This is a genomic window from Halolactibacillus alkaliphilus, assembly GCF_900115465.1.
Lineage (GTDB): Bacteria > Bacillota > Bacilli > Bacillales > Amphibacillaceae > Halolactibacillus > Halolactibacillus alkaliphilus.
Genome location: NZ_FOWN01000020.1, coordinates 1 through 53,874 on the forward strand (window position 1 = coordinate 1; position 53,874 = coordinate 53,874).

Sequence of the window (53,874 nt, forward strand, 5' to 3'; positions counted from 1 at the left end):
CTGAAAGCATCTAAGCATGAAGCCCCCCTCAAGATGAGACTTCCCATCTGTAAAGAGTAAGATCCCTCAGAGACGATGAGGTAGATAGGTTCGAGGTGGAAGCATGGTGACATGTGTAGCTGACGAATACTAATCGATCGAGGACTTAACTAAATTTTTGTTTGATGATTGTTTACTTCTTATCTAGTTTTCAGGGTATAACCCTATATGGTTTAGTGACGATAGCGAAGAGGTCACACCTGTTCCCATGCCGAACACAGCAGTTAAGTTCTTCAGCGCCGATGGTAGTTGGGCTTAAGCCCCGCGAGAGTAGGACGTCGCTAAGCCAATCTTAAAAGCTTTGAGATTTCATTCTTGAGGCTTTTTTTGTTGTATAAAATAACCACTACTTAGATTTTAATTAACTAAGCAATGGTTATTTTATGAATGAATTAAAAACTAAGCCAAGCCGCATTTTGTCCTGCGTTATGACCTGTCACTAATGCGGCAGTAATATTATATCCGCCTGTATAGCCGTGAATATCTAAAATTTCACCAGAAAAGAAAAGTCTGGGCATAAGTTTAGACTCCAATGTTGTAGGGTTAATTTCTTTAATAGAAACACCACCACCAGTAACAAAAGCTTTTTCAAGTGGTAATGAGCCATGTACTTTTAACTCAAACTGCTTAACATCATGAATAAACTTTCTAAGTTGATCATTTGACACATTAGCACCTTTTAAATCCAAATCAATGGCATTCTTTTCTAATAAAAAATGAAGTAGACGTTCTGGTATTAAGCCTTTAAAGATAGTTTTGATGGCTTTTTTTGGTGATACTTCAATCTTTGATACGAGCTCTTCAAAGAGTGTCTGTTCATTTATTTTTGGTAATGTATCAATATAAAGAGACACTTCCTTTTGGCCTTTATTTAAAAGTTTGACAGCATACTGAGAACAACGCAGGACAGCTGGACCAGAAAAACCAAAGTGAGTAAAGAGCATGTCCATCTGATGTGTAACAATATGTTTATCCTGCGCATCTTTTACTGTAAGCGCGACATCTCTTAGTGCTAATCCTTGTAAAGCTTTATTTTTAATGAACGATTGATTTGATAATAGAGGCACTTCTGTTGGATATAAATCCGTGACTGTATGTCCAGCTTTCTTTGCCCAAGGATAGCCGTCACCAGTTGAACCAGTATGTGGAACTGCTTTTCCTCCAACCGCTACAACAACAGATTTTGTGCTGATTTTTCGTCCGTCTGAAAGAATCACTGTGTGTGTGTCGGTACCGTAATCAATGGCATCTACTTTAGTCTCTGTAAGAATCTGTACACCTTGAGCGTGCAATTGATTGATTAGAGCGTTAACGACATCTTTTGATTGATTGCTAACTGGAAACATCCTTCCGTGGTCTTCTTCTTTTAACTCGACACCTAAACGAGTAAAAAAGGCGATAATATCCTCATTATCAAAAACTGAAAAAGCACTATATAAAAAACGTCCATTACCAGGTATGTGTTTGATGATTTCATCTTTAGGTAAACGGCTTGTAACATTACAGCGTCCGCCACCAGAAATTGCTAATTTTTTGCCGAGATTTTTCCCTTTCTCAACTAACACAGTTCGAACCCCCTGCTCACTTGCGGCAATAGCTGCCATGAGACCGCTAGGTCCACCTCCTATTACAACAACATCTGTTTCCATTTAATTACCTCCATTTTGATTCTTGGTTTTGTTATTTAAACTGTTATGGTGTTTTCTTAGCCATATGAAAAACGTGCGTCTAAAATGACGTCACGCATGTAATGTAAACAACGTATATAAGTTTCGAACACTGTCCATTTTACCAAATAGAATCGAAAAACACTAGTCATTCAAAAACTTAGGTGGCACATTGATTTTTCTTCATATAGTTATGCTTCATTTTGTGATAAAATAAGAACAGTGTAAAAAAGATTTTGAATGAAAAAAGAATAGGTGAAAATATGTCAAAGAATACGATGATTAGAGGCACACTATTATTAACGGGAGCCTCATTTATTTCTAAACTAATAGGTATGCTCTATACGATTCCATTTGAAAGTCTCGTAGGTGCAACGGGTGGTAAATTATATGGACTTGCATATGGCCCTTACACTATTTTCATTAGTCTATCTACAGTTGGGATTCCGCTAGCTGTCTCTAAATTTGTAGCGAAATATAATTCATTAGGAGATTACCAAACCAGTAGACGGATGTATACATTAGCGCTCAAGTTAATGTTTGTGACGGGGATTATTGCCTTTTCACTCTTGTTTTTCGGTGCGAGTATTTTAGCTAAAATATACATACCGGATAGTGCGGAAGGTATTACAGTGGACGATGTAGCCATGGTCATTCGTATGGTGAGTTTTGCCTTGCTTATTATACCATCTATGAGTATCACCCGCGGTTTCTTTCAAGGTTTTCAGTCAATGGGACCTACCGCTATTTCACAAGTTATTGAACAGATTGTAAGGATTGTTTTTTTGTTGGTAAGCGTTTATGTTGTCATCAATGTATTTGATGGAACTATCACAACAGCGGTCGGTTTTGCGACGTTTTCAGCTTTTGTTGGGGCGCTAGCCAGTCTTTTTGTGTTGATTCGTTATTGGCAAAAGCGAAAAATATACATTGATCGCTACATTGAAAACCAGACGGTTAAGCCTGCTGCACTATCAACAAGAGCGTTATTTAAAGAGTTGTTTCAATATGCGGGACCATTTGTTTTTGTAGGATTAGCAATTCCTTTATATCAACAGATTGATGCGATTACCTTCTCACGCACCTTACTAGGTGCAGGTTTTACTCAACTTGAAGTTGATAATGCTTTTTCTAATATTAACTTATACGGACACAAATTGATAATGATCCCTATTACATTAGCAACGGGTATGTCATTATCAAGTTTACCTACATTGACGAAGTCTTTTGTTGAGCAAAAGTGGCCACTTTTGTATCAACAAATCGATCAATCACTTCAGGTTATTATGTTACTTATACTACCTGCAGTTGTAGGGATGAGTTTATTATCTAACCAAATCTGGGGCGCTTTTTACGGTATTAATGAAGAATTTATTACTTTTAATGGAGAGATTCTCGGCTGGTATGCGCCTGTTGCTTTATTTTTCGCGCTTTTTACCGTCACTTCTTCCATTTTACAAAGTATCAATGAACAGCGTTTTGCTCTTTATAGTTTAGGAATAGGGCTTGCTTTAAAGGCGCTATTAAATGTGCCGCTGATGCTGATGTTCGGGCCTATTGGAGCAGTGATTTCAACTTGGGTTGCCTCCGTGGGAACAGTGGTAAGTAATATTATTCGAATCAAACGGGCTATCGCTTTTCCATTAAAAGCATTAATTAAACGAACAATCCTTATGATAATTTTCGTAGCGTTTATGGCGGTTACTGTGCTCTTAATTAAATTATTGTTGTCGCAATGGATTGATTATATGACAGGTCGTTTAAGCAGTATATTAATTCTTATACCAACAGTTAGTATAGGTGCTTATGTATACTTATGGTTAAGTTACCGGTCAACATTGTTAGAACGCGTTATGGGTACGCGTGTCCGTAAATTGGCACGATTCTTTTAAAAACAAGCCTATTCGTTCAGTTTTACATGGCTAATAGGTTTGTTATCTCAAAAAGTCAAAAAATATAAGATGAAACCTAATAGGAGTGCATTATGCGAATTGATAAATTACTAGCCAACTCAGGTTTTGGCTCAAGAAAAGAAGTAAAGCAAATACTAAAACAAGGGCAAGTGACGGTTAACGGTGTAGTCATCAAGCAACCAAAAGAGCATGTTAAACCTGAAAGTGATAGGATTGAAGTATTAGGTGAAACACTTGTTTATCAGGAATTTGTTTACTTTATGATGAACAAACCACCTGGAGTCGTGAGTGCAACAGAAGATATGCGAGATGAGACAGTTATTGACTTGTTGGAGCCGACGGATCAAGTAACATCCCCGTTTCCTGTGGGGCGCTTAGACAAGGATACCGAAGGATTACTTTTAATAACAAATGATGGTAAATTAGCTCATCAACTACTCTCACCAAAAAAAGATGTTGGTAAGTGTTACTATGCAAAGATTGACGGCAAGGTGACTGAAGAAGATATAGAAGTATTTAAAGCAGGTGTTGTCCTAGATGATGGCTATAAAACAAAGCCTGCGGAACTCATGATTATATCAAGTGATGATGTATCAGAAATTGAGCTAGTTATTTCAGAAGGGAAGTTTCATCAAGTAAAGCGAATGTTTGAGGCTGTTGGTAAACAGGTAACGTACTTGAAGAGATTGAGAATGGGGTCTTTACCATTAGATCCGTCGCTTGACTTAGGTGAATATCGACCTTTGACGGAGGTTGAGTTAGCGTATTTAAAAGAGATAAAGTAAGGCAAAAAAATAAGCTGTCGGATTAGACAGCACAAAACTGTATATTTTGTGGCGATTAAGAGATCTTCACTTTCTTTTTCGTCACATCCCATTGTCCCTTATGTGGACTCTGGACCAGACCGTTAAAGCTTAAAACGTGTAAATCACGTTGGGCTGTACGATCAGTAATCTCAAACTCTTTGGCAATCTCTGTCGTTGAAACGGGTCCGTTTTCTTTTATAAAAAGATACACGGCTTTTACGCGAGTTAGCATCCGGTTTGTAGATTGACTCAAAAAACCACTCCCTAAATCAAATTAATGAATCTTGTGGTGTTGCTGAATCTCTTTTAACTATATTTTACACCTTTTTTTATCGAAATGCCACACTTTCAGTAAAATTAATGATTTCTTAATATAAGGAGCGACTATTTTGTCAACACATTATTTTTTAGCTATTCGTTTTAATAAATGCGTGAATCAACAGACTTATCACATCCAAACCACAATTAAAACGACGATTGGCAAAGAAGTATATAAATTATGGGTGCACCCGCTAGATTATCATGTGACGTTACATTTTTTTGGGGAGCTAGAACAGATACAAGATATCATGGAATTAGTAGCTGGTATTGAATTACTACCATTTTCCCTAATGTTTTCACAAATTAATGGGTTTGGGAAAACAGATATGCCTCGTGTGCTCTATTTAGAACCTGACATGAACATTACATTAACAGCCCTCTATCATTTCATTCAATTACAATTAGAGACACGTGGCTATAACGTGAATAACCGAGTATTTAAACCGCATCTCACCCTCGCGAAGAAATGTCAACGAGCATGGTGTACGTCCGAAATAGATAAAGATATAACTCGTGACGCAGGTGTGAAAGCATATCTACCTTTTCTGGCTGAAGCAAAGAGCCTAGTTTTATATAAAATCAATCCAGATGGCGCACCGAAATATGACGTCATATTTGAACGGTTTATCCACTAATAAAGCTGTTAATTTAGGGAGTGATAAAATGTGGCACAACTCATTAAATTAGAAAATTATATATCCAGATATGAACAAGATCCATTTCATTACCCGAGTCAATACATGAGGTTAAAACAAGAGCAATGGCAACAGTTGCTGCGTGCTTTTGAAAATCCTAAAGAACCTAAAAAAATTGAACTTATTGAAAAGGATACGTCCTTTTTTGGACAGTTTAGAAAGAAAAAACAGATAGAAGAAGATGTTGAATTAGAGACAAATCCACTACCACAAACGAAGGAACAGTTAAAAGTATTTTATTTAGATCAATTGTTTCAATTTCAATTAAAGTGGGCTTCGTCAACAATAAGTCTGATGTCTTTTATCGATCGAGAATATCAAGACGATTTAGTATTAAAGTATTTATTGCAACGCTTTCCTGATACGTACTTGGTAATGTACCACCCAATATTTCGTTTGAAAAAAGCTGAAATTGAAACTGACATTATCATGATTACACCATTTGATGTATTTATAATCAAACTAGTGGAGTACCCGTCAGATGTAAAAATAATCGCGGGTGATGACCGACAGTGGTATAAAGAAGAAAAATCGGTTAGAAGTACATTTATAAGTCCTATACTATCACTTAAGCGAACAGATAAGATTGTAAAAAGTATTTTAAAATACAAAGAAATCAATATCCCGGTAACAAAAGTAGTTCTCTCAAGAAGCAATGCCATTGAGTATCATTTAGAACCATATCAAACACGCTACATTGATAAGAAAATACATGAAGCATGGCTAATGGAACAGCGGAAGCTTCAAACGACTTTAAAACATGTACAACTAAAAACAATTGATGCGTTGTTGTCATTTAGTGATACGGTAAGCTTTAATCGACCAGAATGGCAAAGAGAAGATGCAGATCAATTCAACTGGGAATAAATAACGCTTGATTTATTACCCTATAATAGGTTACTCTATTTATAGTGTTTTCTAAATTAAAATGGCTATTTGACGCTATTTTTGTCAAATAAAGTGAAAGGAGCATGCATTGTGCAGTATATGTTAGGCGATGAGTGGACAATTGAATCTGCAGGCGGAGCAACAGGAGAAGCCTATTTTGCTCAATCTAAAAATAAGCGACTTTTCTTGAAAAGAAACTCTTCACCATTTTTAGCGGTTTTATCTGCGCAAGGTATTGTCCCTAAACTTGTTTGGACAAAGCGTTTAGAAAATGGAGATGTTATTACCGCTCAAGAGTGGTTAGATGGAAGTGAGTTAAATCCGGAAGTATTGCAGCACCCTAAAGTTGCTGAATTATTGGGACGTATCCATCATTCAACAGAATTACTTGATATGTTGACGCGAATGGGTAAAAAAGCTATGAGCCCTCAGCTCTTATTCCGAGAATTAAAGCAGATGATGTCAGCGCAATTTTCAAGTAACACGAAACATTTTACTATTGAAAGAGCGCTACAATTTATGGAAAAACATATAAGTGAAGTGGTGGGAATAAAACCAGTTGTGTGTCATTGTGATTTAAATCATAATAATTGGTTGTTTACACATAAAGGTGAGTTATTTTTAATTGATTGGGATAACGCAGAAATTGGCGACCCTGCGATTGATTTAGGTATGCTATTTCAACGGTATATACCTGAGTCAGAATGGGACACATGGCTGAGTCATTATGGCGCTACCGAAGATCAAAATTTGGCTATTCGTATGCATTGGTATATGTTATATGAAGCCATCATTGACTACCATCGTCTTCAAACAGTGGAAGATTTATATTTAAAAGAACAAGAAATCAAAGCAATATTAACACGCGTTATGCGTATAATAGAAGAAAGGTGAGGCAAAACTCATGCGAGCAAGACATAAGCCTTGGGCAGATGATTATTTGAGTAGTCATCCAGAGTATGTGATTTTAAATCCGTTAGAAAAAAAAGGTAAGTGGCAACAAGTATTTGGTAACAACCAACCAATTCATGTGGAAATTGGCGCAGGAAAAGGACGTTTTGTTATGGGAATGGCAAAACAACATCCGGAAATTAACTTTATTGCAATTGAGCTAGCCAAAAGCATTATTGTTAGTGCAGTTGAGAAAGCTGTTGAAGAAGAACCGAAAAATGTGAAATTAATAAATTTTGATGCGAATGATTTACGAGATTTATTTGCAGATAATGAAATTAATCGTATCTATTTGAATTTTTCTGATCCATGGCCAAAAAACCGTCATGAAAAGCGCCGATTAACGTATCATACATTTTTGGCTCAGTATCAACAAGTGCTGGCCTCAGATGGTAAAATTATTTTTAAGACGGATAATCGTGGGTTGTTTGAGTATAGCTTAATGAGCTTTTCACACTTTGATATGCTAATAGATCATGTAAGTTTAAATTTACACGAAGATGAAGACCCGCTTAATGTAATGACAGAATACGAAGAAAAGTTCTCGAAACGCGGGCATCCGATATATCGAGCTGAAGTATGTTTTAGAAAACGCTAATCATAGCTAATCGGCTAAAGGTAGATTATTTTATTAATTATAGAAAGAACCTACGAAGAGATCTGAGGCCACTGAAAATCTTACGATTTTCTTAATGGAAGTTTAATTAGAATCAAAAAAGACGACACATTTATTCAAAAATATGAATAAGTGTCGTCTTTTTATTATTTTTAATTCACATACTCCCACATGTTACCCTCTAAGTTTTAATATTCTTTTCAAATTCACCGTGAATATCGCAACGGCTCCTTGCATTTGCATACCAACAAGACCCGAGGATTTTGATATATTATACCCGTGTCTGTGTTTTAATTCATTATTTTTAGCTTCTATTTTATACCGTTCTTTTGATTTCTCCTTAAAATATTCTATTTCTTGAAACTTAGCTTGATCGCTATGATTGTCTGATTTAATACTGACGGAGTAACTTTTACTTTTAGCACCAGGTTTATAATAGCCATCTCTAAGCGGACACACTTTACATTTTTCTACATCAAAATAATATGTATTGGTCTGATTTTTTCCGATATTCTCTTTCCCATGACGCGCTTTCTTAACGGCTAGATGACCGGCTTTACAGACATACATGCCCGCGTCTTTATTAAACTCAAATTCATCTTTTCTACGGTTACCTTGAGTGACAGAAGGGTTTAATTTAGCCACGAGTGCCATGTTTCTTTCTTTCGTAAAAGTAATATTTGCCTTCTCTGAATAGGCTGCATCTCCAATGACATTTTAAAACGTCGGTTTCAATCGCAATTTCCACGGTTTTATTGATCAGTAAGTCGAGTAAATTGATATCTTTTAGTCGCAATTTACGAAACTTGGTTAGAGAACTTGGCTCGATAACTGGCTCCTCCGGAGCCATGCCAAGAAAATATTTAAAGGACATATCGTATTTGGAACGTTCAACAATATCAACATCTGAGACATCAAAGATGGTCTTTAAGAGTAAATACTTAAACATACGAATAGGATCAATAGCGTTTCGACCATTGGTGTGACAGTACTTATCTTTTTATCCATCATAAACAAACGAGAAATCAACCAGCTCGTTAAGTTGTAGTAAAAAATTATCTTTAGGCACAACAATATCATAAATCTCTGAATACGGACTTAACATCATTTCTGTTTGTTTAAGAATCATTTTAGCCACCAACAATTATTGATACTTCTTTTTTTGGACTTTTTCAGTGGCCTCAGAGATCTTCGTAGGTTCTTTTAGCATAACTAAACTAGATTCTGTCACTGAAGGCTTTTGAAGGAAGCAACTGTAGGAACAGTCAGATTTAAAAATATAATCCCCGCACAGTCGAAAGTGGGAGAACGCAAACAAGGAAACGTTATAAATTTGGTATTTCTAATAATGAATGGCTTAAATACACGTTTAGTAGAAAATATAGTTGATGTAACTCAATGTACAGTTAAGAACCAGGGGTCTCAAGGTAAATTAATGGGGGTTTAAGTTAGAAAATAAAAATACGCAATGAATTAAACCACCGTATATGACAATTGCATATACGGTGGTTAAAGGGGGAGGAGGAGAAAATAAACGCCTATCTCCTATTTGAATTAATTTGTTATTTTTGTATCTACAATAACGCCTGTATAGGCATCAACATAAAATTCATACTGTGTATGTACATCTTGTTCTGTACGTGTGATGCCACCTCGGTAAACAGTGTATTCTAATCCGTGTAATGGTAATCTCTCTGTTTTCATATAAATCCAGGAGCCACTGACAGGGCCAGATTCTTTAAATCGTGTTTTAGCTATTTTTAATGCTAACTCAGGTTTGATAGGCATAGCATCTAATTGACTTTTTACCGTGTATCCAAGTACCGCACCAACACCTAGAGCAAAAAGAACTTTTTTACATTGCTTCATTAACAGTCACCTCAACTTTTTAGTCTCATTGATAGTATAACCTATTTTAAGGATTTTGAAAAATATAATTCATGTTTTAGGCTATAGCAAGTTATCAAGAAGACTTATGATCTGAGTCATTATCCATCGATTCTAAATAGCACCTTAAAACATATTTCTTTATGGATTGTTATAAGTAAAGGGATGCGTTTTATTTCCATCCTTTGATAAAAATATAACTTCAAGAACTAAAAGTTAAATGAATCGATATAAGCGGCTAACAAGAACATCAACTTTCCAATAAGTCCCCATCATAATGCCACCTGGGAGTGGAGCTAAATGGTGGGTTTAGTTTTAAGTATAAGGCGTCTATCAATCTCAGAATATCGTGGAAGGAAGTCTTCTGCTTTAGCTGTGTTGGATTCAGCTTGATACTGGTAAATCGATTTGAAATTCGGTACAATGAGTGTGGAAATGATAAATGGGAGGTCTATTATATTGAATAAAGAGACATTAGACATGTTTAAAACTTTAACTGAATTACCAGGTGCCCCTGGCGATGAATCGCGTGTACGTGCTTATATGAAGCAAGAATTAGCAAAGTATTCAGATCAACTAATCTACGATAAGCTCGGTGGTGTTTTTGGTGTAAAACACGGAAGTGGCCCAAAAGTTATGGTCGCAGGTCATATGGATGAAGTTGGTTTTATGGTGACGCAAATCACTAAAAACGGTATGATTCGATTTCAGCCACTTGGTGGATGGTGGGATCAAGTCATGCTTGCCCAGCGCGTCCAAGTATTGACAGATAGCGGTCCGGTTATTGGTGTTATTGGTTCTATTCCACCACACAATTTAACACAGGAACAACGTCAAAAACCAATGGAAATGAAAAATATGTTAATTGATATTGGTGCTGATGATGAAGCGGACGCAAAAAAAATTGGTATCAAACCAGGGCAATCTATTTTACCAGTTATGCCATTTACACCAATGGCCAATAATAAAAAGATATTAGCTAAAGCTTGGGATAATCGTTATGGATGTGGGTTAGCCATTGATGTATTAAAAGAGCTACAACTTGAAACGTTACCGAATACATTATACTCTGGTGCGACAGTCCAAGAAGAAGTGGGGCTTAGAGGTGCGCAAGTCGCGGCTAATATGATCAATCCAGACATTTTTTATGCACTTGATGCTTCTCCCGCTAATGATACGTCAGGAGATGATAAAGCATTTGGTCAATTAGGGAAGGGGAGTTTGTTGCGAATTTTTGATCGAACCATGATCACGCATCATGGATTACGAGATTTTATTCTAGATACAGCCGAGTCAAATAATATTCCTTATCAGTACTTTATTTCGCAAGGTGGAACTGATGCAGGGCGTGTACATTTAGCGCATCAAGGGGTACCATCAGCTGTTATTGGTATTTGTTCACGTTATATTCATACGCATGGGTCAATTATCCATGTGGATGATTATGCAGCAGCAAAGGAACTCCTTACTACATTAGTTAAACGTACCGATCAGACAACGATAGATACTTTGACAACTTATTGATTAAAAGAGTAGTTGGTCCTACTCTTTTTACATACTACGATATTACTTAGGAGGTTTGTATGCATATTCTTTTAGGTTCTAATAACAAGGCAAAAAAAGACGCTGTTAGCCGATGTTTCTTGAATGAAACAGTGCTAACAATTGATGCACCATCAGGTGTAAGTCCGCAACCATTTTCAGATGAGGAAACACTAAATGGCGCAATAAACCGGGCGAAATATGCACGTAATAATTTAGAACATGGACTGGGTATTGGTTTGGAAGGAGGGGTTATGGAATTAGAAGGACAACTCTTCTTAACAAATTGGGGAGCACTAACAGACGGGCAACAATTGTATGTTGCTAGTGGTGCTCGGGTACCCTTACCACGATTATTCGCCTCAGAACTTAAAGAAGGCAAAGAATTAGGTGATGTGATGGCGCATTTCACTAAAGATAAAGAGATACGACAAAACGCGGGTGCTATTGGTGTATTTACAAACGGACTCATTACACGTGATAAGATGTTTGAACATGTGTTGTATCAATTGAAAGGTCAATACTTAGCGAAGCTTAATTAAGCTTCACAATTGGAAGAAGTTACTGTAAATATGACAATCCCTTAACAATTATATGTAAAATCAACTATGTATCTTGACGTCTTATATATAAGCGGTATAGTAGACAATGGTTGACATAAAAAAACGAGTGTTAACTTAAACTACGTTAAGGGGTTTTTACGATGAAGCGTATGCTATGTTTTGTGTTATTTGTTCTAATGCTATTACTTGTTGCTTGTGGACCTTCTGAGAAAGAAGTAATAGAACAATTAGACGTGCAGGCCAGAATAGGATTTAATCAATCGCCAACTGAGCCTAATCAGGAACTATTACCTTTTGCAATATACTTACCTGAGGGATATAAAGTCGAGAGTGATGATGAAACAAATGTCGTTTTTAGACAGACAGATCAATTATATTTATTATTCCATAACCCATTTGAAAATCAACAAAGTGCAACTTATTTTGAAGCACTTGAAGATTTAGAAGATACGCTATTTCTACAAGCTTATGAGGGGGACGATTATTTTGGGTATGTATATTTGCGATCTCTTGAATCAGATTATGAACTTCAAGTCGGTATAGGTGGAACAAGAATAACCACTCAAACAGGCTTGGATCAAATAGAAGTTGAAGTAACGCAGTTGATTACAATTTTAACATCTATCTTATTTGAAGATACCGAAACGACAGACTAATATCTGTCGTTTTTTTTCTTATTATAGTATAGGAAAGAATCAAACTTCTGTTGATATACCAAGGGTTAGAGTGTTGGAATTCAGTGCGGAAAAGAGTTAAAGTAATCGTATGGTACATGAAGAAAATAAAGATAACATGCGACCGGTCAGTATCGAAGACGCCGAAAAGTTTTTACATTGCGGAGAGTTATCTTACGGCTTTTTTACAATTAAGTATAAAGCTTGTTCGGATGTACAAGCGAATGATATGTATCGCAGTATCCATCGACACGTTGTTTTCACAATTGATGAGGGGTTAAGCTCCGTTTTTGCGAGGAAATATCGAAAGAAGTTATTAGGAAAATTAATGGATAAAGCCACGCGGCTTATTGCTGAATGGTTTAAGAAGTATGGATTCACACCAGGTATTGTGTCGGCGTTACATGCCTTTAGGTCTAAGCTTGAGTTTACACCGTCGAATAAATGGAACCGTTGATTTCATGACATTCACCAAATTGGGTAAGCGATGGAGACCGTTGTACTCAAGCTAATCAGACGTATTTTATCTCCGGCAGCAAAGAAAGTTGTTCAAACAAAACTTCAAGCAGCCTATAAAAATAATCCGAAAGGCTTTTATGGCAATGCACCTATATGACGGAGAAGCCATTGTTTTTAAATAACATGATAAACAAGAGGGTGAAGAAAAAGAGGAATCCTTTGGCTATGATCCATGAAAATGTTTGGAATGTGGCAATGTATTGGCGTTCATAGGGGGAGCTGTACGCAAGAATGGGACCGGAGAATTCGTTTGTCGGAGTTGCAGAATAACTGAAGATATACCGCGAATAGTCGTTGAACAGTTTGATATGATGGATATGGGAAATTCGCCGGATCCCCCTCGATTTAATTGTGAAAAATGTGTGGGGGAAATCCTTCCTTTGTATTACACAAGTCTTCATGGCATCACTTATAAAAATCAAGAATTGAAAAGCTCTCATCGCTATGATAATGGTTATAATAAAAGTGTGCATGAGATTATTTTAACAACCGATGTCTTGTCATCTGTATAAACTTGAGGTAAGATTAACTGTAAAGATTTATTTAAAATAGGTATAGGGGGCAGCGGTATGCAAGCATTTTTAGAAAAAAAGAAGATTGACTTTTCATTTAATCAATATTTTATTAAAGCTTTAAGTTTTATGGCACTTGGCTTATTCAGTTCACTTATTATCGGTTTAATATTAAATACATTAGGCCAACAAGGGGCTAATTTTTTTGGTGCGTCAGTAATAAGTGATAGTTTGATAGAGATAGGTTCATTTGCGATGGATGGCAAAATTGTTGGGGGAGCTATCGGTATTGCGATAAGTTATAGCTTAAACGCTCCACCACTTGTACTATTCTCCACATTGTTTGGGGGTGCGTTTGGTTATCAACTTGCTGGCCCTGTTGGAGCTTATATTAGTGCAGTATTCGCATCTGAATGTGGTAAACTAATTTATAAAGAAACGAAAGTAGATATTATTTTAACGCCGTTTGTAACGATTTTGACTGGTTTTTTAGTAGGTAGCTTTATCGGGCCGCCGGTTGACCGATTCATGACAGGCTTAGGAGAGATCATTAATTGGTCAACAGCCCAACAACCTTTTATTATGGGAATTATTGTGGCTGTGCTTATGGGATGGGCACTTACAGCACCTATTTCAAGCGTAGCTATTGCGCTCATGTTATCTCTTGATGGTCTTGCTGCGGGTGCAAGTGTGATAGGTTGTTCAGCACAAATGGTTGGTTTTGCTGTTAGTAGTTATCGAGAGAATGGCTTTGGTGGTTTCATTGCCCAAGGTATTGGGACATCAATGCTTCAAATAGCAAATATCCTAAAAAAACCACTCATTTTAATTCCGCCAACGGTAGCAGGCATGTTAATGGCACCTTTAGGAACAGTAGTCTTTAAAATGACTAATAATGCCTCAGGTGCGGGAATGGGGACAAGCGGTTTGGTTGGACAAATTATGAGTTTTCAAACCATGGGATTTGAAATGGCAGTATTATTTATGGTACTCTTTGTTCATATCATTGGACCGATGGTGATCTCTTTTCTATTATCCGAATGGATGCGGAAAAAAGGCTGGATTGAATTTGGTGATATGAAAATTAATTATGAGTAACTCGGAGGGATTATCTGTGGAAAAATTACAAACAGAAGCACAGTTTCAAGATTTAAAACAAAAAGGTAAACAAGTCTTTTTATTTTCAGCTAACTGGTGTCCAGATTGTCGTGTCATTGAACCGTTCATTCCTGAACTAGAAGCGGCTTATGAGGATATTAACTTTACGTATGTTGACCGCGATGAGTTTATTGACTTATGCATTGCGCACGATATTTTTGGTATCCCAAGCTTTCTAGCTTTTAAAGATGGTGAAGAAGTTAGTCGTTTTGTCAGTAAAGATCGAAAAACACGCGAACAAATTGAAGACTTCTTAAATCAAATTTAATATTTTTAGACACAGCTTAAAGATTTAAAAAGAAAGTACCAAGTACTTTCTTTTTAATTTGCCTTATACTCATGATACAATGACGAGTGAATGTATCGGAAAGGATGAATACCATGTCTAAAATTAGTTTTGATATAAAGAGAAAATTAGATGTTTTTTTTAATAAGACAAATTTTAAAACACAATATAATCGAGAAACGGATCAATACCGTGTCATAGATAAACAAACTGAACAAGGTGTGACTATCCATTTAACAAAAGTGGTTGAAAAATACGAGAAGTTAGGAGACCCAGCTTTATTACCCCTCGTTGATAAAGTGACGCAGTCGCTTTATGATTTAAGAGAAACCCATAAACTAAAAGGAAATGAGTCGCGTATTTTCCCGGTTATTCGTGCGGAAAGCTTTACTAAGACACATGGGTCTAATAAAAAACTCATTTCAACAAAACATACTGCTGAAACAACTATCTTTTATGCCTTAGACTTAAATGAGAGTTATCAACTTATTGATGAAAAAATGCTTAAAGACAGTCATGTTTCAAAAGAGGATCTCCACCAGATGGCTATATTTAATTTAAAGCAGTTGCCGATTGACTTGAATAGGCAAACGGTTGCGGGGAACGATTTTTACTTTGTGAAAAATCAAGATGGGTATACCGCAAGTCGAATTTTAAATGAAGATTTTCTGCGCAACAGATTAAAAGAAGCGTCGGGTGAATTATCTTTTTGCGTGCCTCACCAAGATGCTTTTATTATTGCAGATATTCATAATGCTGGTGGATATGATATACTACAACAGATGGCAATGCAATTTTTCTCTGAAGGGCAAGTGCCAATAACTGCTTTGTCATTCTTATATGAAGATGAAGTTTTAACACCTATCTTTATTATGGCAAAGAATAAACCGACAGATCATAATGAAAAGGACTGAGTAAAAGATGAACGTGTATTACAATCAAAAGGGGATTGGTGACGTTTTAATGTTGCCATTAAAAACAGCTGATCGCTATGAAAAGAGTTTTAAAAGAATAGAGGATGTTGTTGAAATCTTTAATACAACAAGTGGTGAAGTTATTGGTTACAATATCTTTAACGCTTCAAAGTATATCACTTTAGCTGATGGTCAACATAAGTTAGATGAGGCATTTTTGAAGAAATTAAATGACATTCTAGAAGAAAATGGTTATAAAGAGAGATTAGAACTGGACTTGTCACCAAAGTTTGTGGTGGGCTATGTGAAAGAGATAAGGAAACATGAAAATGCGGATAAGTTAAATGTTTGTCAAGTAGACTTAGGTGATGAATCTGTTCAAATTGTATGCGGTGCACCTAATGTGGATAAAGGTCAACACGTCGTAGTTGCTAAAGTAGGCGCAATTATGCCAAGTGGTATGGAAATCAAAGATGCAAATCTTCGTGGGGAAGATTCATTCGGCATGATTTGCTCTCAACGTGAATTAGGGTTACCAAATGCACCTGAGGAGAAAGGTATTTATGTCCTAGAAGCGAATGTCAAAGCCGGGGATGAATTTACTTTCTAAATGTATGCAAAAGCGTAAAAGAACTTTGTGTCTTTTGCGCTTTTTTTACATGATAAAAAATGCTGAAACAAGCCATTTTAGTTAAAAATTTGTTAAAATGAAGATAATTAATTTTAGAAAGAGTGAAAAACATGTGGAATAAACTAAAACAAAGAATTGATCAACTTTTTCACTCGAATGATAACGTACAAGAAGTTGATCACCCAGATAAATTACATAATGAGCAAGATGTTTCAAAGGTTAATAAAAAGCCATATCAAAGAATCGATACCAAGGTCGTCTATCATTATCCGAAAGAGCGAGAGTTTAAGTTCCCGGTAAAAATAGATGAAGTCGGAATGAATAGAGAGCATTCTTCAAAGAAATATAAAAAAGAGAAAGAATTACCAACCAACATGTCTAAAGACAGAGAAACACCACCAAACAATAAACCATTTAAAGTATCAGAAGTGCCATCGCCCGTATATGGTTTTACCCGACAAGTCGAACAACAAAGTCACGAACATCGACATGATAGGCAAAAAGAAAAGAAATTAATAGAATCAACTTACTATCCGACTTCCTATTCTTCGAATATTCTAAATGAAGTAAGAAGAACGCGTGGTGAAATGTCTGATTATGCTTATGAGCGTAGCGGAGAGAAAAGAAAAGTGCAACCAAAAGACCGAGACATAGAAAGAACAGAGCAGAAAAAAACCATTGAGCCATTCGATAGTATGGAAAAGGTCAATAATATAGACGTCGTAAATGAGAAGCAAAAGTTTAAGGACAGTAGTGATACAACAGCAAATGAAGCTAAAAAAGATGACCCGACGAAGTTCGTAGATGGCATAGAAGAGAAAGACAATGAAAGCGAAGTTGGGACTATGTCAGAAACTGAAATATTATTAAAACGCTCGCCAGTCCATGAACAAGCTCAACGGGAGTTAAATAAGAAACAAGTGCCATTCAATGTTAGAATGAGGCCAAGTGATAAGAAACGTTACTATGAGCGGATGAAAAATGTGGATAATAAGCAGCTAACTAAAGATCAGCATGCATCAACAAATCAGCCGCCAGTTGCAGAGCAATTGACAAACACAGTGGCGAAAAGTTTGGTGAACCCAAGACAAATATCACAAAAAATAGACGGTAAAAAGCGTCAAGTGCTACCGCTGCATTTATTAGATGATATTGTACCGAAAGAAATGCATCTCTCATCATTTATTGAGGAGCAATCACAGCGCCTTATTGAGGCATTAAAACAATTTAATGTAGCAGCTGAAGTGATCAACGTAATGCAAGGGCCAAGTGTCATGCGATTTGAAATTAAACCAGAGTCTGGTGTGAAGGTAAGTAAAGTGAAAAATCTTAGTGATGATCTAAAGCTAAGTCTAGCCGCGAAAGATATTAGAATTGAAGCGCCTATTCCTGGAAAACATGCGATTGGTATTGAGATACCTAATGAAAAAACGCGGCCAGTCATGTTAAGTGAAATTTTCGAATCATCAGCTTTTGTCGATGCAACATCTCCTTTAAGTGTTGGTTTAGGACTAGATATTTCTGGCGAAGCTATCATTACTGATATTCAGAAGATGCCTCACGGTTTAATTGCAGGAGCAACCGGTTCGGGAAAGAGTGTATGTATAAATACTATTTTGTTGTCTCTTCTATATAAAGCAACGCCGGAAGAAGTGAGGTTATTACTTATTGATCCTAAAATGGTGGAACTTCAACCTTATAATGATCTTCCTCACTTAGTCAGTCCTGTCATAACAGATGTAAAAGCAGCAACGCAGGCACTGAAATGGGCGGTAGAAGAGATGGAAAGACGCTACCAACTTTTTGTTGAAAAAGGGGCAAGAGATTTGTCGCGCTATAATGAAAAAATGACACGTCAACAAGGGGAAAGCTTGCCAATGATTGTGATTGTCATTGACGAGTTAGCAGATTTAATGATGGCAGCTCCTCAAGATGTAGAAGATGCCATTTGTCGAATTGCTCAAAAAGCTCGTGCAGCTGGAATTCATTTACTTTTGGCAACTCAACGACCATCAGTAGACGTGATTACAGGATTGATAAAATCAAATATCCCTACACGAATTGCTTTTAGTGTGGCCTCCCAAGTTGATTCACGGACAATGATTGATACAGCTGGTGCGGAGCGACTGCTTGGTAAAGGCGATATGTTATTTGTTGAGAACGGGGCGAGACATCCTGTTAGGATACAAGGCGCTTTTGTTTCGGATGATGAAATTGAACGTATTACGGCCTACCTAAAGCAACAGCGTGAACCTAATTATTTATTTGAGCAAGAACAACTGTTAGAATCACTCGAACAAGAAGCGTCAACAGATGAACTTTTTGAGGATGCCCTTTTGTTTTTGTCAGAAAATGAGACAATAAGTACGTCTTTACTTCAACGCCGATTTAAAATAGGATATAATAGAGCAGCAAGGATTATAGATTCACTTGAACACCAAGGGATTGTATCGGGTCAAAATGGTAGTAAGCCACGGACAATACTTATCTCAAAAGAAGAAATTAACTATATTCGTCAGTCGCACAGATAAACATAAATAAAACACAATAAGGGGTTATTAAACAATGGAAAAAGAAATCAGTTTGAAATTAGATGGTAAGATTGATCGATTAACTAATAAAACATTTAAGTTCGATGAACGTATCAAAGAAGGCTGGTTCTCTGCGGTATACTTCTTAAAAACTAAAGAAATAGCTCAAAAAAAGTGTGAAAACAATGAGGTAATCATGCAGTTTTTTCAAAAAGATCACGCGGTTCTTTGTGGAACAGATGAAGCGATTGCTCTCATACATACATTTAGTGAGAATCCTGAAAGTCTGGAAATTCACTCTTTAAAAGACGGAGATAAGATCAGTCCTTTTGAAACAGTGTTAACGATTAAAGGACCTTACCAATCTTTTGGTTATTTAGAAGGAATTATCGATGGGATTCTAGCAAGACGCACGTCAGTAGCGACGAATGTTTATAAAGTTGTTAAAGCAGCTCGAACATCTGGTACGCAAAAGCCGGTTATGTTTATGGGAGATCGCGATGATCACTATACGCAACAAGCAGGTGACGGTTATGCAGCTTTTATTGGTGGATCAACTGCTCAAGCAACACACGCGATGAATGAATGGTGGGGGAAAACAGGTATGGGTACGATGCCGCATGCCTTGATTCAATTGTTTGAAGGAGATGTTGTCTCCGCCTCTAAGGCATATAAAGAAGTATATCCAGATGATGAACTTATGGTACTGGTGGATTATAACAATGATGTTATTACTGATTCCCTTAAGGTCGCGCATGAATTTAAAGATGAATTAAAAGGCGTCCGTCTAGATACATCCAATAATATGGTTGATAAGTATTTCTTGCGTAATGAGCATTTAATGGGACCGTTTGATCCTCGAGGTGTTAATCCTGAACTTATCTTCGCGCTGCGTGAAGCGCTTGACGATGAAGGGTTTAATCATGTGAAAATCATTGCAAGTGGTGGGTTTACGGAAGATAAAATTCGTCGTTTTGAAAAACAACATGTGCCTGTTGATATTTATGGTGTTGGTCGTAGTTTATTGGATATTAAAGTTGGATTTACTGGTGATAGTGTCATGCTAAACGGTCAACCAGAATCTAAATTTGGTCGACAATACCGACCGAACGCACGACTGGAAAAAGTTCATTATCAGAAGTAGTGCTTCCTAATGATTTAGTTTTTTATTAATCTGTGATATAATGCATAATTGTGCTGTTTAAGTCGTTTATTTATAGTAGCGACTTAAATAGAAATATGAGTAGCGTTAGACACTTACGGGGGTAAGATTTATGACAGTTTACCATTTTGTTGGTATTAAAGGGACAGGTATGAGCGCACTTGCGCATATTCTTCATGATCAAGGAGAAACCGTTCAAGGTTCAGATGTGGATAAAACATTTTTTACAGATCAAGCATTAGTAGATAAAGCGATCCCCATTTTCTCTTTTTCAAAAGAAAACATTACTGAAGGCATGACGATTATTCAAGGTAATGCATTTAATGATGAGCATGAGGAAATTAAAGAAGCAAAAGCATTAGGTTTAACCATTTTCAAATATCATGAATTTCTTGGGATGTGGATTGATCAATATACGAGTATTGCGGTAACAGGTGCACATGGTAAAACGTCCACAACAGGGTTGTTAAGTCATGTGTTGAAAAATATTCACCCAATCTCTTATTTAATAGGTGATGGTACCGGTGTTGGCCATGTGAACAGTAAATATTTTTCGTTTGAGGCGTGTGAATATCGGCGTCATTTTTTAAGCTATAAGCCAGATTACGCAATTATGACCAATATTGATTTTGATCATCCGGATTACTTTACGAGTATTGATGATGTGTTTTCTGCTTTTCAATCTATGGCTGACCAAGTGAAAAAAGGAATAATTGCTTGTGGTGATGACATATACTTACACAAGCTCCAAGCAAAAGTACCTGTGGTTTACTATGGATTTAATGAAGATAACGACTTTCAAGCGAAGGATATGCGAGAAGGGGAACATGGGACAACATTTGATGTGTATGTCCGACATGATTTTTATGATACTTTCACTATTCCTTTATTCGGTAAACATAGCGTCTTAAATGCTTTATCGGTTATTGCCTTATGTCATTATGAAGGAATCGAAAGTGATCAAATGAAGCACTTAGAAACTTTTGGTGGTGTGAAGCGTCGTTTTTCTGAAAAGCGCGTTAATGACCAAGTTTTAATTGATGATTATGCGCATCATCCTAAAGAAATTGAAGCAACAATTGATTCAATTAGAAGAAAGTATCCGGACAAGAAAATTACCGCTGTGTTTCAACCACATACGTATTCTCGGACGAAAATGTTTTTACAAGAGTTTGCTGAGAGTTTAATGCTTGCGGACAATGTGTATCTATGTGATATTTTCGGTTCTGCAAGAGAAATGGTAGGTAAATTGACGATTAAAGACTTAGGAGAACTGATTGACAATTGCCATTATATCCAGCTGGATTCAATTAGTATGTTGGCTGAAGATAAAGCAGATGTGATTGTATTTATGGGAGCGGGAGATATTCAAACGTTCCAAACAGCTTATGAAAAATATTTAACCAACTAAGAAGGAAAAACTGACCATCATGACGAATATAGTTATGAGTGGTCAGTTTTTTTATTTATAAAGTTTACCAAATTTTAAAATGGGGTAAACAACAATAGACCATATTTATAAATAAAAATATTTGTTGAAGGAGTGAGCGATATGGATAATCTTCTCTACATTTCAGCATTAATTGCTGCAATAGCATTTGCTGTTCTTGTTGTTTATCTTGTTCGTCTTTTAAAAGAGTCAGAACGAACGATGACAAGTGTAGCGAATACGTTAGAAGGCTTAGAGAAACAAATGGTGGGTATTACAACTGAAACAACGCTATTACTTAATCGAACCAATGCATTAGCTGAGGATATTAACTTAAAGGCTGATAAACTAAACGTCTTAGTTGATAGTATTAGCGGTTTAAGTACGACCTTTACGACCTTTAGTGCTTCTGTAAAAGAAGTTTCTGATACTATTTCAAGAATTGCTGTTGATAATAAAGAAGAAACAGCGCAAGTTATTAAATGGGGTAATGTCGCAATGGAAGTACTAAAGAAAAAGAAAGATAAAAGAACGACTAAGTAAATGTAAAGAAAATATGAGGAGGAATTTATTATGACAAACGAAGAAAACAGAACAAATGAGCATATCAATGCGAAGGACTTTTTAATTGGATCGTTGATTGGAAGTATTGTTGGGGCATCGGTTGCCTTATTGTTCGCACCTAAGTCGGGTAAAGAAGTAAGAGAAGACATTAATAAAAGTGCCTCTGATCTTAAAGATAAAGCATTAGTTTATAAGGATAAAGCTTATGATAAAACAGATGAATTTAAAGAAATAGCTAAGGAAAAGAAAGCGGATCTTCAACAAGTAGTGAATGAAAAGTCACAAGAATTTCATGCTAAGTTTAATGAAACGAAGCAGAGCGTGCAGGATAAAATTAATGAGACAGCAGAGGAATTAAAAAAGAAAAAAGCAGCGATGCAAGCAGATGTTGAAGATATGCAAGAAGACATAGAAGAAGCTGTTGAAGAAAAAGTTGAAGAAGTGAAAGAAAAAGTTGAAAAAGTAAAAGATAGCGCTAATAAAAAAGCTCAAGCAGCAAAAGAAGCGACTGATAATGTGAAAGAAGCAGTTGAAGATGGCGTAGAAGACGTTAAGAAGAAATAAGTATATATTAAAACAGGCGGTGCCTTTTCATATTTGGAAAGGAACCACCTGTTTTTTTACAATTAATTCTCTTTTTATTTTGATTCATGAATAATTTCTAATTTATCACCATCAACTATAGGTTCAAGAAATGTTGTGGGTGCACCATTCTTTAATATATGTACATGGCCACGCTGTTTTATTAAATCAAGAGTGATATAGCGGAAGACATCTTGAAAAATAAATGTCATATCTTCTAATCTTTTAATGGTTAACTTAGATAATGGTTCGATAACGTCATCATCTTTTAATAAGATATCATGATGATAAAGCGCCATTTTCTCCTTTTTAATAGTAACAGGTTCATTATTAAAAGTGATGTTAATCTCTTCACTTAAAGGTAATTTAAGAGCCTTTGTTAATACTTCCTTTGTTACTTTTTGTAAAGGATTATAATAAATTTTATCTCCTGGTTTTAGCCTTGTTTCGAGTGAAGCGGGTTGATGGTTAATGAATAATTTTTCCGAATAAGCTTCTAGAGGTATGAATTTATCATCGAGATAGACAGCAAATATCTCTGGTTCATGTGCTAAATAATGAAACTCTGATTGGTTAAGCCACGTGCCTAAATCAATGTGATCAACCATTTCAATCCGATCGCCATCTTTTAATACCGCTTCAAGGTCAGCTGCTTTTTTATTAATCGTGATCTTAGGTGTGACTTGATATGGTTTATCATTAAAGTATAGTGTAAATGGCTGAACATTACCTATGATATCATGTAGCCTCACAAGAGGCTCATGACCATCTTCTCCCTTATCAACAACTAAGGTGTCGTTATGTTCAATTAAATCATCAACACGCAGTTGCTTGTTGTTACGTTTAATTTTAGGAGGGGTGCCGTGTGTCCCCGGTAAAGTAATTGTTTGGTTGTTGATAGAAACCATGTAAGCCATTCCTGGTTTACCGTACATACGTTTAATATCAATACCAGCCGCTAGAAGGCAGTCTCCAACCGTAAGTTGTTTCATATCAAATAAGCGAACGGCACGTTCGTTTACCGTGACGCTAATGTAATGTACAGGATTTTGTTTTGCTGCTATAGCAATACCAATAGGGGTAATAAATTCTGGCCCCGTTGGTATATCTATAGTTGTTCTTAAGTCTTTGATAGCGTCTGTCCCACGTGTAGCCACTCTATTATGCGGAAGTTGTAATTTATCAGCTAATGTGTTTGTAAGGTCAGGTGTTAAGCTACCACCACCAACAAGCATAACAGCTTTAGGGGCACGTTTATTAAGGTTAATAATTTCATTTGCAATAGCACTTGCTAAATCTTCAATCGCGGGTTTAATATCCAAGGCTAACTCGCTTTTTGTTACAACAGTTTCAAATCCTAATATATCTTCCACTGTCGCCTGATGATGTTCTGTTATTTCACGTTTTACACGCTCTGCCTCATTGAAATCTAGTAGATAATAGTCACTAATTGCTTCTGTAATTTCGTCTCCAGCTTTAGATACCATTCCATAGGCTGTAATTGTTCCTTCATCAGTTAAAGCGATATCACTTGTGCCAGCGCCAATATCAACCAGTGCGACATTTAACCGTCTCATCGATTCAGGTATTAATACATTAATGGCAGCGATAGGCTCAAGTGTGAGTGCCTCCATTTCTAAATGTGCACGATTTAGTGCTGAAATAAGAGATTCAACAACAACTTTAGGTAAAAACGTCGCAATAATTTCTACTTCTGCGTTTCCCCCCTGTTGATCGATGAGTGAACCAATGATATCATTATCTAACTTATATTGTAGAACTGAATAACCAACGCAATAGTAATGTGTCAATTGATCTTGACTTTTCTCCTCTTCAGCAAGCTCATACTGTGCCTTTTGAACGGCTGTTAGTTCAAGAAAAGATATAGCTTCTCGATCCATTAAAGGTTGTTTAGTAATGTCTGTTGATACAATGGTTCGTTTTGTTTTAAGTGCACGGCCAGCTGCTGCAACACATACTTTAGTTAAAGTGATTTTGTGTCTCTCCTCTAACTGCTGTTTTACTTGCTTAATGATCTGCGCAACTGCCACAACATCATGTATTTGACCGTCAAGCATGGAACGTTCGGTATGTTCAATACTTTCATAATCAACGAGTGTGTAATGTCCATTTTCTATATTAAGGAGTAATCCATTAACTGAGCGGGTCCCAATATCTAAAGCGAAAATAATGTCATTCATAATTTAACTCCTTTGTCTTCGTTCTTAAACGCTTACTAATACTTAGTTTAACAGATTTCTTCTTGAACGTATTGCCTTTTTAAGATAATGGTATAAAGAAAATACTAAATATTTAAACAATGTAGTGACAATTCGGAATATTTTAGCTATAATGAATGCTAATTATTCATTCTTTCGTTTTCAAACATGTGATGCATGTTTTTAAGGAATAGGTAAAATATACATTAACTACAGGGGGAATTTAGATGTCAAACGAACAATTAGATTTACTTAGAGAACAGCTTGATGAACTGAATATGGACTTACTAAGCTTAATTAATAAGCGTGGAGAATTAGTCAAGCAAGTAGCCAAATCAAAGCCAAACCAAGGTCCAGATAAAAAATATGATCCTGTACGAGAACACCAGATGCTAGAAAAAATTAAAAATCAAAATGAAGGACCGTTTCAAGATGCGACGATTATTCATTTGTTTAAGGAAATTTTTAAAGCTGGACTAGAGTTACAAGAAAAAGATTACCATAAGGAAATGCTTGTGTCACGTAAACGCAAAAGCGAAGATACAATCATTGATATTAAAGGTGAAAAAATCGGGGATGGACAGCCCCATTTTGTTTGTGGACCTTGTGCGGTTGAGTCTTACGAACAAGTAAGAAAAGTAGCGGAACAAATTAAAAAACACGGGTTAAATATGATTAGAGGTGGCGCATTTAAGCCGCGGACGAGTCCTTACGATTTTCAAGGACTTGGTTTTGAGGGATTAGAAATTTTACGACGTATTGGTGATGAATTTGATTTAGCTGTTGTAAGTGAAATTGTTCGCCCACAAGATATGGAGAAAGCAGCAGAATACCTGGACATGATTCAAATAGGTGCTCGTAACATGCAAAACTTTGAGATACTAAAGGCAGCAGGTGAAGTTAATAAACCGATCATTTTAAAACGTGGAATGTCCGCAACAGTATCGGATTTTATTAACGCAGCTGAATATATCCATTCACGTGGTAATAGTAATATCATTCTTTGTGAGCGAGGAATTAGAACTTACGAAACAGCGACACGTAACACGCTTGATATTACAGCTGTACCGATTCTTAAGCAAGAGACACACTTACCTGTCATGGTCGATGTTACACACTCTACAGGTCGACGTGACTTACTTATTCCAGCCGCAAAAGCAGCTATTGCGATTGGTGCTGATGCCGTTATGGCAGAGGTTCACCCAGACCCAGCTGTTGCTCTTTCTGATCAACAACAACAAATGAATTTTGAACAATTTGATGCATTTATGGAAGCGGTAAGAAAATAAAAAACAAAAAGCTTCTCAGTTAAACATATATGATATGCTCCCAACAAAGTGGACAGTAGGAATAGTAAATTTCTACACTAATTTGTTGGGGGTTTTTTTCTATGCGCAAAAATCAACGGTGGTCTGATGAAGAGAAATTATATATTGTTTTAAAACACGTGAATGAAGGGCACTCATTTAAATCATTAGAACGTGAGTATAACTGTTCCACTAAATTAATAAGGGGATGGGTTTAAAAGTATCATCGCCAGGGTCAAAAAGGATTAAAGCGTAAGCACCAGAAGACTGTTTATACAACAGAAATGAAAGAGGATAGGATTCTCTTTTATCTTCCTGGATCAAGGCCTATACTAGTGGTAAGAAATCCACTGGTAAAGGACGTGTAAATAGGATGAAGGGTAAAAAAACGACACTGGAAGAACATTAGGAAATTATAGATTTTGCTTTAAGACACAATCGAGACTATCAGTCGGAAGCTGAGAGGTAAACGCGTCCTATCAACAACTATATAGTTGGGTGCAGAAGTATGACTTAGATGGTAAAGATGGGCTGCTTGATCGATGTGGCCGAAAAAAATCTAACAAAGAAGCCATGACAGAAACCGAACAGCTGGAATTTGAATTAAAAGAAATGAACTGAAAAAATCGTCGCCTTTAAGCTTTTAAATCAAAACGACAATCATTTGGTGGAAAGTATGATAAGCGAAGCCGTTACAAACGTACAACCGATTATTCATAGTGATCAAGGATATTAATATACATCTCATATGTATCATGATTTGAAAGAAAAATACGGGTTCACACCAAGCATGTTGAGAGCTGGCTATTGTATGACAACCAGCCAATCGAACAATTGGAGCATGGCATCAATAATTATATTGATTTTTATAACTGACGAAGAGTGACGTTGACTTTCAAGGGACTGGCACCAAAGTTGTAACGTGAAGTATACGAGGGTGTTGATTAAAGAGATGATCGAAACCTCTGTAGAAGCTTGTTTTTAAGTCATTCAAGAGCTTAAGGTGGCGATGCCGAAGGGGTTAGCACAGTCTGAAGATAAGCCCTTTGGCAAAGGTCCGCCGTTAGCGATTGAATAACAACGCAGAATCATCAAGAGTTAACCAAAAAAGACCTGTAATGAACTAATAAGTTTAACCAGCTAAAATGAATCGTTTTGTTTTTTACTGTCCACTTGACAGGTAGCAGTTCAATACGACTAGTGGGAGGCTTTTTTCTGTTTTCTTATCCTGGCAAAAAAACATTTGAAATTAAGGCAGACATTGAAGAAATTTGGTATACTAGACTAGAGATTTTCTTGATATATCTATAAAAGCTAGTCTATACTATACACACACACATTTAGACAGTGAAAAAAAAGAAGGAGGATGAAAGAAAATGAATATCACAATATATGATGTTGCGCGCGAAGCAAACGTCTCCATGGCAACAGTATCACGTGTTGTAAATGGCAATCCGAACGTTAAACCTGCTACACGTAAAAAAGTACTTGAAACAATTGAAAGGTTAGGTTATAGACCTAATGCTGTTGCTAGAGGGCTAGCAAGTAAAAAAACAACTACGGTAGGGGTAATTATTCCGGATATTTCGAGTATTTTCTTTTCAGAGCTTGCTAGAGGTATTGATGACATTGCTAATATGTATAAATACAATATTATTTTAAGCAACTCAGATCAAAATATTGACAAAGAAATTAAACTTATCAATTCCATGCTTGAAAAACAAGTCGATGGTATTGTTTACATGGGTGGAAAGATAACAGAAGAGCACATTAATCAATTTAAAACCTCGCCAGTGCCTATAGTACTTGCAGCAACCGTTGACCCGAGTGAAAAGACACCATCAGTTAATATTAATTATGAACAAGCAGCATTTGAGGCTGTTCAAATGTTAATGGATAGCGGTAATAGAGGCATCGCTTTCGTGACTGGATTGGAGGAAACAACAGCTAATGCATTGAAATTCGAGGGGTACAAGCGTGCATTAAAAGACGCTGAAATAGACGTGCGAGAAGAGTTTCTTATTAAAGGTGATTTAAGTTATCAATCCGGTATAAGAGCGGTTGAAACATTACTTGAAGCAAAAGAGATGCCGTCTGCAATCTTTGTGGCCTCGGATGAAATTGCTTTAGGTGTGATTCATGGCATTCAAGATCGTGGGCTTAAAGTGCCAGACGATATAGAAGTTGTTGGTTTTGATAATACAAGATTAGCCCAAATGGTTCGTCCAACATTGACGACGGTTGTTCAACCAATGTATGATATTGGTGCTGTCGCTATGCGTCTTTTAACAAAATATATGAATAAAGAGGAAGTTTCGGAAAATACTGTCGTACTTCCGCACCAAATTATCGAAAGAAACTCAACAAAATAAATATAGTGCCGATATAAATTTTGTGTGCTTATTGCACACAAAATTTATTTGATTTCTCGAGAATTAAGGAGAGAGTATATGAAGAAAACGGACATTTTAACACCGATAGGTATAACATTGGGTATTGTGATGATTTCATTTGGTATCATTTCGAGTGCAGGTCTTGGTGGTTTTGCAGCATTCATCCAAGTGGCTTCGATTATTATTGTACTCGGAGGATTAATGGCAGCCATTTTAATTAATTTTAATATTGATCAAGTCAAATCAATGGGGCGTGTTGTTAGAGAATCCTTTAGTCAAAATGAAATGGACTTAGAAGGTCTTATCTCTCTCTTTGAACGTTTATCTGAGCGCGCAAGACGAGAAGGGTTACTGGCATTAGAAACAGAATTAGAAAATGTAGAAGATCCTTTTATTAAAAAGGGCATATTACTTGCGATTGATGGTATTGAACCAGAAGTGATACATGATATTATGAATGCGGAAATTACGGCAATGGAAGACCGTCACTCTAAAGGCAGATTGATTTTAGAAAAAGCTGGAGAGTATGCGCCGGCATGGGGGATGATTGGAACGTTGATCGGTCTCGTTTTGATGTTAAATGACTTAAACGACCCATCTACTTTAGGTCCTCAGATGGCCGTTGCCTTGCTGACAACTTTTTATGGTGCGGTATTAGCTAATTTAGTTTTTATTCCTATGTCGGGTAAACTAGAAAGTAAAACAGAACAAGAAGTTTTTATGAAGCAAATCGTTGTTGAAGGTGTCATTGGTGTTCAGTCAGGACAAAATCCGCGTATATTAAAAGAGAAACTTAGTGCATTTCTTTCTGATGATATGAGAAAGCGTCGGGAAGAGAATGAAGGTGTACAAGTGGAGGATGTAACAAATGAAGCGTCCTGAAAAGAAAGTTAAAAAAGGGGCTCCAGCATGGATGACAACATTCTCCGATATGATGACCTTAATTTTAGTCTTCTTTATTTTATTGTTTTCCATGTCACAAATTGATGCTGCAAGATTTGAAGCAGTTGCAGAATCGTTTAGGAATCGAATGATTTTCACAGGATTTCCATCTAATTTAGACATGCAAAATCCAACTGAAAATTCAAATCCGAATCAAAATCAAGAAGGTGCAACAGACTTTAAAAATAATTTATTTGATCAAGATGTTGATGATCTTGATGAGTCGACTGAAGACAACAAAGAAGAGTTAGACGAGTTATTACAGGAAGTCGAAGGTTACCTTGAAGAGAATAATTTACAAGATGTAATAAGTGCAAATAGAACAGATCAGGGCGTTGTACTCATACTGCAGGAACGCGTGCTTTTTGAGACAGCAGAAGCAAATGTTAAAAGCGAGGGAGAGCCATTTTTAGATAAAGTTGGTTTACTTTTAACGAATATTCCTAATGAAGTAAGGGTAGAGGGTCATACAGATAATCGACCAATATCAACAACTGTATATCCATCAAACTGGGAGTTATCTGGTGCTCGGGCAAGTTCGGTTATTCGGTTTATTTTAGAACAACATAATTTAGATCAAGAAAGGTTTATTGCGGTAGGTTATGGTGACACACGTCCGATAGCCCCGAATGACTCAGTAGAGAATTGGCGTAGAAATCGTCGAGTAGAGATTGTGATTTTAGAAATCGGTCAAGAATTGACTTCCGAGTAAATTTAAGTTCACACTATTTTTCGCGAGAAAAGAGAACCGCTAAAACAGGATACTACTTCTTGTTTTAGCGGTTTTTTGTGGCTGTATTTTTTTATTTAAATGACGTTCTTATCAAATCATGCTTTTTTATTAGAAATAGTCTAGATGTTAGTTAGAAGAGCTATTGTTTGATCCATTTCCAGAAGGGGTATCTTCTTCTGGTTCTGCAGTATTAGTTTCCTCTTCTGGTTCTTCTGGCTCTTCTATTTCTTCCGGTTCCTCTGGCTCTTCTTCAGAGAAATCTCCATCGATAAATGGGCGTGTAGGCTGTGATTCACGACCAAAGTAATCAACCGCACGTATCTGATACACTGCTGGTGCATTACCTACATTGTATTGAGTATTTGTTGTAGAGTCTAATAAGTTAAAGTTACTGTCAGGATCATTAGCACGGTAAATGCGGTAACCAATCACATTTGAGCTGCGCGATTGTTGCCATGTCAAGATATTACCTGACTTAGAAACGTTAGATGGTGCTGTAGGTCTTTGACCGCTATCTTGTACGTCATCATTGCTTAAGTTAGGTAGCAATAAGCGTCCCCATCCTCCATTTCTTGAAGGGTAAAGCTGAGTAAGGTCACTCAGTTTATCATATCCTTTGTCTTTAAGCCACTCAGGATTAAACATATAGCCGCGTTCGGATGTGAATTCGTTAGGTGTTTGATCATCAACTAAGACAGCGTTATCGCCGACATTAACGACATTGGCTGAAATAATACTATAATCCTCTTCTTTTGGTACATATTTTGCATTGAATATATCTGTTCCAACTAGACCTAATGCACTTGTTAGACTGGATGGTGATAAACCTGATACTAAACTAAATGAACGAGAAACGATATTGTTAGGTTGTGAGAAGCGCTCGCTAGGTGCCATAATTTCAGGCGCAACAGCTGTTGCAGCATTAACTAGTTGAGCCCAAAAAACTTGATTACGGCCACTATACCCAGTGTTTAATTGTTGCTCATATTCATATCCCATCCAACTTCCAAGCGTGACATTTGGATTCGTTGCAATAAACCAAGTATCTCTGAAACTATTTGATGTACCGGTTTTTCCAGCCCAGTCTACGCCAGGATTTGATAAGCTATTTCTTGCCGATGTACCTGTACCATTTGTTAGCACGTCTCGCATCATATCAAGCATTAAGTAGCTTGTCTCAGGACTAAAGACACGTTCTGTGACAGATTCATGTTCATAAATTGTTCGGCCATCAACACTTTCGATTTTACTTATAATAAAGCTATCGGTATACTCTCCGTTATTACCGAAAGTTGAATAAGCATTGGTGTTTTCTTTAACTGTAGCATTATGACTTCCTAATGCCATAGAAGGTAAACGATAGTTACTCTCAGGGAAATTAGTGAACCCCATTTTAAGTAAATAATCTGGTACAGGATTAGCGACTTCGAGCAAATCAATGTAGGCACTTGCGGCCGACACATTATATGAATTTCTTAAAGCGTTTCTTACGGTGGTTAGTCCGTAGTAACGACTTGCACTAAAGTTTGAAGGGCTCCAAGAACCACTTGCATCAGTGTAAGTGAATTTGGCATCTGCGATAATAGATCCAGGTTGTAGTATCCCTTCCTCTAAAGCTGGTGCATAAACGAGTAAGGGCTTAGCTGTTGAACCAATCTGTCTAGGTGCGTTGGTTGCAAAGTTTCGGTTTTGTAAGTTAAAGTCACGACCACCAACAAACGCTAAAATGGCACCCGTCTTATTGTCGCGTAAAAAACTTCCTACTTGAACAGGTGCATTGTAAGGAATCAGTTCGCCTGTTTCAGGGTCTTCTGTCATGATGGTTTGCTGTGTGGCATTATTTTTCGCGATTTTATTTGGTCCATAATTATTATAGTTATCTTTTACTTCTTGGAATGCATCATAAATGTCTTTTATGATTGTCGTATGAATCTTATATCCGCCTTGAGAAATCTCTCTGTTTGCAAGCATTTCATACTGCTCCATTAAGCTGGCATTTGAATGCAATTCCTCTGCTGTGTAACCATCTTCGATGGCCAATTTCTCTTTAAAGATATCAACAGCTTCATTTCCAATTTCCTGTGTTAAATAAGGATATTGTTCAAAAGTTGATGGGCTACCTTCAGTAAAGCTAGCTACTAAGTCAAAGTCAAGCGCTTCATCATATTCAGCCTGTGTTATATAGTTGTTATTTAACATACGATCAAGAACCGTTCTCATTCGGTCAAGCCCAGGTGCAAGTCCTTCTTCAGTCTTAACTTGCCCGCCATTGGTAAATGGGCTATACATAATGGGGCTTTGTGGAAGCCCGGAAATAAATGCCGCTTGCGCTAAGTTTACCTCATCTGCATCCACACCAAAAATGCCTTTCGCAGCCGTTTGAACACCAGCAATGTTTCTCCCGTTTGCATTACGTCCGAAAGGAACGATGTTTAAGTAAGCTTCAAGAATATCTTCTTTTTCTAGAAAATGCTCCAATCTTAACGCGAGCATGATTTCTTTCGCCTTACGATCAAAAGATACTTCATTAGTTAGTATTTGATTTTTAATAATTTGTTGCGTGAGTGTACTACCACCCGTTTGGGTAGCAGACCCGGTTACTTCTTGAAAAATAGCGCGGAGTATGGCCTTAGGTACAATGCCATTGTGTTCGTTGAAATATTCATCCTCCGTCGCGATAATACCGTTAATAATGTACTCAGAAACGTGCTCTTTTTCCACTTCTTCACGGTGAAGCTCTGAACTCACTTCCCCCATGAAGATATTATTAGCAAAGTAAATTTCAGACGTCTCTTCATAATTATATATTGCTGTTGTCATCTCTTCTGAGCTACGAAGTGGCTCATCTTCTACAAGTGCTGCAAAGTATCCGGCGCCAAGTCCGCCAATGAAAAAGCCGCCAACAACCAACGCAATAATAAAGAATAATAGAATATTCCACGAAACATCATAACTGATACGGAATATTTTAGGGAGAGTGTGTCGTAGTTTCCCCCATATTTTTTTAAATGTATGATCTTGATTTGATTGTTCCATAATATTAACCTCCTAAAATTCCAACATCAATTATAACATACATAGTAAGGATGGTACGATTAAAACCCCATTTTCTTTTAAAAAAAGCTTGCTTAATATTTCTATCTGTGTTAAAAATATAAGCAATAGCATATTTTAACAGCGTTGATAGTATGAAGTAGTTATTCACTCCCTTTTCTCAGAGAGCTGACGGTTGGTGAGAGTCAGTATACAGTGATATGACGAATTACGTGCTTGAGCTTCTTTTTGTCTTTGGCAAAAAGACGGTAGTGATATCGTTAACGAATGAAGTGGCAGTGAATGCAATTAGGGTGGTACCGCGAAGATAATTCGTCCCTATTTGAAGACACTGTTTTTTTGTGTTTTTTATTCATGCTGAATTATAATATTAAAGAGATGTGAGGAGACAAATGATGAATATTATTAAGGATTTAGAGCAACGAGGCTTAGTTCAACAATTTACTGATGAAGAAGGGTTAAAGCAACATTTAACTGATAACGTTGTGACACTTTATTGCGGGTTTGATCCGACAGCTGATAGTTTGCATATCGGCCATTTAGTGCCAGCACTTATGTTGAAACGTTTTCAACAAGCAGGTCATCGTCCAATCGCTTTAATCGGTGGCGGGACGGGTATGATTGGTGATCCAAGTGGAAGAACAGATGAACGTCAATTAAATGATGAAAAGACAGTTGATTACTTTAGCCAGCAAATAGAAAAACAGTTAGCTCAGATCTTATCGTTTGATGATTCGAATAATGGTGCTCGAGCTAGGAATAACAAAGAATGGTTAGGTTCACTAACGTTAATTGAATTTTTGCGTGACACGGGTAAACACTTTGGTATTAACTACATGTTAGCAAAGGATTCAGTGCAGTCACGTCTTGAAAATGGTATTAGTTTTACTGAGTTCACCTATATGATTTTGCAGTCATATGATTTTATGAATTTGTTTGATAAAGAAAATTGTACCCTTCAAATAGGGGGAAGCGATCAGTGGGGGAACATTACTGCGGGTATGGAGCTTATTCGACGGACGAGAAAAGAAGGAGAAGAAGCTAAAGTATTTGGTTTGACTGTTCCGTTAATTACTAAAGCTGACGGGACGAAATTCGGAAAAACTGCAGGAGGGGCAGTGTGGTTAGATAAAAAGAAGACAAGTCCTTATGAGTTTTATCAATTTTGGATCAATACAGATGATCGAGATGTAATTAAGTTCTTGAAATACTTTACGTTTTTAACAATGGAGGAAATTGATGCCCTTGAAATAGCACTTAAAGAGGCACCAGAAAAACGCGAAGCACATATAAAGCTTGCTGAAGAAGTGACATCAATGGTACATGGTGAAAAGGCGTTGCTACAGGCAAAGCGTATTACTGAAGCGCTCTTTAGTGGTGATGTCAAACAGTTAAATGGTGAAGAAATTAAACAAGGATTTAAAGATGTCCCTTCAACTGATATTACGCTGGATAGTCAAACGCTAGTTGACTTGTTGGTTGAAGCTAAAATAGCTGCATCAAAACGTCAAGCACGAGAAGATATTCAAAACGGCGCCATCTATGTTAATGGTGAGCGGAATCAACAGTTAGATTACCAATTGATGGATAAAGATTTAATCGACGGTGCATTTACGATTGTGCGTCGAGGAAAAAAGAAATATTTTTTATTGAATATCACCAAATAAGTTAACAGTTTAAATAAGAGCCAGCTAAGTCAATTTGAACTCAGTTGGTTCTTGGTTTATTTTAAGTTGATTGTTTTTTCAAATCTTAGATCAGAATATTTGTTGGGTAAGCTCTTAATAACTTTATGTGCCGAACTTTTTTACGCGTTGAGGATTACCAAGAGAAACTCTTATACTGAACGACAGAAGTCACCCACCAAGAGAGGATGGGTGACTTCTGTTTAAATTCGTTAAATGGCCCACTTACGATCTTCTGTGAATGAGACAGTTAACCAAATTTCGTAAGGATATTGTGATAAATACTGATGGATATCTTCTCGAATACTATCTTGTTCAGATATTGTTTCGATAATTTCGTTATCGATTTCTGCAACAAAATCTACCTCAACCCAAAGAGTTTGTCCTACTTTACTAACTCGAGTAAAGGCTTCTTTAAATTCGTGGGTCGTTTTAAGTGTTTTGATATGCTGTTTGATTTGATCTGGCATTTTTCCTTTCGGTGGCATGTCAAGTATTTCTCGTAAACCAGAGCCCATTTCACTTATAGGGACTTTCACAAAATACACAGATACAATCACAACCATAATAGGGTCAATATATGGTATTAAACCAGAAAGTGCCGGTAGATTAGTAAAAATGAGCGAGATAATAAATCCAACGACAACCCCGAGGCTAACAAGGGAATCCATTACCCATTGGTTGGCTTCAGCATGTAAGAGACCTGATTTTGATTTTTTTGCATGACTTTTTAAATAGAAAGTGATGCCGATGCAAAGGATCGTACTTAAGACAGAGTATACTAGTGCTAAGTTAATATCAACTTCTCTACCGCCGCTAAGTAAAGCCATAACAGCAGAAGTGAATGAGGATACAACTAAAACGAGTATAACCAAATATTTAATGATGATGACAAGTGGCTCAATCTTATCTTTTCCAAATGGAAAGTTTTTAATATCTGTTTTTCTCATGTAATGTGAAGCAAATAAAGAGATTGTAGATAGGATTAAGCTGATTAGTGAATACAAGCCGTCAAAGACAATCATCTGAGCGCCTGATATAATGCCAAAGACGATGCCTGAAATGGCAAAGAATAAAGCGCCGTAAACAGAAATTCTCAAAAGATGACGTTCTTGACTTAGTTGTTGATACATAATTTCCTCTCCAATTTTACAGTTTTTTCATAAGCTAGTTCCCCAACAGGTTATCACGAACACGAAATTAGCTGCTGAGTAACCAGTAAGTTCCTACATAAGTTGGGTTAAGTATATATGAAACTTTGGTGATTTCTCCTAATTTCTATTATAAATGAGAAACAATTCATAGGCAATCATAAGGTATTGTTATTAAGATATAATAAAAAGCCTTAAGTGACGTTGAAAAATACGACACCTTTATCTCATGTGACATCCCTTTCACTATTAAATACTAAGGTACATACGAATTAGTGCTAAGCAATGTGTCAGTTCGATAAGATTTATCTTCTCTTTTTAGCATGAGAAGACATACTCCTCAAGCATTCGTTAGAATGTTTGGCGGGAGGTAGTTCAATTACAAGTATTAATCCATTTAAGGCGATTATGCTTATTTCACTGCTCGCTGCTATTACGGTAACATATCGTAGTGAACTTCGTAATAACACAAGTGACAAAATGGCCGATTTTCTTATTCTGCAAATATGAGAGATAAAGTATAAAAGTGTTCCTTTCCAAAAGCATGCCCACGCTAAAAGTGTTGTAAAAAATTCTGCCCTAATCCTTGCCCCAAACGAATGTTATTTTGTGTATTTACCTGCTAATTTAACATGGTTTGAAACAACAAAAAAACCTTAGGTAACATTGATATATCAATGTCTCTAAGGTTTTTCTTATACTTAATTCGTTTAAAATAAAATTAACGTGAGTACCACTCAACGATAAGCGCTTCGTTAATTTCAGCTGGTAATTCAGAACGTTCTGGTAGACGTGAGTAAGTACCTTCTAATTTATCAGCATCAAAAGTTAAGTACTCAGGCACAAAAGCGTTAGCATCAATTGCATCAGCAATAATAGTAAGTTTTAGTGACTTTTCGCGAACCGCGATTGTTTGACCTGGTGTTACGCTGTATGAAGGAATATCAACACGACTTCCGTCAACAGTGATGTGACCATGGTTTACTAATTGACGAGCTTGACGACGTGTGCGTGCAAGACCTAGGCGGTAAACAAGGTTATCTAAACGTGATTCAAGAAGAATCATGAAGTTTTCACCATGTACACCTTGCATTTTTGCAGACTTTTCAAATAAAGTTGCAAATTGACGTTCGTTTACACCATACATGAAACGAAGTTTTTGCTTTTCTTGTAATTGTAAACCATATTCAGATAATTTTTTACGTTGGTTTGGACCGTGTTGTCCAGGTGCGTAAGGGCGTTTATCTAACTCCTTACCAGTACCAGTTAATGAAATTCCGAGACGACGAGACTTTTTCCATACAGGACCTGTATAGCGAGCCATAGTGCATTCTCTCCTTTATAATTAGATTTTGCATAAAACAAGATAATGTGTTCCATAATCGTCTGCCATTTTATTTTCATGTACCATCGCTCCAGCAGCAGAGAGTTACACGATACACCTTGCTCATAGTAAGTCAAGGAACAAAATGGACAACCGGTGGTTCACAAAGGCTACCTTTTTTTACACAAAGTCTATTATATGACTAACAGGCAGAATTGTCAACGGAAAGTAATGAAAAAAAGTTTATACGTATTTTTCGAGTGTTCTTACGAATACTTCTAAATAATGCTGATCAATCTCGTCAAATCGGTCGAGTGATGGACTGTCGATATCCAGAACGCCAATGACCTCGTCGTTTTTTATGATCGGCACAACAATTTCAGATTTACTGTTCGCATCACAAGCGATATGGCCTGGGAATTGATGAACGTCTTCTACTCGTTTTGTTTGTTTTTCAGATACTGCGGTACCGCATACGCCACGTCCTAAAGCAATTCTTACACAAGCGGGGAGACCTTGGAATGGTCCGAGAACGAGTTCATTTTCTTTCATTAAATAATAGCCAACCCAATTAATATCAGCTAAAAATTGATTTAATAATGCGCTGCTATTAGATAAATTTGCAATAAGGTCAGGCTCGTCTTCAATAAGCGCTTCGAGTTGTTTAATAAGCAGTTGGTAATTTTTTTCTTTTGATGCATTATAAGCTGTCGGTTCAAACATATAAATCCCCCTTGTTTTTCTCAATGTTATTGTGTGATTATATCGCGCATTTAAAGCTAAAGCAATGAATATGTCGATGGGAGTCATTGATTGTTGGATTCTGAAAATAATTGATTTTTTTTAGCCAAATATAGGTTGTTCATGGTATGATAGGGATAGCTATATTTCAAAAGAGTGTGCTATTAATTAAACATACGGTAAGAGGATATAAATACATAAAACATAAAGCGTGTATTGAAGGAGGATTTATATGGGGGACTTTACTTCCTACATAATTGGGGTTGTCTTAATCGCAATCACCGTGATTATTATTGGACTCATATTAAGAAAACGGGTGTATGACCGAGTTGATCAACTTGAAGCGTGGAAAATGGACATGATGCATAGGCAAGTCAGTGCAGAATTACAACGAGTAAAAGCATTAAATCTCTCCGGGGAAACACAAGATAAATTTGAATACTGGAAGGAAACGTGGGACCATATATTAACGCGAGAACTGCCAGACATTGAAGAATATCTATTTGATGCAGAAGAAGCAGCTGACCGCTTTAGAGTTCAACGTGCTAAAAAGAATTTATCGACTGTTGAATCCATTTTAAATAAGAATGAAGATACAATTAAAACGATTCTTCAGGAACTTGAAGATTTATTAGATTCAGAAAAGCAAAGTCGTCAAGCGATTGAAGATGTCACACCGATATTAAGAGAATTGCGCCATGTTTTGTTAGAAAATCGTCATCTATACGGACCAGCCGAACAAAGATTTGAAAGGGCTCTAGATGAACAACAGCAGTTAATCGATACTTTTTATGAGATGTGTGATGATGGAAATTACTTTGAAGCACGTCAACATGTGGAAAAAATTAAAGCCAGTCTAGATGCAATAGGTCTGCAAATCGATGAATTTCCACTTCTGTATAAAAAAATCACACGAGATCTACCTGATCAAATTCAAGAGCTAAAGAATGGTATTAAAGAAATGAAGCGAGAAGGTTATCGCATCAATGACGAAGGTCTGCTTAACGAGTTGAGAGAGATGGATAAGAGTGTGAAAGCTTACATAACCCAAATAGAACAAGCAGAGAGCCCTGCAATCTATGATTGGTTAAGTGCAGCTGAAGATCGTATTCAAGAAATCTATCTTATGTTAGAAAAAGAGGCAAAAGCAAAGCATTACCTAGATAAACATGTCGACCAATTTACTGAAGAAGTTCAAGAAGCCTTACAAGAATTTGATGCAACAGATGAAGAGGTAAAAACGCTCCAACAAACGTACCTGCTTGAAGGATCGGACCTTGAGCTTTATGAAAACTTAGAAAAATGGATGCATCAACTTGAGAAAGAACATAATCAACTGCTTAATAGTTTGTCTATAGTAAAGCAAAGTTACCTAAGCCTGAAGGAACAACTCGAGTTAAATCAAAGTGAATTAAAGAAATTTAATCAATCACATGTTGACTTTAGAGAACAAGTACGTTCCATTCGTCGGGATGAATTAGAAGCCAAACAATTAGTTGAAACGAAAAAACGTGAGTTATTTAACTTGGAAAAACGCCTCGAAAAAAGTAATCTTCCGGGGGTGCCTTCTAGCACAAAACAACAGTGTGTTGCTAATCACCAGCTAATTAACACTATTCACGATTTGCTGGAAGAACAACCGCTTAATATGGGACAAGTAAGTACAAAGATTAAAGAACTCCGTTCAAATGTCGATATATTCAGTGAAAAGGTTCAACTTATGATTGAGCAAGCTTATTTAACAGAGAGAGTAATTCAATATGCGAATCGTTACCGAAGTCAGTACCCTATGCTTCAAGCTAAGTTGCTTGAAGCGGAGCAACTGTTTTATCAAGAACAATATGAAGCAGCGTTAGAATTATCTGCTCAAGCTCTTGAAGAAGTTGCACCAGGCGCCGTGCAACGATTAGAAGAACGCATAGAGTTACCTTACTGATTTAGCAGGAGGGACTTGAGATGAAAGTTTTTTCAATCATCAGTATGGTGATTTTCACCTTAACTATCTGGGGAGCGTTTGGTGTGATCTATGTCATTCAACAAACACCAACGCTTAGCTATAGTGAGGTCAAAGCGCTAGATACGCCAGAGTATTATGAGTATGCGGCTTCAATTAAACGATTTGACATTATAGAACAAACTGAGACAGATGGATCTTCAGATGAAGAGACGATAAATGAGACGTCAGACAATGTTTATCAACAGGCAAGTAGTTCAGCTAATGATATCCTGTATTCTTTTGAAAAGGATCAGCCGGTGTCCGTTGATCAACTTCTTATTGCACTGGGAATAAGTGAATAGCATACGTATATGCCTCAAACAATCACCAACGTTTGAGGCTGTTTTAATGAGAGAGTGAATATATGGATTTCGGTAAAAGCACGTTAAAACAAGAGGATGACTTGAAATTAGACAAGGAATATGATTGAATGACTTATGGCACGCGTATAAGAATGAGCTAAATCGTTTATAACAGCACTGGAGAAAATACTGGTGTTGTTTATAAGTCTCTAAGGAAGAAAGGAGAGGCTACTCGATAGATGTTTCATGATACATCTATCCATATTTTGAGTAGTAACCACTGATGATTTATTTTGATAATAGTGCTACGACCAAACCACATGAAGAGGTTATTGAAAGTTATCAAACCGTGTCTGAGAACTACTACGGCAATCCATCGAGTCAGCATCAACTCGGCTACGATGCAGATAAATTGTTGCGCAAAGCATATGAGCAAGCGGCAAATATGCTCGGTGTAAGTAATCAAGAGATTATTTTCACATCAGGTGGAACAGAATCAAATAATTTAGCCATTAAAGGTATTGCATTTCGTTACCAAAAGCATGGTAAGCATTTAGTGACGACAACAATTGAACATCCATCCGTCCTTGAATCGTTTAAAGCACTTGAAACGCTCGGTTTTGAAGTGACCTATGTACCCGTCGATGCATCAGGTGTTATAGAATTAGAAGACATTAAAAAAGTGGTACGTGACGATACAATCCTTGTATCGGTCATGCATATTAATAATGAACTGGGTACAATACAACCAATTCAAGGAATTGGAGAGTTTTTAGCGTCAAAAAAATATACGTTCTTTCATGTTGACCACGTTCAAGGCTACGGGAAAATTGAATTAGATATTAAACGCAATCATATTGATATGTTGTCAATTTCAGGACATAAAATTCATGGCTTAAAAGGAACGGGATTATTGTATGTAAAAGATAATGTTCAATTATTTCCGCTCTTTCATGGCGGTGGCCAGCAAGGGAACTTGCGTTCAGGAACCGAGAATATCGCTGGTATTGTATCATTAGTTAAGGCGATGCGTATGGTAAGTGAACAACAAATGCATCATCCAAGTCATTTACGTGAATTAAAATCACATCTTATTTCTCGATTATCTACAATTAAACAGGTCGTCATTAATACACCAGAAGATGCGGCAGCGCATATTATTAACTTCTCTGTACCAGGCTATAAACCAGAGGTGATTGTGCATGCATTAGAAGAACGAAGGATTTTTGTTTCAACAAAGTCAGCATGTGCATCTAAGAGTCCAGATGAGAGTGCTGTCTTAAAAGCGATCAATTTACCAGCTGATCGAACGAAATCTGCTTTAAGAATTAGTTTTTCTTATCAGAATTCTGAAGGAGAAATAGAGCTCTTTTACCGAGCGCTACAAAAAATACTAAGAGAACTTAGTCAAGTTATGGGGTAGAAATTATGCAATATGATCATATATTAATTCGTTATGGCGAGTTATCACTTAAAGGGAAAAATCGCAAAGTATTTTATAACCGTCTACATGAAAATATCCGTCATCATTTAAAAGCTTATCCAGAAATCAAAATTAAAACAACAAGAGATCGTTTAAGCATCTTTTTAAATGGTGTGAATCCCGCGCCACTTATTCCAATCTTGCAACGGATTTTTGGGATTCAATCGATGAGCTTAGCAATCAAAGTTGAGAATGAAGAAGAAGTGATTAAAGAAGCCGCGCTTTTTGCTTTAAAGGAAGTTAATAATGTCAACACATTTAAAGTGACAACAAACCGTGCAGATAAAACCTTCCCGATTGACTCGCAAAAAATGAATCAATTGGTGGGTGGACATTTATTGAGAAATACTGACGGTATTACGGTTGATGTCCATCAGCCCGATGTTGAAATTCATGTTGATATTAGACCAGAAGCAACCTATATCACATCGGAAAAGATTCCTGGACGAAAAGGTTTGCCAGTAGGCACAGCAGGGAAAACGTTATTGCTACTCTCGGGTGGTTTTGATAGTCCAGTCGCAGGATACTTAATGATGCAGCGTGGGGTAAGACTTGAGATGGTGCACTTTTTCTCACCTCCTTATACGAGTGAAGCGGCCAAACAAAAAGTATTAGATTTAACAAAGGAATTAACAACCTACGGTGGAGAAATCAAGGTTCATATCGTTCCTTTTACAGCTTTACAACAAAAACTACATCGTGAAATCCCGCATGGTTATTCTATGACCGTGATGCGACGAATGATGTTAAAAATTGCTGAACGCATCGCCGCAAAAAATGACATACTTTCAATTACTACGGGTGAGAGCTTAGGACAAGTGGCCAGTCAAACGATGGAAAGTATGCATGCGATTAACGCCATTACAAACTATCCTATTATGCGTCCATTGATTGCGATGGACAAAAGTGAGATCATGACGATTGCTGAGGAAATCGGTACGTATCCGATTTCAATCCGGCCTTTTGATGATTGCTGTACGGTGTTTGTACCGAATTCGCCGAAAACGAAACCCAAAAAAGACAAAGTAGAATATTTTGAAGGGTTACTCGATCTAACAGCAGATATTGAAGCGTGTATCAATGATACACAAGTATTAACGATTAAACCATTTGACACGCATGAACCCGATGTTGATGATTTATTTTAAAGGATATTATTTTGTGAAACATGTTTAAAAAAATTAAAAGTTGGCAATAACTACTATTGGTTTTTCTGTATTGATTCACTGACTCTGACACATATTAACGGTGTAGTAAAGAGGAGGTGAAACGACATGACAGGGAATTCAAATCGAAGCTCAAATCGTCTTGTTGTACCTGGTGTAAATCAAGCCCTTGATCAAATGAAATATGAAATTGCACAAGAGTTTGGTGTCAACCTTGGTCCAGATACAACAGCACGTCAAAATGGTTCTGTTGGTGGCGAAATTACTAAACGTTTAGTGAAAATGGCTGAACAACAAATGAGTAATCAAGCACCTGGTCAATCACAATCTAAATAAGCATTTTAAAAAGAGTAGAGCTAATGAAGCGCTACTCTTTTCTTTTCCTTTAGATTCTGCTATCGTTTAAGTAAAAATAGTCGGAGTGATCACGTGTGCGAATGCTTATGTTAAATGGGACATTTTATACGATGGCGGATGTAGAAGATACCGTTGAAGCGGTTGTAGTAGAAGCAGATCATATTTTGTATGCAGGCAATAAAAAAGTAGCAGAAAGTTACATAGAAGAAAGTGATGACATCCTTGATTTACAAGGAGCTACAGTCTTTCCAGGATTTATCGATAATCATGTACATATGCTGTGGTTAGGTGAAAAATTAGACCGTCTGGATTTATCCACTATCCATTCGAGGCAAGCTGTACTAAAGGCAATTGAAGAAAAAGTGAACACGTTACAACCGGATGAGTGGCTAATTGCTGAAGGGTTTAATGATAATCAGTGGGACGATACGCGCATCATTGACCGGTTAGAATTAGATGCGATTTCAACTAAGCACCCTATTGTGCTTACCCGTGTTTGTCGCCATGCCCTTGTCGCCAATCAGTTAGCGATGACACTCGCTGGTGTGACACGTGAGACACCAACACCGATTGGTGGCTACATTGGAAAAGATGACAGTGGACGATTAACCGGATATTTTAAGGACACAGCTCAGGAACTCATTAAACGTAGTGAACCAGAAAAAGACGTTCCCTATTTAAAGCGCATGATAGCTCTAAGTGTTGAGCATTTAGTCTCGAAAGGATTAGTTGGCGGTCATACCGAAGACCTTAGCTATTTTGGTTCAGAGAGTTATGAGAAAGTCACAGCGGCATTTAGAGCTCACATACAGGAAGGACGAACGCCGTTTAAAACACATGCCCTTGTGCATCATGATGTCTTAACAAACTATTTATTAGATCCTTCAAAAAGCGAAGCTCTACCTTATTATACGTTTGGCGCGATGAAAATATTTGTGGATGGTGCGTTCGGTGGTCGAACGGCGTGGTTAAACGCACCGTATAGTGATAATGCCACAACTTCTGGCTTATATATCCATGAAGAGGCAGAATTAGAAGCGTTAATCAAGACGGCTCGAAAGCATCATTTAGCCATTGCGGCGCATACCATTGGTGACAGGGCTATCGAAACGCTTGTAAAGTTATTAAAACAATACCCATCCACCAGTTCGTTACCTGACCGGGTAATTCACGCATCACTTGTTAGTGATAAAGCAATAGCGCTAATGCAAGACGTCCCGATTATTTTAGATGTTCAGCCGCTATTTGTAAGTTCAGATTTCCCTTGGGTCATCGACCGTCTGGGAGAAAAACGCGCCCAACAGTTATACCGATTTAATACCTTAACACAATCCGGTATTCCTATATTAGGGAGTTCTGATGGACCGATTGAAGATGTGTCACCGCTCAAAGGCATCGCAGTGTTTGTGAATCGACGTTCGATCTATGATGGAAAAAGCTATACGAAAGAAGAAGCGCTTACCGTCTATCAAGCGATTGAGAGTTATACAAAGAAAAGCGCCATCGCAACGAATACAGAAGCGACAAGAGGACAAATAAAAACAGGTTATGCTGCGGATTTTACCATACTAGCAGCTAACCCGTTTCATGTGAATACTGAGGATCTTTCGGCTATTGCGGTTAAAATGACGATGATTGATGGGCAAATTGTTTATAAGAATAATGCCTTATAAAAATAAATGTTTTAATCGATGGATATAGGCATCATTTGTTTGGAACAATAATGTGACGCTACGATTCGATAATTCGACATGGATATTCTTCGTCGTATTGACCGGATAAGCTTCATTATCAATCCCGATAATAGGGAAATCGTTTCCGTCTTGAATCACTTCAAGTGTAAGTTTTCGATTTCTCGACAAACAAAGGGGGGCCTTAAATGTCTTGTGTTCGTTTGTATTGATTGGCGCGATTTTCGTCATCTGAAGTAAATCTAAATCGGGGTCAATGACAGCCCCGCCAACAGAATGATTATACCCGGTACTTCCTGTGGGTGTGGAAATAATAATGCCATCACCAACAAAATGTTCAAATGGTGTTTGATCAATCGATACATTAATGGCGATAGCTTTAATGATACTTGAACGCACGCTCACTTCGTTGATTGCATACAGGTCTTTACTATCATCAATCTGAACTTTAAGTAATTCATGTTCTGTTAAAGTCGGCTGATCGGTAATGTTTTTGATGACGTCTTCTAATTGATGAATCCCGAATGTCGTATAAAAGTTCGTTTCCTCTGTTTGAGAGATACCAACGAAGACGACGTCTTCTCGAAACTTACATGTGCGTAAGGTGTGAAGGAAATGACCATCGTCTCCTATCGAAAAAATATAGTCAGCTTCTTTCATCTTATCTGTGAGCGTTACATCATAACGCTCAATGATGGGGGCTAGCTTTTGAAGAACATCATCTTCTTGACAACGGTGACTAAAATAAAGGTAAACGGTTAACATCATTATCTCATCCTCTACTTAAACAAGTTAGTAAAGTATATCCTTAAATGTGAAAAGTTAAACATATAAATAGTATTAGAACAATCAGAACCAACGTGTAAGTGTAAAATAGTTCTCGAAGAGGTTCTGATTTTGCAGAAAAAAATAGAGAGAGTGCCGTAATGACAATGTACATGTTCAGCTACTTTTATATCCAACTTATCACAATGTGAATACGTTTACGATATCTTGCGGGGGTTTTTATTTACTTTTATTCCACTAGACCTTGGCTTTTCGGCTACAACAAGTTGAGTCTTTTTAATGTGTTCGGCATGGATAGTAACTTGGTGGTGAAAGCCCACTACAGGCTTGAAGGTAAGAAATGTTAGCGAATGGCAAAGGTGTCTTCCGTGAGGGAGAATCTGAAGGAATCCGGACGCAAACACTTGCACTGATGAACGGAAAATTCATATATATCAAACGGAAGGTTAAGAAGTAAGCAAACGTTATAGAAGCAACGTAAGTTAAAAAAACTCCGAAAACAAGAAGGAAGATGTATCGCTCACACCGAAGAAAACGCTGTGGTAAAGACCAAAAGGCGATACAACAAAGAGGTAGCAGAACAAAGTGGTATCAGGCTCATGCAACGGATGGTGAATATTGAATTAGCTATACCTCATGTAATATTGATAAGAAAAACTCAGGCTATAAAAGACGTTTGAACACTTTGTAATTAGCACATGAACAAATCCTTGATATAATTGATGGTGTACTATCTTTAGGAATTGAAGTATCGTATGTTTTGATGGATTCTTGATTTACAACGCTGCAATTTGTTAATAATATTCTGGAATAAGGATTTGCTGTGATTGGTATGGTTAAAAATCTAAAACAGCCTTATCTTCATGGTGATCAGTGAGTGAGTTCTATACTTTTGTTACATCAACTAAAGGAAAAAACATCATCCGCATTGATGTTATGCGTTGGAATCATAGAAGTCTTCTTTACAACAATCAAGTCTTTACTGAAACTTCAGAAGGAGTTTTAAAGTTATTCAATACGATACGTTAATCCGTCATACAACCAGTGCATTTACTCGATATAGCTCCCTTTCTTGGCAAAATCGCTGTAACAATGATATTCTAACACTAGGTGGTATCTTTTAAGCGTTAGGTGCCGAACCTGATTGAGCTCATGCATTATATCAGCTCTTCGAGCTTCTTTTAGATACCCTTAAACTAACTAATAATAAAAAACAAAATATTATTAAAAGCAAACGCCAACAATGGTTTGGTGTCTTACCTAGTTATATCAAGGCCTATCTGCCGATTTTGTGGTGCAAAAATTGAGTCATTTAATAAACTTATCGAAACCAACTTGACACGGGCATTTTTCGCAAATCATTCGTCAGTAAGGTAAAGATATGATATACTGTGAAACTTGAGAAAGGGCGTGTTTTCATGGAAACATTTGAAACATTATTTAACCGATTAGACGATTCAATCAATAAGCTAAAAGACCAAGAGGGGTTAACGTATTTAGATGCACTCGTTCATACATTGAATTTATCCTTGCTTGAAGAAGAGGAAAAAAACGACTTCACAGGTGAGAACCGAGATTTTGTCGAACAGTTACAAGAGAGTGGCTTACTTCAAGCTGATAAAGAAACGATTAGAAAAGTGATTCAATTTGCGGTATTAAAAAGTTTTAAAGGGGCAACGTATGATAAGTACATGGTCACACCTGATATGGTCGGCTTTTATGTCAGTTATTTAGTTGAAAAGCTCATGACTTCAAAAGAACCCATTCGCCTCTTTGACCCTGTCGTTGGAACAGCAAATATGTTAACAGCGGTGATGAATCAACTGTCAAAATCGGTCCAGGCATATGGTGCCGAAGTAGACGAGACTATGTTAGATCTGAGTTTACTAAGTGCAGACTTGCAAAAACACCGGATTGAATTCTTCCATCAAGACAGCATTCAACCATTATTATTGGACCCGGTTGATGTGGTCATTGCCGACTTACCGATTGGGTATTATCCTGATGATGAAAGAGCTAAAGACTTCAAAGTTGCAGCAAAAGAAGGTCACACGTATGCGCATCACTTATTAATTGAACAAAGCTTAACGTATATTAAACCGGAAGGTTTTATAATCGTAGTTGTGCCGAATCATCTGTTTAACAGTGAACAAGCACCGAACCTACACAAGATGATTCAAGAGCGCGCGCATGTGGTTGGTTTACTTGAATTGCCTGAAGAAAGTTTCAAGGCAAAAGACCAACAGAAAAGTTTATTTATCTTGCAGAAAAAAGGTGAAAAAACAAAGGCGCCAAAAGAAGCGTTGATGGTGAAATTACCGAGCTTTAAAGACCTGCAAAAGACGGAAAATATTATTATGAAAATGAATGCGTGGTTTGATCACTACCAAAAATAAGAATTGAATAGTCTGAATACTTTTATGGAGCGCTTACAAAAGACTTTGTTGTTGCAATTCATGTCGATTATTCGTTAAAATAGTGATGGTATGTAAACAGACTAAAAAGGGAATCGAAAGGATTGAATTATCTTGACTAAAGTATTAGCAATCAACGCCGGCAGTTCATCACTCAAGTTTCAATTGATTGAAATGCCTGAAGAAACAGAAATCGCCAAAGGTTTAGTAGAACGTATTGGTCTTGACCAAGCTGTATTCAAATTAGAATATGGTGATAATGAAGACAAACTAACAACGGAAATACCTAACCACGGAAAAGCGGTTGAAATTTTACTTGAGCGTCTTCAAGCGTCAGGTGTCGTTAAATCACTTGATGAAATTGAAGGCATCGGTCACCGCGTTGTCCACGGTGGCGAACGTTTTAGTGATTCAGTCGTAGTGGATGATGACGTCATTGCTGAAATTGAAAAAGTTTCAGAACTTGCGCCATTACACAACCCGGCTAACTTAACGGGGATTCGTGCATTTAAAGAATTATTACCCAATGTACCAGCGGTTGCTGTGTTTGATACAGCTTTCCACCAATCAATGCCACCTGAATCATACTTATACAGCTTACCATATGAGTATTATGAGCAATTTGGTATTCGTAAATATGGTTTCCACGGCACAAGTCACAAGTATGTATCAGAACGAGCAGCTGAACTATTAGGTGAGCCATTAGACAAGTTACGTCTCATCGCCTGCCACATCGGTAATGGTGCGAGTGTTGCAGCTATTCAAAATGGTCAATCAATTGATACAACAATGGGCTTTACACCACTTGAGGGTGTCACAATGGGCACGCGTTCAGGAAGTTTAGACCCTGCCTTAGTGCCATACATCATGGACAAAACAGGTAAAGATGTTAACGAAGTACTTCACGTATTGAATAAAGAAAGTGGTATGCTTGCTTTATCTGGTTTCTCAAGTGACTTACGTGATATCGAAGACCGCGCCGCTGAAGGTGATGAGCGTGCTGAACTAGCGCTTAAAATCTTTGCTGGTCGTATCCACCAATACATCGGTTCATATGCATCAAAAATGCATGGTGTTGATGCGATTATCTTTACGGCTGGTATCGGTGAAAACAGTAAGGCTGTTCGTGAACGTGTCTTAGAAGGACTAGAATTCATGGGCGTTTACTGGGATCCTGCGCGTAATGATGTGCGTGGTAAAGAAACATTTGTAAATTATCCGCATTCTCCAGTAAAAGTTATTATTATTCCAACGAATGAGGAAGTTATGATTGCGCGCGATGTGCAACGCCTAGCTTTTAATTCTTAACAAGATCCTAAAATCGACAAGAAAGGGTGTGCGTACTTTTTGAGTACGCACACCCTTTTATTATCACTTAGCTAACGCTATTCATTCTTCTTCAACATCATCGTCTGTTCTTACAACAAGTACATCACAAGGTGAATAACGGACGATATTTTCTGATACACTGCCAATTAAAAATCTTTCGACCGCGTTTAGTCCTGTGGCACCACACATAATTAAATCTGCATTGAATGATTTCGCTACATATTTAGGAATACGGACTTTAGGAGAACCGTAATCAATATGTGTTTCTACTTTTCTGACCCCTGCTTTCTCAGCTTGTTGTTTGTAATCATTTAATAATTTTGAAGCATAAGATTCAGAGCGGTTAATCATTGATTGGTCATATGTTTCAGCGGTAGAAATCGTTTTTGTATCAACAACATGCGCAATAATTAAATCTCCATCATTACGTTTAGCAACTTGTACAGCTTTTTTAAATGCTTTAAGAGACGCTTGCGACCCATCGACGGCAATCACAATTCGTTTGTATTCTTCAGCTGGCATATTTCATCACTCCTATACTTTAATATATTCAACTATTCCACTAAACTATTACCTTTAAACATCTTAGCTGGTATTTTTTAAATATAGTGATAAATTGCATTCATGACTTAAGAACTGTATAATAACACTGTAATCAAAAATGTTAGTACAGTTTAGAAAGTAAGGTGAATGACCTTGGCAACAAAACATGAACAGATTTTAAATCATATCGAAACGTTAAAAATAGGTAATAAAATTTCCGTAAGACAAATTGCTAAAGACCTCAATGTGAGTGAAGGGACTGCCTATCGCGCTATTAAAGAAGCCGAGACACGCGGTCTCGTTAGTACGATTGAACGTGTTGGTACAATCAGAATTGAACAAAAAAAGAAAGAGAACTTTGAACACTTAACTTATGCTGAAATTATTGGTATTGTTGATGGTCAGGTACTTGGTGGACGTGAAGGATTACATAAAACATTACATAAATTTGTAATCGGTGCAATGAAAACGGACGCAATGTTGCGCTATTTAGAGAAAGACTCCCTTCTTATTATTGGTAACAGATCAGAAGCGCATCGCTTAGCCTTAGAAGAGGGTGCGGCTGTTCTTATTACAGGTGGATTCGACACAGATGAATCCATCAAACGTCTGGCAGACGAGTTGGATTTACCAATTATTTCGACAAGTTATGATACATTTACTGTAGCAGCGATGATTAACCGAGCAATTTATGACCAACTTATTAAAAAAGAGATTGTCTTAGTTGGTGATATATATACACCTTATGAAAAAACACATTATCTTAGAAGAACAGATCCGCTCCAAAAATGGTATCATTTAAAAGACCAAACGACACATTCACGCTATCCGGTTGTAGATGATCAAATGCGCGTCGTGGGTATTGTGACATCTAAAGATATTATTGGGAAAGCAAACGATTTGCCAGTTGAAAAGGTGATGACAAAAAACCCGATTACAGTGCTTAAGGAGACATCTTTAGCTTATGCCGCTCATATGATGGTTTGGGAAGGTATTGAAATCGTTCCCGTTGAAGATGGGAATCATCGTCTCATTGGTTTAATTTCGAGACAAGACGTACTTAAAGCATTACAACATGTCAATAGACAACCACAAGTTGGTGAGACAATTGATGATATTATTACAAGTGAGTTATCGGTAGAAAAGGATGGAACGGGCCTTGTGTTCTCTTCTAAAGTCACCCCGCAAATGACGAACGCTTTAGGAACGCTTTCTAACGGTGTCTTCGTCTCTTTTATAACAGAGGTGTCGAGCCGCTTATTAATCAATATGAAAAAAGGGGATTTAGTTGCCGAAAATATTTCAATATACTTTATTAAGCCTGTTCAAATTGATAATTTAGTAACGATTCACCCTAAAATATTAGAGATGGGACGTAAATCGGTAAAAATAGATATTGAGTTGTATCATGACAAAGAGATAGTAGGAAAGGCGATTTTAATTGGTCAATTAATTGACCGCTATTAGGGAGGATAGTATATGATTGACGAAATTTTAGCTAAGATCGAACAATTTAACACGATTATTATTCACCGTCATGAAAGACCTGACCCTGATGCGTTAGGCTCACAAGTCGGTTTAAAAAAAATAATTGAAGCAACCTATCGTGATAAAATAGTGAAAGTGACGGGTTATACGGAACCGTCCTTGGCATTTTTAAGTGAAATGGATGTTGTCACAGACGATTTGTACCAAGAGGCTCTTGTGATTGTTTGTGATACAGCGAATACACCAAGGATTGATGATAAGAGATATACATGCGGTAAAGCCCTAATCAAAATTGATCATCATCCAGAGGTTGATTCATACGGTGATGTATCTTGGGTAGATCCATCGATGAGTTCAACATCAGAAATGGTTTATCAACTAGCGACAAGTGGTAAGAATAAAATGACCCTGACTGATGAGGCCGCTAGGTTGTTATATGCAGGGATTATTGGTGATACCGGCCGATTCTTGTATCCTAGTACGACAGAACAAACCCTTCACGTAGCGGCGGAATTAGTTCGATATATGTTTGATCGCACGTTATTATACAATCAACTTTACGAAACGAAGCCGGCTGTGGCAAGGCTAAAAGGTTACTTACTTACTCAGCTTGATTTATCACAAGAAGGCGTAACTTACGTTAAACTCACTGCTAATATTTTGAAAGAGTACAATGTTACGTCTGAAGAAACGAGTGCTTTGGTTGGTACTTATGGGGATGTATTAGGTATCAATGCTTGGGTTATTTTTGTTGAAGAACCGACTCAAATCCGGGTAAGATTACGTTCTAAAGGTCCGCATATTAATGGATTGGCGGCTAAGTATAACGGAGGTGGGCACCCACTTGCTTCTGGAGCAAAGGTAAAAACGTGGGAAGAAGCAGATCAGCTAGTAGTTGATTTAAAAGCGATTTGTGCTGAATATACTAAGTAATTGATTATAGCCTCTTAAGTTATTAGATGTATCATCTAGTAACTTGGAGGTTTTTTGTTGGCATCTTAAGTCATATCCTTGCTCAACTAGCAATCAGTAGATTAAAAATGAATTGTTTAATGAGCTGAGAAAGATATTTTCGGATAAAAATGGATTTATTTTTAAAAAAGTATGTATCATGTATTATGAAGATAATAAGGTTTTGTTTATAATTTTAGAGCGAGAAGACACCTTCCTCAAACATTGGTTAGAATGTTAGGTGAGGTTAGCTCAATTATACTATGTTAAAAAGAGTGAGAGTGCGTGCTAAAATTAAGAATAGAAAGGAGAACCAAATGAAAAAAACGTGGGTACTAGTAGCTGTTTTTCTAGTGATTGGTGCGGTTTTTTATACTAATCAGCAACAGAAGTTACAGGTCTATAAAGTTGATGTGAATGGTCATGACGTATATATACATGATTTAACACTTGTGAATGCGGATAATACGTTGTATTTTCCTTCTACCTATTCCTTTGAAAGGAAGTCTGACGTTGCGCTTGAAAATGTATCTGTTGCAATATCTTATAAAGAAGAGGTTATTACGGATTGGGTGTTTGAATTAGATCAGCTTAAAGTTCTAGGCGAACATTCTGATCATTTTGTAAAGGGTATTACCTTTAACGCACTTCCGAAAGAAGTCTCCCTCTTCAAGCGTGTGAAGGGCGTAGCCGACGATAAGGGGGAGATGAATGTCGGTTGGGCGACAGCCCAAAGGTTTTTTATTTTGTCTTTTTTCTTATTATAGTATAATCAGTCTTATTAAGTACAAGGATTGAGATAACAATGAAATTAGACAGTAACAATCATTCAGTATTTTTGATGCATTACCATCTTGTGTTAGTTGTGAAGTATCGAAGAAAAGTAATAGATGATACGATTTCGGATTATGCCAAAGATAAATTTGTGTCATTGAGTGAAAAATATAATATCACATTAGTTGAATGGAA

The 53,874-nt window shown here is 37.0% G+C and carries 48 protein-coding genes, 2 rRNA genes, 2 pseudogenes and 1 other annotated feature; of the genes and pseudogenes, 41 read left to right on the plus strand and 11 right to left on the minus strand.

Annotated elements, in window-relative coordinates; genetic code table 11:
* Together BM163_RS08880 and rrf are read left to right on the plus strand one after the other, a co-directional pair.
* A 23S ribosomal RNA gene (locus BM163_RS08880) occupies positions 1-153 on the plus strand; the annotation flags it as partial.
* Between the two features lie 58 nt (positions 154-211).
* A 5S ribosomal RNA gene (rrf, locus tag BM163_RS08885) occupies positions 212-326 on the plus strand.
* 105 nt (positions 327-431) lie between these two features.
* Here the strand turns inward: rrf and BM163_RS08890 are convergent.
* Positions 432-1,688 (minus strand): BaiN/RdsA family NAD(P)/FAD-dependent oxidoreductase, encoded by a 1,257-nt coding sequence (locus BM163_RS08890; protein WP_089802294.1) that lies wholly within the window; start codon positions 1,686-1,688, stop codon positions 432-434.
* Between the two features lie 281 nt (positions 1,689-1,969).
* On the opposite strand from BM163_RS08890, the gene BM163_RS08895 reads away from it, so the two are divergent.
* The gene (locus BM163_RS08895; RefSeq protein WP_089802297.1) at positions 1,970-3,598 is read left to right on the plus strand and encodes a putative polysaccharide biosynthesis protein; all 1,629 of its coding nucleotides are present in this window, start codon (positions 1,970-1,972) and stop codon (positions 3,596-3,598) included.
* Between the two features lie 92 nt (positions 3,599-3,690).
* Positions 3,691-4,404, plus strand: coding sequence for a pseudouridine synthase (locus BM163_RS08900; protein ID WP_089802304.1), 714 nt, complete (start codon positions 3,691-3,693; stop codon positions 4,402-4,404).
* Positions 4,405-4,459: 55 nt separating this feature from the next.
* Here the strand turns inward: BM163_RS08900 and BM163_RS08905 are convergent, their stop codons facing one another.
* On the minus strand, positions 4,460-4,678 hold the full coding sequence (locus BM163_RS08905; protein ID WP_089802306.1) for an HTH domain-containing protein: 219 nt from the start codon (positions 4,676-4,678) through the stop codon (positions 4,460-4,462).
* Positions 4,679-4,814: 136 nt separating this feature from the next.
* On the opposite strand from BM163_RS08905, the gene thpR reads away from it, so the two are divergent.
* The 4 genes from thpR to trmB all read left to right on the plus strand — a co-directional run bounded on the left by thpR (position 4,815) and on the right by trmB (position 7,878).
* Positions 4,815-5,381: an RNA 2',3'-cyclic phosphodiesterase gene (gene thpR, locus BM163_RS08910; protein WP_170243753.1), complete on the plus strand. Its 567-nt coding sequence runs from the start codon at positions 4,815-4,817 to the stop codon at positions 5,379-5,381.
* Positions 5,382-5,411: 30 nt separating this feature from the next.
* Complete coding sequence (locus tag BM163_RS08915) at positions 5,412-6,308, plus strand: nuclease-related domain-containing protein (RefSeq protein ID WP_089802310.1); 897 nt, start codon at positions 5,412-5,414, stop codon at positions 6,306-6,308.
* Between the two features lie 120 nt (positions 6,309-6,428).
* Entirely contained in the window at positions 6,429-7,223 is a 795-nt protein-coding gene (locus BM163_RS08920) for a phosphotransferase family protein (RefSeq protein WP_089802388.1), read from the plus strand.
* Positions 7,224-7,233: 10 nt separating this feature from the next.
* A complete protein-coding gene (gene trmB, locus BM163_RS08925; protein WP_089802312.1) occupies positions 7,234-7,878 on the plus strand; it encodes a tRNA (guanosine(46)-N7)-methyltransferase TrmB in 645 nt (214 codons plus the stop codon).
* A 192-nt stretch (positions 7,879-8,070) separates the two neighbouring features.
* Here trmB and BM163_RS08930 read toward each other — a convergent pair.
* Together BM163_RS08930 and BM163_RS08940 are read right to left on the minus strand one after the other, a co-directional pair.
* Positions 8,071-9,025 (minus strand): annotated as a pseudogene (locus BM163_RS08930) (transposase).
* A 425-nt stretch (positions 9,026-9,450) separates the two neighbouring features.
* Entirely contained in the window at positions 9,451-9,765 is a 315-nt protein-coding gene (locus tag BM163_RS08940) for a PepSY domain-containing protein (RefSeq protein ID WP_089802318.1), read from the minus strand.
* Between the two features lie 477 nt (positions 9,766-10,242).
* On the opposite strand from BM163_RS08940, the gene BM163_RS08945 reads away from it, so the two are divergent.
* The 14 genes from BM163_RS08945 (at position 10,243) to BM163_RS09010 (ending at position 22,832) form a co-directional block, all read left to right on the plus strand.
* Positions 10,243-11,307 (plus strand): M42 family metallopeptidase, encoded by a 1,065-nt coding sequence (locus tag BM163_RS08945; protein ID WP_089802320.1) that lies wholly within the window; start codon positions 10,243-10,245, stop codon positions 11,305-11,307.
* A 59-nt stretch (positions 11,308-11,366) separates the two neighbouring features.
* The gene (locus BM163_RS08950; RefSeq protein WP_089802322.1) at positions 11,367-11,867 is read left to right on the plus strand and encodes a DUF84 family protein; all 501 of its coding nucleotides are present in this window, start codon (positions 11,367-11,369) and stop codon (positions 11,865-11,867) included.
* Positions 11,868-12,028: 161 nt separating this feature from the next.
* Positions 12,029-12,544, plus strand: a complete 516-nt coding sequence (locus BM163_RS08955) for a hypothetical protein (RefSeq protein WP_089802323.1) — start codon at positions 12,029-12,031, stop codon at positions 12,542-12,544.
* Between the two features lie 109 nt (positions 12,545-12,653).
* A complete protein-coding gene (locus BM163_RS08960; protein ID WP_089802326.1) occupies positions 12,654-13,019 on the plus strand; it encodes a hypothetical protein in 366 nt (121 codons plus the stop codon).
* A 30-nt stretch (positions 13,020-13,049) separates the two neighbouring features.
* Complete coding sequence (locus BM163_RS14025) at positions 13,050-13,178, plus strand: hypothetical protein (protein WP_258390170.1); 129 nt, start codon at positions 13,050-13,052, stop codon at positions 13,176-13,178.
* Between the two features lie 472 nt (positions 13,179-13,650).
* Positions 13,651-14,691: a PTS sugar transporter subunit IIC gene (locus BM163_RS08970; protein ID WP_089802327.1), complete on the plus strand. Its 1,041-nt coding sequence runs from the start codon at positions 13,651-13,653 to the stop codon at positions 14,689-14,691.
* Positions 14,692-14,707: 16 nt separating this feature from the next.
* Positions 14,708-15,019 (plus strand): thioredoxin family protein, encoded by a 312-nt coding sequence (locus BM163_RS08975; RefSeq protein WP_089802329.1) that lies wholly within the window; start codon positions 14,708-14,710, stop codon positions 15,017-15,019.
* Positions 15,020-15,132: 113 nt separating this feature from the next.
* Positions 15,133-15,951: a DUF1444 family protein gene (locus BM163_RS08980; protein WP_089802331.1), complete on the plus strand. Its 819-nt coding sequence runs from the start codon at positions 15,133-15,135 to the stop codon at positions 15,949-15,951.
* A gap of 7 nt (positions 15,952-15,958) precedes the next feature.
* A complete protein-coding gene (gene ytpR / locus BM163_RS08985) occupies positions 15,959-16,561 on the plus strand; it encodes a YtpR family tRNA-binding protein (RefSeq protein ID WP_089802333.1) in 603 nt (200 codons plus the stop codon).
* Between the two features lie 131 nt (positions 16,562-16,692).
* Positions 16,693-19,113: a DNA translocase FtsK gene (locus tag BM163_RS08990; protein WP_089802335.1), complete on the plus strand. Its 2,421-nt coding sequence runs from the start codon at positions 16,693-16,695 to the stop codon at positions 19,111-19,113.
* 34 nt (positions 19,114-19,147) lie between these two features.
* A complete protein-coding gene (locus BM163_RS08995; RefSeq protein ID WP_089802337.1) occupies positions 19,148-20,257 on the plus strand; it encodes a nicotinate phosphoribosyltransferase in 1,110 nt (369 codons plus the stop codon).
* Between the two features lie 130 nt (positions 20,258-20,387).
* Positions 20,388-21,686, plus strand: coding sequence for a UDP-N-acetylmuramate--L-alanine ligase (murC, locus tag BM163_RS09000; RefSeq protein ID WP_089802340.1), 1,299 nt, complete (start codon positions 20,388-20,390; stop codon positions 21,684-21,686).
* Between the two features lie 141 nt (positions 21,687-21,827).
* Positions 21,828-22,247, plus strand: a complete 420-nt coding sequence (locus BM163_RS09005; protein ID WP_089802341.1) for a DUF948 domain-containing protein — start codon at positions 21,828-21,830, stop codon at positions 22,245-22,247.
* A gap of 30 nt (positions 22,248-22,277) precedes the next feature.
* On the plus strand, positions 22,278-22,832 hold the full coding sequence (locus BM163_RS09010) for a YtxH domain-containing protein (RefSeq protein ID WP_089802343.1): 555 nt from the start codon (positions 22,278-22,280) through the stop codon (positions 22,830-22,832).
* Positions 22,833-22,906: 74 nt separating this feature from the next.
* Here BM163_RS09010 and pilM read toward each other — a convergent pair whose 3' ends face one another.
* Entirely contained in the window at positions 22,907-25,051 is a 2,145-nt protein-coding gene (pilM, locus tag BM163_RS09015) for a cell division protein FtsA (RefSeq protein ID WP_089802345.1), read from the minus strand.
* A gap of 245 nt (positions 25,052-25,296) precedes the next feature.
* On the opposite strand from pilM, the gene BM163_RS09020 reads away from it, so the two are divergent.
* The 6 genes and pseudogenes from BM163_RS09020 (at position 25,297) to motS (ending at position 30,423) form a co-directional block, all read left to right on the plus strand.
* Positions 25,297-26,358, plus strand: a complete 1,062-nt coding sequence (locus BM163_RS09020; protein WP_089802347.1) for a bifunctional 3-deoxy-7-phosphoheptulonate synthase/chorismate mutase — start codon at positions 25,297-25,299, stop codon at positions 26,356-26,358.
* 101 nt (positions 26,359-26,459) lie between these two features.
* Complete coding sequence (locus BM163_RS13660; RefSeq protein ID WP_143088209.1) at positions 26,460-26,594, plus strand: transposase; 135 nt, start codon at positions 26,460-26,462, stop codon at positions 26,592-26,594.
* Between the two features lie 259 nt (positions 26,595-26,853).
* Positions 26,854-26,997: pseudogene (locus tag BM163_RS13665) on the plus strand (helix-turn-helix domain-containing protein); the annotation flags it as partial.
* Positions 26,998-27,752: 755 nt separating this feature from the next.
* Complete coding sequence (gene ccpA / locus BM163_RS09025; protein WP_089802349.1) at positions 27,753-28,748, plus strand: catabolite control protein A; 996 nt, start codon at positions 27,753-27,755, stop codon at positions 28,746-28,748.
* A gap of 78 nt (positions 28,749-28,826) precedes the next feature.
* A complete protein-coding gene (gene motP / locus BM163_RS09030; RefSeq protein ID WP_089802351.1) occupies positions 28,827-29,651 on the plus strand; it encodes a flagellar motor protein MotP in 825 nt (274 codons plus the stop codon).
* Positions 29,638-30,423, plus strand: coding sequence for a flagellar motor protein MotS (motS, locus tag BM163_RS09035; RefSeq protein WP_089802353.1), 786 nt, complete (start codon positions 29,638-29,640; stop codon positions 30,421-30,423). The genes motP and motS overlap by 14 nt, the downstream gene beginning before the upstream one ends.
* A gap of 147 nt (positions 30,424-30,570) precedes the next feature.
* On the opposite strand, the gene BM163_RS09040 is transcribed toward motS, so the two are convergent.
* Positions 30,571-33,480 carry a transglycosylase domain-containing protein gene (locus BM163_RS09040; protein WP_089802355.1) on the minus strand — a complete coding sequence of 970 codons (2,910 nt, stop codon included), beginning with the start codon at positions 33,478-33,480 and terminating at the stop codon, positions 30,571-30,573.
* Positions 33,481-33,615: 135 nt separating this feature from the next.
* Positions 33,616-33,821 (plus strand) — a binding site (T-box leader).
* Between the two features lie 72 nt (positions 33,822-33,893).
* Between BM163_RS09040 and tyrS the strand changes: the two genes are divergently transcribed.
* On the plus strand, positions 33,894-35,165 hold the full coding sequence (tyrS, locus tag BM163_RS09045) for a tyrosine--tRNA ligase (RefSeq protein WP_089802357.1): 1,272 nt from the start codon (positions 33,894-33,896) through the stop codon (positions 35,163-35,165).
* A gap of 230 nt (positions 35,166-35,395) precedes the next feature.
* Here tyrS and BM163_RS09050 read toward each other — a convergent pair whose 3' ends face one another.
* The 3 genes from BM163_RS09050 to msrC form a co-directional block, all read right to left on the minus strand.
* Complete coding sequence (locus BM163_RS09050; protein WP_089802360.1) at positions 35,396-36,316, minus strand: cation diffusion facilitator family transporter; 921 nt, start codon at positions 36,314-36,316, stop codon at positions 35,396-35,398.
* Between the two features lie 739 nt (positions 36,317-37,055).
* On the minus strand, positions 37,056-37,658 hold the full coding sequence (gene rpsD / locus BM163_RS09055) for a 30S ribosomal protein S4 (protein WP_089802362.1): 603 nt from the start codon (positions 37,656-37,658) through the stop codon (positions 37,056-37,058).
* 243 nt (positions 37,659-37,901) lie between these two features.
* A complete protein-coding gene (gene msrC, locus BM163_RS09060; RefSeq protein WP_089802364.1) occupies positions 37,902-38,381 on the minus strand; it encodes a free L-methionine (R)-S-oxide reductase MsrC in 480 nt (159 codons plus the stop codon).
* A 250-nt stretch (positions 38,382-38,631) separates the two neighbouring features.
* Here msrC and BM163_RS09065 point away from each other — a divergent pair, with 250 nt between their 5' ends.
* The 6 genes from BM163_RS09065 (at position 38,632) to BM163_RS09090 (ending at position 45,376) form a co-directional block, all read left to right on the plus strand.
* Positions 38,632-40,335, plus strand: a complete 1,704-nt coding sequence (locus BM163_RS09065; RefSeq protein ID WP_089802366.1) for a septation ring formation regulator EzrA — start codon at positions 38,632-38,634, stop codon at positions 40,333-40,335.
* A 20-nt stretch (positions 40,336-40,355) separates the two neighbouring features.
* Positions 40,356-40,697: a hypothetical protein gene (locus tag BM163_RS09070; RefSeq protein ID WP_089802368.1), complete on the plus strand. Its 342-nt coding sequence runs from the start codon at positions 40,356-40,358 to the stop codon at positions 40,695-40,697.
* A gap of 283 nt (positions 40,698-40,980) precedes the next feature.
* Positions 40,981-42,120: a cysteine desulfurase family protein gene (locus BM163_RS09075; protein WP_089802370.1), complete on the plus strand. Its 1,140-nt coding sequence runs from the start codon at positions 40,981-40,983 to the stop codon at positions 42,118-42,120.
* Positions 42,121-42,125: 5 nt separating this feature from the next.
* Positions 42,126-43,328 carry a tRNA uracil 4-sulfurtransferase ThiI gene (gene thiI, locus BM163_RS09080; protein ID WP_089802372.1) on the plus strand — a complete coding sequence of 401 codons (1,203 nt, stop codon included), beginning with the start codon at positions 42,126-42,128 and terminating at the stop codon, positions 43,326-43,328.
* Between the two features lie 126 nt (positions 43,329-43,454).
* Positions 43,455-43,682 carry an alpha/beta-type small acid-soluble spore protein gene (locus BM163_RS09085; protein ID WP_062321009.1) on the plus strand — a complete coding sequence of 76 codons (228 nt, stop codon included), beginning with the start codon at positions 43,455-43,457 and terminating at the stop codon, positions 43,680-43,682.
* 101 nt (positions 43,683-43,783) lie between these two features.
* On the plus strand, positions 43,784-45,376 hold the full coding sequence (locus BM163_RS09090) for an amidohydrolase (protein WP_229675544.1): 1,593 nt from the start codon (positions 43,784-43,786) through the stop codon (positions 45,374-45,376).
* On the opposite strand, the gene BM163_RS09095 is transcribed toward BM163_RS09090, so the two are convergent.
* Complete coding sequence (locus BM163_RS09095) at positions 45,371-46,159, minus strand: NAD kinase (RefSeq protein ID WP_170243708.1); 789 nt, start codon at positions 46,157-46,159, stop codon at positions 45,371-45,373. The two genes, BM163_RS09090 and BM163_RS09095, sit on opposite strands and share 6 nt — an antisense overlap.
* Positions 46,160-47,598: 1,439 nt before the next feature.
* Between BM163_RS09095 and BM163_RS09100 the strand changes: the two genes are divergently transcribed.
* Together BM163_RS09100 and BM163_RS09105 are read left to right on the plus strand one after the other, a co-directional pair.
* A complete protein-coding gene (locus BM163_RS09100) occupies positions 47,599-48,576 on the plus strand; it encodes a class I SAM-dependent methyltransferase (protein WP_089802378.1) in 978 nt (325 codons plus the stop codon).
* 132 nt (positions 48,577-48,708) lie between these two features.
* A complete protein-coding gene (locus tag BM163_RS09105) occupies positions 48,709-49,902 on the plus strand; it encodes an acetate kinase (RefSeq protein WP_089802380.1) in 1,194 nt (397 codons plus the stop codon).
* An 81-nt stretch (positions 49,903-49,983) separates the two neighbouring features.
* On the opposite strand, the gene BM163_RS09110 is transcribed toward BM163_RS09105, so the two are convergent.
* Entirely contained in the window at positions 49,984-50,445 is a 462-nt protein-coding gene (locus BM163_RS09110) for a universal stress protein (protein ID WP_089802382.1), read from the minus strand.
* A gap of 174 nt (positions 50,446-50,619) precedes the next feature.
* Between BM163_RS09110 and BM163_RS09115 the strand changes: the two genes are divergently transcribed.
* The 4 genes from BM163_RS09115 to BM163_RS09130 all read left to right on the plus strand — a co-directional run.
* Positions 50,620-51,933, plus strand: a complete 1,314-nt coding sequence (locus tag BM163_RS09115) for a DRTGG domain-containing protein (protein ID WP_089802390.1) — start codon at positions 50,620-50,622, stop codon at positions 51,931-51,933.
* Positions 51,934-51,945: 12 nt separating this feature from the next.
* On the plus strand, positions 51,946-52,887 hold the full coding sequence (locus tag BM163_RS09120) for a DHH family phosphoesterase (protein WP_089802384.1): 942 nt from the start codon (positions 51,946-51,948) through the stop codon (positions 52,885-52,887).
* A gap of 335 nt (positions 52,888-53,222) precedes the next feature.
* Entirely contained in the window at positions 53,223-53,672 is a 450-nt protein-coding gene (locus BM163_RS13775; protein WP_089802386.1) for a hypothetical protein, read from the plus strand.
* Positions 53,673-53,710: 38 nt separating this feature from the next.
* Positions 53,711-53,874, plus strand: a 164-nt coding sequence (locus BM163_RS09130; protein ID WP_177200250.1) for a transposase, incomplete at its 3' end; no start/stop codon positions are given.

Excerpts from the sequence above, each read along its gene's own strand:
- BM163_RS09050 (WP_089802360.1), bottom strand. The coding sequence starts at position 36,316 with ATGTATCAACAACTAAGTCAAGAACGTCATCTTTTGAGAATTTCTGTT.
- BM163_RS08950 (WP_089802322.1), top strand. The coding sequence starts at position 11,367 with ATGCATATTCTTTTAGGTTCTAATAACAAGGCAAAAAAAGACGCTGTT.
- BM163_RS09090 (WP_229675544.1), top strand. The coding sequence starts at position 43,784 with ATGCTTATGTTAAATGGGACATTTTATACGATGGCGGATGTAGAAGAT.
- trmB (WP_089802312.1), top strand. The coding sequence starts at position 7,234 with ATGCGAGCAAGACATAAGCCTTGGGCAGATGATTATTTGAGTAGTCAT.
- BM163_RS08900 (WP_089802304.1), top strand. The coding sequence starts at position 3,691 with ATGCGAATTGATAAATTACTAGCCAACTCAGGTTTTGGCTCAAGAAAA.
- ytpR (WP_089802333.1), top strand. The coding sequence starts at position 15,959 with ATGAACGTGTATTACAATCAAAAGGGGATTGGTGACGTTTTAATGTTG.
- ccpA (WP_089802349.1), top strand. The coding sequence starts at position 27,753 with ATGAATATCACAATATATGATGTTGCGCGCGAAGCAAACGTCTCCATG.
- BM163_RS09040 (WP_089802355.1), bottom strand. The coding sequence starts at position 33,480 with ATGGAACAATCAAATCAAGATCATACATTTAAAAAAATATGGGGGAAA.
- BM163_RS13660 (WP_143088209.1), top strand. The coding sequence starts at position 26,460 with ATGCGCAAAAATCAACGGTGGTCTGATGAAGAGAAATTATATATTGTT.
- BM163_RS09085 (WP_062321009.1), top strand. The coding sequence starts at position 43,455 with ATGACAGGGAATTCAAATCGAAGCTCAAATCGTCTTGTTGTACCTGGT.
- BM163_RS09070 (WP_089802368.1), top strand. The coding sequence starts at position 40,356 with ATGAAAGTTTTTTCAATCATCAGTATGGTGATTTTCACCTTAACTATC.
- BM163_RS09020 (WP_089802347.1), top strand. The coding sequence starts at position 25,297 with ATGTCAAACGAACAATTAGATTTACTTAGAGAACAGCTTGATGAACTG.
- BM163_RS08960 (WP_089802326.1), top strand. The coding sequence starts at position 12,654 with ATGGTACATGAAGAAAATAAAGATAACATGCGACCGGTCAGTATCGAA.
- BM163_RS08995 (WP_089802337.1), top strand. The coding sequence starts at position 19,148 with ATGGAAAAAGAAATCAGTTTGAAATTAGATGGTAAGATTGATCGATTA.
- BM163_RS08955 (WP_089802323.1), top strand. The coding sequence starts at position 12,029 with ATGAAGCGTATGCTATGTTTTGTGTTATTTGTTCTAATGCTATTACTT.
- tyrS (WP_089802357.1), top strand. The coding sequence starts at position 33,894 with ATGAATATTATTAAGGATTTAGAGCAACGAGGCTTAGTTCAACAATTT.
- motS (WP_089802353.1), top strand. The coding sequence starts at position 29,638 with ATGAAGCGTCCTGAAAAGAAAGTTAAAAAAGGGGCTCCAGCATGGATG.
- BM163_RS08940 (WP_089802318.1), bottom strand. The coding sequence starts at position 9,765 with ATGAAGCAATGTAAAAAAGTTCTTTTTGCTCTAGGTGTTGGTGCGGTA.
- BM163_RS08895 (WP_089802297.1), top strand. The coding sequence starts at position 1,970 with ATGTCAAAGAATACGATGATTAGAGGCACACTATTATTAACGGGAGCC.
- BM163_RS09005 (WP_089802341.1), top strand. The coding sequence starts at position 21,828 with ATGGATAATCTTCTCTACATTTCAGCATTAATTGCTGCAATAGCATTT.
- BM163_RS08920 (WP_089802388.1), top strand. The coding sequence starts at position 6,429 with ATGTTAGGCGATGAGTGGACAATTGAATCTGCAGGCGGAGCAACAGGA.
- BM163_RS09120 (WP_089802384.1), top strand. The coding sequence starts at position 51,946 with ATGATTGACGAAATTTTAGCTAAGATCGAACAATTTAACACGATTATT.
- BM163_RS14025 (WP_258390170.1), top strand. The coding sequence starts at position 13,050 with ATGGAGACCGTTGTACTCAAGCTAATCAGACGTATTTTATCTCCGGCA.
- BM163_RS09095 (WP_170243708.1), bottom strand. The coding sequence starts at position 46,159 with ATGTTAACCGTTTACCTTTATTTTAGTCACCGTTGTCAAGAAGATGAT.
- rpsD (WP_089802362.1), bottom strand. The coding sequence starts at position 37,658 with ATGGCTCGCTATACAGGTCCTGTATGGAAAAAGTCTCGTCGTCTCGGA.
- BM163_RS08990 (WP_089802335.1), top strand. The coding sequence starts at position 16,693 with ATGTGGAATAAACTAAAACAAAGAATTGATCAACTTTTTCACTCGAAT.
- thiI (WP_089802372.1), top strand. The coding sequence starts at position 42,126 with ATGCAATATGATCATATATTAATTCGTTATGGCGAGTTATCACTTAAA.
- msrC (WP_089802364.1), bottom strand. The coding sequence starts at position 38,381 with ATGTTTGAACCGACAGCTTATAATGCATCAAAAGAAAAAAATTACCAA.
- pilM (WP_089802345.1), bottom strand. The coding sequence starts at position 25,051 with ATGAATGACATTATTTTCGCTTTAGATATTGGGACCCGCTCAGTTAAT.
- BM163_RS09010 (WP_089802343.1), top strand. The coding sequence starts at position 22,278 with ATGACAAACGAAGAAAACAGAACAAATGAGCATATCAATGCGAAGGAC.
- BM163_RS08890 (WP_089802294.1), bottom strand. The coding sequence starts at position 1,688 with ATGGAAACAGATGTTGTTGTAATAGGAGGTGGACCTAGCGGTCTCATG.
- motP (WP_089802351.1), top strand. The coding sequence starts at position 28,827 with ATGAAGAAAACGGACATTTTAACACCGATAGGTATAACATTGGGTATT.
- BM163_RS08980 (WP_089802331.1), top strand. The coding sequence starts at position 15,133 with ATGTCTAAAATTAGTTTTGATATAAAGAGAAAATTAGATGTTTTTTTT.
- BM163_RS13775 (WP_089802386.1), top strand. The coding sequence starts at position 53,223 with ATGAAAAAAACGTGGGTACTAGTAGCTGTTTTTCTAGTGATTGGTGCG.
- BM163_RS09110 (WP_089802382.1), bottom strand. The coding sequence starts at position 50,445 with ATGCCAGCTGAAGAATACAAACGAATTGTGATTGCCGTCGATGGGTCG.
- BM163_RS09075 (WP_089802370.1), top strand. The coding sequence starts at position 40,981 with ATGATTTATTTTGATAATAGTGCTACGACCAAACCACATGAAGAGGTT.
- BM163_RS09100 (WP_089802378.1), top strand. The coding sequence starts at position 47,599 with ATGGAAACATTTGAAACATTATTTAACCGATTAGACGATTCAATCAAT.
- murC (WP_089802340.1), top strand. The coding sequence starts at position 20,388 with ATGACAGTTTACCATTTTGTTGGTATTAAAGGGACAGGTATGAGCGCA.
- BM163_RS09065 (WP_089802366.1), top strand. The coding sequence starts at position 38,632 with ATGGGGGACTTTACTTCCTACATAATTGGGGTTGTCTTAATCGCAATC.
- BM163_RS08970 (WP_089802327.1), top strand. The coding sequence starts at position 13,651 with ATGCAAGCATTTTTAGAAAAAAAGAAGATTGACTTTTCATTTAATCAA.